The following is a 55,692-nucleotide window of genomic DNA, read 5'->3' on the forward strand; positions in this document are numbered from 1 at the left end:
CTGCTCAATTCTTCTGTGGATCTTGCAACAATCGAACAAAGTTGCAGCACATGGGAAGATGCAAGTAACTGCACCAAGGATTCAAAATGCTCTCCTGCCCCATAAATGACAGCTTTTTGCATAGGTAACTCCTTCACTTTGCAATTATTTTCATACTTTCATCATACTGGTTTATGAAAAGGTTTGCAATATCTGTTTTTTCGTGTACAACCCTGCCAATCTAAAGTACAATGAGGATGGAAAAGGAGAGGACGTTATGCAGCGTTATATCGCTCTGTTGGTTATGGTCATTCCAGGAGTAGCCGGAGTGATTGGTGTAAAATTGATGAGAGATGTCCTGTTTGGCATTTTGCATCATGGATTTTTCGCCCTATGGTTTCAGTTTCTCGCCGGAATGGTTCTTTTTGCAGCTTGCCTTTCGTTCGTCGGAGGCTTCATTTTTTATCGGGACCGGAAGCGAAACAAGGTTCAAAGCCGTTTTCAACGCAAATAGTCCGCTGAAGATTATTCTTCAGCGGACTATTTAATATGGTCTGTATAATTATATTAGATAGGGAAGGAATACTGGATTAGGCTTACCTTTTGGATTATACGGTCATCCCTGATTTATGCTCGATTCTCAGCTTATCCGCAACCATCGCAATAAATTCAGAGTTGGTTGGTTTGGCTTTGGACATGGAAACGGTATAACCAAACAACGATGAAATGCTGTCAATGTTGCCCCGGCTCCAAGCGACTTCAATCGCATGCCGTATGGCTCGTTCCACCCGGCTGCTGGTGGTGTTGAATTTTTTGGCGATGTCAGGATAAAGAACTTTTGTAATGGATCCGAGCAGTTCAATGTCGTTGTAAACCATGGAAATCGCCTCGCGGAGATACATATAACCTTTAATATGTGCAGGCACGCCAATTTCGTGAATGATACTTGTAATGCTCGCATCGAGATTCCGTGGCGGCTTGGAAGAGTTAACCGATGCCGATGAACGGGCAGACGCTGGACGCTGGACAAACGAGTGATCGGATCCACAAATTTGGCGAATCTGGCTTGAAAGATTATCCATATCAAACGGTTTCAGAATGAAGTAGGATGCTCCCAGCTCCACTGCCTTTTTTGTCACATCTTCCTGGCCAAAAGCCGTCAGCATAATAACATTAGGCTGTGGGAGATGTTCACTTGAACGGATCCTCTCAAGAACGGCCAGACCATCAAGATGTGGCATGATGATGTCCAAAACGAGAACATCTGGCTGTTTATTTTCGAGAACATTTAAGCATTCCTGCCCATTATAGGCCACCCCAATAACTTCCATATCATCCTGGTTTGCTAAATACTCTTTAAGCAAACTGATTAGTTCGCGATTATCATCAGCCAAACAAACTTTTATTTTTTGCACGGATATTCCTCCCTATCCAACATTTTCTTCTTTTACACTATAATATTTCCACAAAAAACCTGTTTTCCCTTTATTTTTTCTCAAATTATTAATTTTGGTTAAAATAGCACATTTTCTCTTCATTTATCTCCGGTTTTCGACACCCTTTTGATTTTATAACCACGCTTGTCGAATTTTCTTTATACTCACTATTGTACAAAATATTCATAAAAAAGTCTATGTGCCTTCCGATAAAACGAACATAAAAAAGCAGAGGCGGATTAACTCGCCTTCTGCTTTTGTGTTCCATATATATCAATCCCGGCTTCATCAAGCATCCATTCAATGTGGACACCATATCCTGAAGTGGGATCATTGACAAATACATGAGTAACGGCTCCAATTAATTTGCCGTTTTGAATGATCGGGCTTCCGCTCATCCCCTGTACAATTCCGCCGGTTGCTTTAAGCAGCCTTGGATCTGTTATTTTAATGACCATTCCTTTTGTAGCTGGAAATTTCTGAGGAATTGAACTGACCACTTCTACCTGAAAGGCTTGAACTTTGGTGCCATTCACCACCGTAAGAATCTTAGCTGGACCTTCCTTTACCTCATCTGAAAGCGCGACAGGTAATGGTTTGTCCCAATGTCCATTTGATAACCCTTCACTAAGCCTTCCGAAGATCCCAAATGGACTGTTTCTGGAGATGCTTCCAATGCTTTCGTTTTCATCAGTGAACCGTGCGAGCTTTTCACCTGGATGTCCGTTGCTTCCCTTTTCAATGCTTGTTACTGTTGACCGGAGTATTTCTCCTTTATTGACGACAATCGGCTGCTTCGTATCCATATCTGAGATCACATGGCCGAGAGCTCCGTATTTTTGTGAATCCGGATGGAAAAATGTCAGAGTGCCCACGCCTGCTGCTGAATCTCTGATGTACAAGCCAATGCGATAGGATAAATCATGCTTATCCTGAAGAGGCTGCAGCTGTCTGTGATACGTTTTTTTGTTCCGTATCAGCGTTACATCCAGCTTGCTCCCTGTCTTCCCCGCTTGTTTTACGAAAGGAGCCACATCGCCCATCCTGGAAATACTTTTTCCGTTAATCTTGGTAATAATATCACCAACTTCAATGTTTGCGATTTCACCTGGTGATTTTTGTCCTTTTTTCGTGTTCACAAGATGATGGCCTACGACCAATACACCCAGCGTATTTAATTTAACCCCGATGGATTGCCCCCCGGGCACAACCCGCAGCTCCGGCAATGCGTTTACCCCAATTTTCTTTAACGGAAAGCCTCCTGCTTCAACTGTGACCACAGAATCACCATCCTCTACTGCATGAACAGAAAATGAGTGCTGGCCTTTTGATTTTCCGACCGAGAAAATCGCTTCGTTTTTATCGGATGAAACAACTTCAGTTCCAGCAGGGAGGTGAGGAACTGAACGTTCCTGACCGTTGAATACCTTTATGGTTGAAGGAAGAACAACATAGTCCTGAACCGGCTTTAAAAAACCGATTCCCACCAGGCATCCAAGGAGAATCACACCAAAAATCCGCCTTATTTTATCTTTAACCATCTTTCACTCTCCTCGCTCCTTACCCACACCTCCAACATGGCTGTACTACTAATTTTGCCTTAGAACTGTAAGATTATAACCGCATAAAAAGAAAAAGCTATCCTGAAATGGATAGCTTTACATACGTATAACAAAAGAGGGCTATGAGGTTTTTTTTATTTCATTTGCCAGGTCAAGAAGCTCCCTTGCATGCTGTTTCGTCAATTCGGTAATTTCCACACCTGATATCATCCGGCCAATTTCGTTGACCTTTTGGCTCGTTTCCAGTGACACAACATGAGTTGTGGTGCGCTTGTTGGTGGTTTCTTTTGATATATGCAGATGGGTATCCGCCATGGCAGCCACCTGCGGCAAATGCGTAATGCACAGGACCTGAGAACCCTCGGATACCCTGAAGATTTTTTCAGCAATTGCCTGTGCGACTCTTCCGCTGACACCGGTATCCACTTCGTCAAAAATAATAGCTGTAATGCCCTGATGCTCTGAAAAAATGGACTTTAATGCAAGAATGACCCGGGAAAGCTCCCCGCCCGATGCCACTTTGGCAAGCGGCTTTAATGGTTCACCAGGATTCGTTGAAATGAAAAACTCTGCATGGTCGCTTCCATACTTTCCAAAATCCTGTTCACGCACTGCATCTTCCTCGGCTAAAGAGGAAATCCTTATGTCAAACACCGTTTTTTCCATATAGAGTGCTTTAAGCTCCTGGTGAATATCTGCGATCAGGCTTTCTGCAAGTTTTCTTCGTTTTTTACTTAACTTCATTGCGTTTTTATAGAGCTGCTTTTCTTTTTTCTGCAGCTCTTGGCGAAGGCTTTCGATATTACCATCTTTGTTCTGGAGCATGTCCAGTTCTTTTTCAATTTTAGCGGCATAATCCAGGATCTCATTTACACTATTGCCGTATTTTCTTTTCAGCTTGCTGATCTCATTTAACCTTGTTTCAATAAAATCCAGCCTGGCCGGATCAAATTCCATCGTTTCAAAGTAATTGCGAATGGTAAAAGCTGCTTCTTCGAGCGCATAAAAGTGATTGGCGACATTTTCCTGAAGCTTGTTCAGTTCATCATCCAGATCGGCCACATTTTGCAAATGGCTTAATGCGACAGATACGTTCTCGATCCCTTTGTTTTCTCCGTACAGGGATTCATATGAATCCTGAAGACTGTTGAATAGCTTCTCGTAATTCCCGAGCTTCAGCTTCTCTTCCTGAAGCTCATCATCTTCATTCGCAACAAGTTCAGCACTATTGATCTCCTCCAGCTGGTATTGGATTAAATCCAGCCGCTGATTTATCTGCTGTTCATTTTCAGTCAAATTCCTCAACTGCTTATGAAGAGCCTTATAGTCTGTATAGACCGTCTGATACTGGGCGATCATTTGCTCCATTGCTTCGCCGCCAAAGCTGTCCAAAAGCGATAAATGCATCTCTGGCTGCATGAGGTATTGGGTTTCATGCTGTCCATGGATATCCACCAGCGATTGTCCAATATCTTTGAGCAGCGTAAGCGTGACAAGCTTGCCATTGATTCGGCACACACTTTTTCCCGACTCCATAATGTCTCTTTTTAAAACAACCATGCCGTCGGGAATGTCTATTCCCAACTCTTCCGCCTTCGCATAGACAGGATGCGGAGCATCGACCAAAAATAAACCTTCGATTTCCGCTTTGGCCGTGCCATAGCGCACGAATTCAGAAGACCCTCTTCCTCCTATAAGCAAACCGATAGCGTCAATAATAATGGATTTACCTGCACCTGTTTCACCCGTTAAAACCGTTAATCCTTTATTAAATGAAATGGTTAATGCCTCTATAATCGCAAAATTGCGGATGCTTAATTCTGCCAGCAATACTATCACACCTTACCTTATATGCTTTTTGCGCTCAACTGGCGCCGGGTCTCTACAGCATGTCCAAAAACCGTTGCGAAACATCTGGAGAAACATCCTTTGAACGGCAAATTACGAGGATTGTGTCATCTCCACAAATCGTTCCCATAATGTCCTCCCAGTCCAATTTGTCAATGAGCGCACCGATGGCATTTGCATTCCCGGGAAGCGTCTTCATAACAATCAGATGGTCAGCCTGATCAATGCTCACAAAGCTGTCGATTAACGTTCTTCTCAGCTTTTGAAGCGGATTGAACCTTTGGTCAGCCGGGAGGCTGTATTTATACCTTCCATCGGACAAAGGTACCTTTACGAGATGCAGTTCTTTGATATCACGGGAGACCGTTGCCTGCGTCACATTAAAATGAGCATTGCGAAGCTCCTCGACCAGGTCATCTTGTGTTTCAATTTCTTTATGTGTAATGATTTCCCTTATTTTAATATGACGTTGGCCTTTATTCACATCTTTCACCTCATTTACGAACAAATCTGCTCATATTCTTAAGTATCTGCTCTTATCTTATAATATTGTCACTGACTTGTACATTCTTTACAGCTTTCCTACCCTTTAACCGATATTTTAGAAAAAAAACCCGTATCACATGTTTGTAATACGGGTTGTGTGCATTATTTGCCGTCGTCTGCTTTTTTAAACTGTTGGTGTGCTTCTTCCACGACGCGTGAAATCTCTTTGGTTAAAGATGGTGCACCGTCCACTTCTTTTGCTTTAAGATGGACCAGAAATTCGATGTTTCCTTCGCCGCCAGTGATAGGGGAGTAGGAAAGATCGCTGACGCTATACCCTTCATTTTGAGAAAACTGGATAATCTCCTCGATAACACGCCGATGAACAGCAGGATCCCGGACAATACCCTTTTTCCCAACGTCCTCTCTGCCCGCTTCGAACTGCGGTTTAATCAGAGCGATGACGCTGCCGCCAGGCTTGATGATGGTTTTCAGGACGGGGAGAATCAACCGTAACGAAATGAAAGAAACATCAATGGTTGCAAAATCCGGAAGCCCCTGTTCCAGATCCTCAGGCTTTACATATCTAAAGTTCGTTCGTTCCATGACAGCTACCCGGTCGTCCTGGCGAATCTTCCAGGCGAGCTGGTTATAGCCTACATCCAGGGCATATACAAATTCAGCACCGTTTTGCAGGGCACAATCTGTAAATCCACCGGTTGAAGCACCAATATCGAGCACTGTAAGACCCTTCAAATCAAGATCAAAAACTTTAATGGCCTTCTCGAGCTTCAGTCCTCCTCTGCTGACATAGGGAATAACATTTCCCTTTACCGACAGAGGGGCATCCACATCGATCTTTACACCAGGTTTGTCTAATCGTTCACTGCCGGAATAAACCAATCCGGCCATGATAGAACGTTTCGCTTTTTCTCTTGTCTCGCTTAATCCACGCTCTACGAGCAAAACGTCGATTCGTTCCTTCTTCATGTATACAAACCCTTTTTCCTTTTAGTGGAAACCATTTTTTTAGTACGTTCAACTACAGCCTCAGTCGTCATTCCGATTTCTTCGAGAAGCTTTGTCACACTGCCGTGTTCAATAAAGCAATCTGGAATTCCCATTCTGTCCACGATGGTTGAATGGAATTGATGGTCGTTGGCATACTCCAGTACAGAGCTTCCAAAGCCTCCCTGCAGTACCGCTTCCTCAATTGTAAGAATCGGAAGACCTTCCTGCAGAATTTCTAACATCATCTCATGATCAAATGGTTTAATAAACCTTGCATTTACGACTCTCACTGAAATTCCTTGTTTAGCAAGAATCTCCCATGCTTCCATAGCCATAGGAATAGTTGTTCCAAAGGTTAGAATGACAGCATCACTGCCTTCTTTTAGCACTTCCCAGCTGCCAATCGGAATTTCTTCCAAATCAGGATCCATTTCGATGCCTATACCGTTTCCTCTCGGATAACGAATAGCGATTGGCCCATCATCGTATCTTACAGCAGTATTGACGAGGTGCTGAAGTTCATTCTCGTCTTTCCCCATCGCAATGACCATATTCGGCACATGGCGCATAAAGGCAATATCAAAGACACCCTGATGGGTTTCTCCATCGGCACCCACAAGCCCGGCGCGGTCAATTGTGAGAATAACATTCAAATTTTGTCTGGCTACGTCATGCACAAGCTGATCATAAGCCCGCTGAAGGAACGTGGAATAAATCGAAAGCACTGGCTTCATGTTTTGCGTGGCAAGCCCCGCTGCCATGGTCATGGCATGCTGTTCCGCAATTCCGACATCAAAGAGGCGGTCAGGGAATTTTTCTGCATATCCCTGCAGCTGTGAACCTAAAATCATGGCTGGTGTTATAACTACAATGCGCTCGTCGGTTTCAGAAAGCGTGCAAAGTGTATCGCTTACGAGCCTGCTGTAAGAAGGACCTGCTTGTTTTGCCTTAATTTTCTCGCCAGATTCAATCTTGTATGGCCCTACACCGTGCCAGTGGTCAATGATATCCTGTTCGGCCGGCTTGTAGCCTTTGCCCTTTTTGGTCAGAACATGAACAATCACAGGTCCCTCTGTCTTTTTAGCATAACGGAGGTTCTCCTCCAGATCTTCCAGATCATGCCCGTCTACTGGTCCAAGATAGGTGTAGCCAAGTTCTTCAAAAAACATGCCGGAAACGAGCATGTATTTCAAGCTGTCCTTCACACGTTCGGCCGTAGCTGCGAGCTTCCCGCCAAAGGCCGGAATTTTGCGGATCAGTGATTCGAGTTCATCCTTGGCCTTATTGTATTTCTTGGCGGTTCTCATACGGCCGAGCACACTGTGAAGCGCACCGACATTTGGCGCTATGGACATTTCATTGTCATTCAAAACCACGATCAGGTCTTTCTTTTCATGACCGATGTGATTCAAGGCTTCAAGGGCCATGCCTCCTGTTAACGCACCGTCCCCGATGATGGCAACGACCTTTTCATCGGTTCCTTTCAGGTCCCGCGCAACCGCCATGCCCATCGCAGCAGAAAGCGATGTGGAGCTATGGCCGGTTTCCCAGACATCATGCTCACTTTCAATGCGTTTCGGAAAACCGCAAAGCCCTTTATATTGGCGCAGCGTATCAAACTGACCGGTTCTTCCGGTCAGAATTTTGTGGATATACGCTTGATGGCCAACGTCCCAGATAAACTTGTCCTTTGGGCTGTCAAAAATTTTATGAAGAGCAAGAGTCAGCTCAACGACCCCCAGGTTTGCCCCGAGATGCCCGCCGGTTACGGATAATTTGCTGATTAAAAACTGGCGAATCTCAAGCGCAAGTTTTTTAAGCTGTTCTTGATCATAATTCTTTAAGAACTGAGGGTTTTGAATCTCTTCCAGTTTCATGGAAAATCCTCACTTTCCAATTTAGTTCCTTCTCTTTCCTCTCTTAGAAGAAGTACCAAATAATCTAATCTTTAATTTTTCCTCAAAAAAATATAATAAACGGCCCACTTGAAAAATAATGGCTGTCGCATGATGGATGGCATATGACTTGCCGAACGCCTTGCCTCCAACAGTTAAGGCCGCAATAATTCCTGTAAATAAAATGGAGATGGTACGTTCAAATAATGTTCCCTCCCCATGCCCAAGCGTCATTGTCAATTCAATGATTACGGCAGCAGATGCGGTGCCACTGATAATCCCCGAAATATCACCGATGACATCATTGCAAAAGTTGGAAACCCTGTCCGCATTCCGGGTGATTAGGATCGCGTGCCGGGAACCCGGAACTTTTTCTGAAGCCATGGCATGAAAAGGCACTTCGTTGGCTGCTGTGGAAGCTACTCCAATAATATCAAATAACACACCTATAAGAACAATAATTAACACAATCACCATACCCATGCCCCATGATACACCACTTAGCATCAAGGTGGAAGTCACTGAAAAAATTGCCGCTAACACGAGGGTGATAACGGCAATGCCTGTACTCCATTTTATCGATTTATGAAATGTATGCTTCATAAAAGACTCCCGGATAAAATGAATGCCTTACGCTTAACCAGGCGTAAGGCCTCATTTGAATTATGTATGAGGAGTGGTCATTCAAAAAGTAAACGCTGCGGCTTAGGTCCAGTAGGTTTTCCCAAGAGGAAACGAAATTGTCGCCAAATTCGCAGTTTCCCTTTACTTCCTCCTTAACGCAGTCGCCTGGCGTTAGACTGGATTGCCACTTAGTCCGCACTATAATCCTTTTTGAATGTCGATGGAACAGTCTAGGAGTTTTCCTCAACAGCCCTTCCCCATTTCCCTAGCCTCTTTTGCAGAGATGATTTCATATGGCATAAACAAAGTTCCGGCGGCCAACCTTCACCCGTTTCCATGTCCATAATCCCCTCAAACTCCACTCAAGGCAGGCTACGCTGCATGTTTCCGCTCAAAGGTTAAGCAGAACAAAAACAGGTTCAAACCCCATTTCACAGCAAGGTATTAACACACAAGCCGCAAAGATGGGGGCCTCCGCGGAAGCAGGGTCATCGCCCACATGCCATTGTGGATCGCCCTGCGACCTTAACTCCCAGCGTCAACCCAAGGCTGGGCGCCTCAAGCCGGCACCAGGAACTTCATCGATGTGCCCTTTGGCGGATTTTTAGGCCCGCCTTCAGGAATGGGAGACTGACTAGAATACTGCACCACTCCAAAATATTTCTTATCATACCATAAAATCGGACAGCCAACAATAAGCCCAAAACCTTAATGGTTTCTACTTACAATATAATCTGCTATGCCTTCAAGTATGACTGGTTCTACATTCGCTTTTCTTAGATTTTCTTTAGAGAGTGCAAGTTGGCTGGTAAGTTGTTCTTTAGCACCGTCGAGTGTGAGCAGCTTGGGGTACGTACTTTTCATATTGTGCTCGTCACTTCCAGCAGGTTTTCCCATCAGCTCTGAGTCCCCCATCACATCGAGGATATCGTCCTGAATCTGAAACGCTATACCAAGATGCCGGCTGAACGCCCTGAGATGTGACAAATCCTGTTCGGAGGCATTGGCCAAAATCGCGCCAAAGAGGACGGACACCTCTAGAAGACGACCCGTTTTTCTTTCATGTATGGACTGGAGCTCGCCGAGTGTAAGTTTCTTGTTTTCCGATTCCATGTCCACGGTCTGACCGGCCACCATTCCTTCAGCTCCGGCTGCTTCAGCCAATAAGGAAAGAAGGGCTACTTTTTGGCCGGAGCTATACGTGCTGCTTTGGGCAATTACCTGAAAGCTCATGGTCAAAAGTGCATCTCCTGCAAGAATGGCTGTCGCTTCTCCGAACATTTTATGATTTGTGGGTTTTCCCCTTCGAAAATCATCATCATCCATAGAAGGGAGATCATCATGAATTAAGGAATACGTATGAACCATTTCCAACGCACACGCCGCCTCCAACCCCACTTCAGCTCGCTGTCCGAAGGCTTCTAGCACGGAGAGTGTTAAAATCGGTCGAAGCCGCTTTCCTCCAGCTTCAAGCGAGTAAAGCATCGCTTCCTTCAGGTTGGCAGGAATGGCTTTATGCTTTAGATAAGAAGGAAGGTATTCATCAATCAAATGTTTTTTGTCTTTCAGGTAATCTTGTATCTTCATCTATTTTTCATCGTCCTGAACAAGAAAAGGCTCGGACTCCCCATTATCTTTCATGATTGTATCCATTTTCTTTTCAATGTTCTGCAATTTGGAATGGCAGACCTTCGATAAAGCCATCCCCTGTTGAAACAAATCGATGCTTTCTTCCAATGGAACGTCCCCTTCTTCCAGACGCTCGACAATTTGCTCCAGCTGTTCCATTGCTGCTTCAAACGTAATACTTTTTTGTTCAGCCATTGTTTTTCTCCTCCAATCCCCATACCTGGCAATCCAGTTTTCCATCCTGAAGCCTTACGGTCACTTTATCTCCAGGCTGGACTTGTCCCACATTTTTCACAAGTTGTTCTTCTTCTGTATAGACAAGACTGTAGCCCCGCTCCATAACAGCTAGCGGGCTAAGTGCGTTCAAACGCGACAGCTTCCCCTGGAAACCTGTCTGGCTGCTTTTTATTTGCTGCAGCATCGAGCGTGAAAGTGACCTTCCCAGCCTTGACTGCCTTTCTTTCCATTTCTGAATCTGATCCGCTGGTGAAAAATAAGAAAGCTGTTTTTGACGCTGATTGACTTTGTTCTTTTGCAGATCAATATTCCGGTGGACTTCCCGGGTCATCGCTTCCATTACCCGGTCCAGTTCAATCTCTTTTTGCTTAATCAGCTGATCCGGATAGCGGAAAGCATACGATTTCTGCAGCCGCGACAGCTGCTTGCGGTATTGGGCAATCTGATCACCCATCGCGCGCTTGAGCCTCGTCGTCCGCTGCCTGAGCCTGTCCTGGAGTTCATCCATATGGGGCACCGCTAATTCCGCCGCCGCAGTGGGTGTTGGAGCCCGCAAATCCGCGACAAAGTCGGCGATCGTAAAGTCGGTCTCATGGCCGACCGCCGAAATAACGGGAATCACTGACCGGTGAATTGCCCGGGCTACTACTTCCTCATTAAAGGCCCACAGCTCTTCGATTGAACCTCCCCCGCGCCCCACAATAAGTACATGCGCTGAGCCGGCATTCGCTTTTTCAATCGCTGCGGCGATAGAAGCAGCCGCACCTGCTCCCTGGACCAAAACGGGGTATACCGTCACCTTAGTGACGGGAAATCTCCTTTTAATGGTGGTGATAATGTCCCTTACCGCAGCACCGGTCGGCGAAGTAATAACACCTATTTCCGAAGGAAAAGAAGGAATTTCTTTTTTGATGGCATCATCAAACAGACCCTCTTCTTCCAGCTTCCTTTTCAGTTCTTCATAGGCAAGAAAAAGGTTCCCCACACCATCCTTCTTCATCGACCGGGCATATAGCTGATACTGTCCCTGGGGTTCATAAACTGAAATTTCCCCCTGAATCAAAACCTTCATCCCGTTTTCGGGCTGGAAAGAAAGAAAACGGTTATTGCCGGCAAACATGACCGCATTCACTCTGCTGTGTTCATCTTTCAGCGTAAAATACAAATGACCGCGGCTATGTCGTTTCACATTGGACAGTTCCCCGCGGACCCAGACATTATTGAGATTTTGGTCTTCTTCAAATACCCGCTTAATGTAACGGGTAACCGAACTTATCGTTACATAACGGTCATTTTGCACAGAAATGTCTCCTTATTTTGAAAAATGCTGTACGACTTTGACGAGCACGCCATTAACAAAACGCCCTGACTCTTCTCCACCGAAGACCTTTGCAAGTTCAATCGCTTCATTCATGGAGACATTAACCGGAATATCATCAAGAAACTGCATTTCGTAAACAGCGAGACGCAATACTGCTTTTTCCACATTAGCCAAGCGTGAGAAACTCCAGTTCTCAAGATGGCTGGAAATCAGTTCGTCGATTTCCTTTTTGTGTTCTATTGTCCCATAGACAAGATTGTGAAGGAATTCATCCTCTCGTTCTCCTTCTTCCAGAACATGCTTAATTGCCGCTTCCGGTTCAATATCACTCACTTCGATTTGAAATAAAGACTGAAATGCCTTTTCTCTTGCCAGTCTACGTTTCATCTTTTACGTCCTTTCTGCTTCGTACATTAATATAAATGAAATCATATCACATGTAGTAAAAGGTTAACAACGCAGGTTCCAGATTTACTGCACAATACAACTCATTTTTCTCAAAAAAATAAAGGGGATATAAGAATCCCCTTCCTCAATATGCTTCAGGTGCTTCCAGCGTCTTTTCCTTGGCTGTGTCAAATTGAACGCCAACAACAAAAATGTTTATTTCACTGGCTTCAAGGGCTGTCATATTCTTCAATCCCTGCCGGATATGATCCTGAATATTCTGAGCCACTTCCGGAATGGAAACCCCATAGTTCATGATTACATAAACACTGATGGCGATTCCTTCTTCACCAAGCTCCACTTTCACGCCCTTGCTGTGGGACTTCTTGCCGAAACGTTCCGCTACACCGGTTGCAAAGTTCCCTCTCATGGATGCAACACCTTCAACATCCGAGGCTGCAATGCTTGCAATCACTTCAATCACTTCAGGTGAAATTTCCACCCTTCCAAGCTCTGAATGATGTTCTTCCATTTCAAATGTAAGCTCACTCATTGATTACACCTCCATGCCTAATTGACCGACTTTGACGTCAAATCATGAATCTCTAAAAACTTTGTATTAAAGTCGCCGTTTACAAACGTCGCGTGGTTTAGTAGACGCAAGTGGAACGGAATCGTTGTATGCACGCCTTCAATGACAAATTCATTCAACGCCCTTTTCATGCGATCGATCGCTTCTTGTCTTGTGTTTCCGTAAGTGATCACTTTCGCAATCATGGAATCGTAATAAGGAGGTATGGTATACCCCGGGTAGGCGGCAGAATCAACCCGGACACCCAGACCGCCGGGAGGAAGATACATTTCGATTTTACCTGCAGATGGCATAAAGTTTTTATCCGGATTTTCCGCATTAATACGGCACTCAATCGACCATCCCTGAAACTCGATATCTTCCTGTGTAACACTTAAGTGTTCACCGGAAGCGACACGAATTTGCTGTTTGATGAGATCAATTCCTGTTACCATTTCTGTAACAGGATGTTCCACCTGGATCCTTGTATTCATTTCCATGAAATAAAAATCACCAGTATTATGATCAAAAATAAATTCTACGGTACCCGCACCTGAATAGTTAACAGCCTCTGCAGCTTTAACAGCGGCCGACCCCATCTCTTGGCGTTTTTCAGGAGAAATGGCCGGTGATGGTGTTTCCTCAAGAAGCTTTTGCAGTCTTCTCTGGATGCTGCAATCCCGTTCTCCAAGGTGGATCACGTTCCCATAGTTATCTGCCAGCACCTGGATCTCAACATGGCGGAAATCCTCGATGTATTTTTCAATATAAACTCCCGGATTTCCAAATGCGGTAGCCGCTTCCTGCTGGGTGATATTGATTCCCTTCACGAGTTCGGCTTCTGTTCTCGCAATACGGATTCCTTTCCCGCCTCCGCCTGCGGTTGCTTTTATAATTACAGGATACCCAATTTCTTCCGCAAGTTCAATGGCTTCATCATTTCCGGAGATGATACCTTCAGAACCCGGTACAATCGGCACACCTGCTTCTTTCATCGTCGCACGGGCAACATCTTTTATACCCATCTTATTAATGGCATCAGCGCTCGGTCCCACAAACTTCACATTGCACTCAGCGCATATTTCCGCGAAATCGGCGTTCTCTGCCAAAAATCCGTAGCCCGGATGAATCGCATCGCTTCCTGTCAGCATTGCTGCGCTCATTATGTTGGTAAAGTTCAGATAGCTGTCCTTGGATGACTTTGGACCAATGCAATACGCTTCATCGGCCAGGCGGACGTGAAGGGCATCTTTGTCCGCTTCCGAATAGACAGCAACCGTTTCGATATTCAATTCCTTACATGCTCTGATGATCCGGACAGCAATTTCTCCCCGGTTGGCAATTAGCAGCTTTTTAATCATAGGAGACACCTCTATTCCGCTTTAACTAAAAAGAGGGGCTGTCCATATTCAACGAGCTGCCCGTTTTCAACAAGGATTTCAACGATTTCCCCGTTTACTTCTGCTTCAATTTCATTAAACAGCTTCATCGCTTCAATGATGCAAACGATGGAGTCTTTGCTGACCTTATCTCCTGTTTTCACATAGACAGGGCTTTCCGGTGAAGGTGATGCATAAAAGGTACCTACCATTGGAGATTCGACTTTATGTAAATTTGCATCTTCCTGTTTCTTTTCCGTAGCTGGAGCCCCAGGCGCTTCTTGCGCGGCTGGCTGTGCCGGTACGGATGGCGCCGTTTGTACTGGAGGCGCAAAAGGAACTGCGGCAGGAGCTTGCGGTTCTGCAGCCTGCTGTATTTTCACTTCATTTTTCTTCAGGACAATTTTTTCTCCGTCATTTTCAAATTGAAATTCATCAATGCTGGATTTGTCAATTAGTTTAATTAATTCTCGGATTTCTTGTATCTTCAACACGCTACTTCCACTCCTTTGTTCATCTATAAACGGTGTTGTTAGCTTTGATTTAGTACCTTCTTTTGTTACCTGGTACTAGCAAAGCATATCATAATCGAGGATCAAATAATAGTTTTAATCGCTCTACAAGTACATACTACACGAAATCAAGCTGTTTTGTAAGCGTTTGCTCCTTGTTTTCTCTATTAACAGCTTGACCAACGTTGCCCCTTAACATACCCTGTATTAGAATGAAAAAAGAAAAGCCGGGGATCATTTCCCCGGCTCATTTTGATTTATTTTGAAACTCTACCGCTACCTGTTTGTTGCCCAGCTGTTCTTCTGCCTTCTTCATAATGGCTACTGCTTCTTTGGAAGATTTCTTGCCCTTGACTATGATTCTTACTTCATTATCCATCGTATTGACCAATGCATCGTCATATCCCATCGTCTTGATCAGCGTCTCCAGGGTGGATTCCTTCATTGTAAGAGACTGAAGCTCGGAAATCTTGGCAAGCGCTTCTGCCTGAACTTCTGCGGAGGCATTCGGTGAGGCAATGGCTGCCGTATACTGGCTGCTCAACTCATCACGGCTTTCATCCCTTTTCATGCGCAGCGCTGTAAACAAGTCATCATTGGCAGCCGAGGTGACCGCCGCATCGGAGTTTTTCTTCGATTTTGCTCCCTGCTCCTGCTTGGCCGTATTTTTCCCTTTTTCAAGGTAAGCCAGATCATCTCCTGATCCTGGGGCCGTAATATAATAGACGGACAATACAATGATCAAACTGAGCATGGTCAGCAGCCAGACGGTTTGTTTTTTTAATAGCATTCCTTATTCCCCCTCAAATTTTTTCGGTATGACCGAGACTTTGTCGCTTCCAATATCAAATACTTTGGTTACGGCATCAATGATCATTTCCTTTACGCGCAAATTTTCAGCGCCTTCAGCCGCAACGATAACTCCGCGAACCTTTGGTTTCTCTGTTGTAATCACAATGGGTTTTTCTTCATCCCCACTTTTTATGGTCACTACTTCTTCGTCGGTTTTATAATCGTTGATTGTGCGTTCTCCCCCATTTTTATCGGTTTCCTTTGTTGTCTGGTTCTGCCTCCTCTCATTCTTTTGAATTTCTTTGATTTCTGTTGTGTCAAGGGTCACCATGACCCTCACTTTTTGCACACCGGATATCTGTTCAAGAATGTCTTTCAGCTGTGTGGCATAGGTGTCTTCATAGTCCCTGAACTTTTTGGCCGAAGAAGTTCCCGATGATTTAAAGACTGTCTTTGATTCATCCGGTTTTGTTACGGACATGGCAGGAAGGTTGGCCTGATCCCCGGAGGATGGAGTAAAAAGCTTGCTGGCAATCATAATGGCGAATCCCAGGAGCAGCAGAATCCATATATAAGGAGAAGGCCCTTTATTGCTTTTTACTCCCGGGAGCACGTCCATCAATTTCTGAAGCCATCCTTTACTGCTGCCTCTTTTCTCCATGCTCTTCTCCTCCTTCCGTAAAGATCTCTACATTTTTTTCTTTCATCTGCCATTTTTTCGCCAGGAACGCTTGCACAGGCTTGGACTGAAATGGAGCCCGTTTTTCCTGGACTGGCTGTTCCGAATTAATTTCCACATTCTTTACGGCAGGAACAGTGATCTGTTTCTCATTTTCTGCTGCTGCCAGGGTAACCTGAACCGACTGGATGTCATCAGGATTGGATGTGCTTTCGGCAGTCTGTTTCGGGACCAGAACAAGATCTGAAATGGTTACTTCATAACGGGTCTTCAACTCCTCTTTCACCAGGTTCTCCATGTGGACACGCGTTTGTTCTAAAATATATGCAGACTGAGAGTCTTGTATTTCTTTTTTCTTTGTATCTATCGAATTTTTTATCTCGCTCTCTTTCACTCTTGAATCAATGCCAATCTTCTCGAACACCTTGTCGACGTTGGAGCCTGCGGCTTTCAGGAGAGGGTTCAGGATGGCAAGAATAAGAAGAAGGCCGACTACCATTTTGATATATTTTTGAAAGCCGTTATTCGGCAAAAGCAGATCGACGATGACAGAAAGCAGAATAATCAGCACGATATTCGAGATCCAGTCGGTCAAAAATTCCATACCCGCCTCCTGCTATCGAATCATTAATGATAGATTGCCGGCAGCAACGATAACAGTGACAGCGATAAAGAACATGATGGATACCGTCGCAAGTGCCGCAAAGATATAAAATACGCTCTTGCCGATAATGCCAAGACATTCAATGATCGGCCCGCCCCCCAGCGGCTGAAGAACGGCGGCAGCAAAGCTATAAATCAAACCGATGGCCAGTACTTTGACCGCCGGAAATACAGCCAGTAGAAAAAGAATTGCCACTCCGGTGATGCCGACCGTATTCTTGAGTAAAACAGAGGCGCTCATTACCGTATCGGTCGCATCGGTAAACATCCGTCCCACCACCGGAATAAAGTTGCCCGTGATAAACTTTGCGGTTTTCACTGTGATTCCGTCTGCCACTGCTGTCGTTGCCCCTTGAACAGAGATGACACTGAGAAATACGGTGAAAAACACAGCCAGCGCCCCCATGCCGATGGACCGGAGCAGCTTGGCCAGCTGGGTGACTTTATGGTGTTCGGACAACGTGCTGACAATGCTCAAGAGTGCCGAAAGAAACAACAGTGGAAGTATAAAGCTATTGATCAGGACGGAGCTTGAATTCACGAGAAACACAATAATGGGATGAAAAAAGGCAACGGATGTAATACTTCCCACCGTTGCCATGAGCGCCAGCAGGAGAGGCACTAGCGCGATCATAAAGTTCATCATGGTTTCGATGGCTTCCTTGGAATACTGCATGGCGACATGAAAGCTGTTCAGGGCCAGGATGATCAGAACCATATAAATAATTGCGTAAGCAACCTTGCTGACACTGTGATGCTCAAAGGCATTTTGTATCGTCTGCAACAGCATGCTGAACACTGTGAGCAGAATAAGCGTGCCGAGCAGCTTTCCCTGAACAAGAATTTCATAGAATAAGTATTTTATAATGCCAATGGCCCACGCCTTAATGCTAAACTCTTTTTCGCCCTTCACAAATTCAAGCAGGGAGCCTTTTTGTGTCTCCGGCAGGAACCCGCCATATTCGTTCATAATGGTTGTCCAATACTCTTTAATATCATCTATACCAAGCTTGGACAGCTGTTCGTTCATAATGTTCTCTGTGATTGAGGCTGCCTGGACGGTTTCCCCGCCGCAGTTCCACAGGTACAACCCCAAAAACAGGCAAAGCAGTACAGCCACCTTTTTAGGTTTTGTCTTTAACCATGCCGTCTTCCTCACCTCCTATCCGGGGATCAGGTTAATAACCGTTTCAATGATGATGGATAAAATAGGTAACGCCATTACCAGAATCAAAATTTTCCCCGCCAGTTCTATTTTTGCTGCTATAGCCCCCTGGCCTGCATCCTTTGTAATCTGTGCGCCAAATTCTGCGATGTACGCAATTCCGATAATTTTCATGATGGTTTCTACATACATCAAATTGATATGAGCTTCCTCCGCAAGGTGCTGAAGCATTCGTAGTACGAGGGCGATCTGATCGATTAAAAAAAGAAAAATAGAAATTCCGATAACGAGTGTCAGCAAAAAGGCAAAGGACGTTTTTTGTTCTTTTAGAATGAGGGCAAGAAACGTACCAATCAGGCCTAATCCGACAATTTGAAGAATTTCAATGTTGGATACCCCCTTCAATTTTGAAAAAGAAAAACGCCTTTCACTTTTTGGAATAAATCGTTCAAGAGTGAAATGACAATAAAAAGTGCGACGATAAAACCCAGCAGCGTAACCCAATTCGCATAATCTTCTTTACCCACCATTTTTAAAACACTGTGAAGCATCGCGACCACTATGCCAAGACCGGCGATTTGAAAGACGACATTCACGTCAAAACCCATCTGTTTTCCTCCCATGCCTACACCAGTAGAATTATGAGCAGCAGCCCCAACAGGATACCCAGGCTTTTATACATCTTTTCGTGTTTTAGCTGAGCTTCATTCGCTTCAGCAAGTTCCCGCTCCAAGTGAGCCAGCGCGAGGCGGATCTGTTTTTGCTGGTTTTCCCGGTCATGCCGTCCCAGCGTTGCTCCAAACTGTCTGAGGATCTCAATCTCTTCTTTCTTAAAAGATGAAGATGCTGATAAGTGGGACAAACCGTTTTCCCACGCTTCCTGTACAGATGATACGGATGCTTCAAGCGATTGGCCCGCATAAAGGAAAAATTCAGCCACCGGCCCGCTAAGCTGCCTACTAAGATGCAGAAACGCTTCATCCAAAGGAATAAGCCCATACATAATCTCAGCCTCGAGCGATTGCAGGCCGACTTTCAGCTGCCTGAGCTGCTTTGGCCGGTCACGCACCTTTTTGGCCAGTTCGAAGCCAATCCATGTGGTTGAAATAAAAATACAGACAGCACCAAGCCAGCTCATAGGCAACTGCTCCTTTGTTCCATCAGAAGGGGCTTCCGGTCCCTGTCGTAAACGCCCTGAACGGTTCCGGGTCTGCCTGTCCGAGTCAATTCCACGTACCGATCAAATAATTTCATTTCCGCAAGAGGGAAAATCGCGGGTCTCCTGAGAGCTTCCTCAAGTGAGTGCCCGTGAACAGTCATCATCATTTGTACACCCGCGTTCATCGCTTCGAGGATGGCGTCAACATCTTCTTTTCTGCCGATTTCATCCACAATCAAGACTTCCGGGCTCATCGAGCGGATCATCATCATCATTCCTTCGGCTTTCGGACAGGCGTCGAGAACATCCACCCGTTCACCCAGCACGAATTGCGGGATCCCCTTTACGCTTCCTGCAATCTCGGACCGCTCATCCACAATACCGACTTTACTTGAGGGAATATTCTTCGTACGGCAGCCGGCACTGGCTGTTCTGGCCAAATCCCGGAGCAAGGTGGTCTTACCGGTTTGCGGAGCTCCGACGATTAACGTGTTATGCCAGCGTCCTTCTTCGTAAAGCCTGGATACCAGTCGATCGGCACTACCAATTTTTTGTCTGGCGATTCGGATGTTGTAGGAACCGATATCCCGAATCGCTTTGACTTCTCCTTTTTCTGTGATCACCTTTCCTGCAAGTCCGACCCGATGCCCGCCCTTGATGGTGATATAGCCTCGTTTCAGTTCCTCTTCAAGGGCATAGAGGGAATACCGGCTCAGTTTATTAAGAAGCTGCACCCCATCTTCTGGCTGTATAATATATGGGCCGTTCCCTGCAAGGAGAAATTCCGGCCTTCCATTGATAATGAGTTCAAGCGGTTTCATCAAGCGGAACCGGATTTCTTCAATCCGCTCCTTACGCTCCTGCGGAAGCTGCCGGATAAGCTCTCCAACCGCTTCCGGCAATACGGCCAATACCTGTTCCAAGTGCACCACCCCAAAAAGAAATTGCTATTATACCTTATGGCTTGTCATCCCCCAATATGACTCCCGGCGACAAACAAAAAAGCTTCACTCCCTTAGGGAATGAAGCTTTAGATTCTTCTTTATCTTATGCTCTTGAAACATAATCTCCAGAACGTGTATCAATGATTAATCGGTCTCCCTGATTGATGAAGAAAGGCACTTGAACGATTAAACCTGTTTCAAGTGTAGCCGGTTTTGAACCACCGGAAGCTGTGTCTCCTTTGATTCCTGGTTCGGTTTCTGTTACTTCAAGTTCAACCGTGTTTGGCAGCTCAACCCCTATGGTTTCTCCTTGATATTGCATGATTTGGACCACCATGTTTTCAAGCAAAAACTTCAATTCGTGCTCAAGTTGTGCAGAGGAAAGTTCGGTTTGCTCATACGTTTCGTTATCCATGAACGTATGTGTGTCACCGGAAGCATACAAATATTGCATTCTACGGTTTTCAATGTGGGCTTTGGCTACTTTTTCACCGCCGCGGAATGTTTTTTCCTGAATGGATCCTGTACGAAGGTTACGAAGCTTGGAACGTACAAATGCAGCTCCTTTTCCTGGCTTCACGTGCTGGAACTCCATTACCTGCCAGATTCCGCCGTCTACCTCAATGGTCAAACCTGTTCTAAAATCGTTTACTGAAATCATCGTTTTTCCTCCTGATTATCTATCCTAAAATAAGAAGCTCTTTTGGAGAATGTGTCAGTGATTCGTTGCCTTCTTTCGTGATCACCGCATCATCTTCAATTCTTACCCCGCCAAGACCAGAAATATAGATGCCTGGTTCTACCGTTACAATCATTCCCGGCTCCAATACTACTTCCGAATGGAGCGCCAGACTTGGTCCCTCATGGACCTCAAGGCCTATCCCGTGTCCGGTGGAATGACCGAAATGCTTGCCATAGCCTTTTTCCGTGATATAATCCCTTGTTAAGGCGTCTGCCTGTCTACCTGTCATTCCCGGTCTAATCCCCTGCATACCCCTTGCTTGTGCTTCGTAAACCGTTTCATAAATGGTTTTAAGCTCTCCATTGATCTCACCAACAGCAACCGTTCGGGTAATATCTGAGCAATAGCCTTTATAGTATGCACCAAAATCAAGGGTGACCAATTCCCCTTCGCTGATTTTCTTCTCAGACGCCCTGCCATGCGGGAGCGCAGATCGATAACCAGAAGCAACGATAATATCGAAGGAAGAAGAATCCGCTCCATTTTTTCTCATAAAGAATTCAAGTTCATTAGAAACATCCAGCTCAGTGACTCCGGGTTTTATGTATGACGTGATATGCGAGAATGCCGCATCCGCGATTTGCGCAGCTTCCTTTAATATCTTAATCTCTGATTTATCCTTAATCAAGCGTAATTTTTCAATGAGACCCGAAACGGGTACAAGCTCTGTCCCAACACCGCTTGCGTACTTTTTGTAAGTTTTAAATCCTGCAAAGGTAAGGTGGTCCTGCTCAAACCCTGCTTTTTGTATGCCCATTTCCTTGAGCGCAGCAGCCACTGTTTCCTGTATCGACGTGCTGTGTCTGACGATTTCAAAATCATTGGCTTGCTCTGCCGCCTGATCAACATATCTGAAGTCAGTGATTAGCCTTGCTTCTTGTTCTGAGATCACAAGGACACCTGAACTTCCAGTAAAACCGCTGAGATACCGTCTGTTAATCGCGGATGTGACAATCAACCCGTCTATCTCATGGTTTTCAAAACCATTTCTGAGTTTCTCCAATTTTGCCATACCTTTTCCTCCCTGCCTCTATTTAATTACTCGCCAAGAATCGCCAATATAGCAAGCTCGTAGCCCTTTACACCAAGACCTGCGATCTGGCCTGCTGCAACTGGTGCTATAACGGAATGGTGGCGGAACTCTTCTCTTGCATGGATATTTGAAATATGTACCTCAATAACCGGGATATTCACACTTGCAATAGCGTCACGTATCGCATAACTATAATGAGTAAAGGCGCCTGCATTCAGCACAATACCTTGAAACTCATCCTCTGCTTCGTGAATCCAGTCCAGGATGTCACCTTCATGATTGCTTTGCCGGCAAACAGCGGAAGCTCCGTTTTCTTCTGCAAACGCAATAAGACGCTCTTCAATGGAGGTCAAGTCATTTTTCCCATAAATGCCGGGCTCTCTTTTGCCAAGCCTGTTTAAATTCGGGCCATTTACAACTAGTATACGTTTCATCGTTTGTCCCCTCAAAAAAATAGAATGTTCCAAGAACATTCTATCACACCCCTATTTTTTTGAATAGTTAGGTACTTTGTCCGTTTTTGGCCTGCTGTCGTTCCTGATATTCAAAGGAAATGGAATAGCCTACAAATACACCATACAAGATATACAGGCACAACGTGGTGGATATCGTGTTCCTGCCTATTTTATTCATTGGCTCGAGGCCGGGGAAAATGGGATGCAGCAAATAGAAAACCAGTATCCAAAGCAGAACTCCGAAGAAAATGCCGGCAAACTTACTTTTTATCCGAGAAAAAAGATACCGATAAACAATTGCGACCAATATGGAAAGCAGCGCAATGAGCACTATACCGATCAATTGCCCCAACCACTGGGTTTTCCATTTTCCCAATGCCCAGGGAGCAAGAATCAGAGCCGGACCAATTTTGGACAAGTTTAAGTAATATGCAAAAAAGCCGATGACCCCCCAGAACAGGCCTCCAAAAAAGCCTACACTGACCACCCTGCTCATGAAAGAACTTGGTTCATCCCGCTTATTTTTATCTCTGTTCATCTCATACATTATATAAGTACACCTCCCTATTTTAGTATGTCCCTTTTTCTTCATCTCTTATCACCATAGGTTCTATTAATATTCCGTGTTAAAACTGTATAAAATGGGAAAAATAAAGTTAAAGCACGATTGCCTAGAGGTTTATAGCGTTTTCCTGTAGAATTAAAGTTATAAACAATAAGGTAGAGGTGTAGAAATGACAGATCAGAAGAAACCGGCATACGGCGGCCAGGCAGTCGTTGAAGGGGTTATGTTTGCCGGCAAGCACACATACGTCACCGCCATCCGCAGAATTGATGACAGCATTGATTATTACGAAGTGATGAAACCATACAACCCGTGGATGAACAAAATAAAAAAAATTCCTTTCCTTCGTGGAATTGCAGCGATTCTGGAAGCCAGCTCCAACGGCACCAAGCATCTGAACTTTTCTACGGAGCGCTACAATGTAACACCTGGAGAGGAACTTAAAAAGGAAGAACCAGCTTCTTCCAAGGCTATGTTTATTTTTAGCCTGGCGGTCGTCGGCATACTAACTTTCCTCTTTGGAAAGTTTGTTTTCACTCTTGTACCCGTGTTCCTGGCAGAAGCTTTCCGGCCCTGGGTTCAAAGCCATGTGGGCCAAAACCTGCTGGAAGGGTTGTTCAAGTTTCTTTTTCTTCTCTCCTATATTTACTTTGTGTCGATGACTCCCACTGTAAAACGCGTATTCCAGTACCATGGGGCCGAACATAAAGTCATTAACGCCTATGAAAACGGCTATGAACTTACCGTGGAAAATGTCAAAAAGCAGTCACGCCTACATTACCGGTGCGGCAGCAGCTTTATACTGTTTACGGTAGTCGTCGGAGTGTTTGTCTATTTGTTTGTACCGTCTGACCCTCTGTGGCAGCGTGTGATATACCGGGTCGTCTTGATCCCTGTGGTCCTTGGCATCTCCTTTGAAGTCCTGCAGATCACAAACAAACTACGAAACATTCCTGTGTTGCGATATCTCGGATATCCGGGATTATGGCTTCAGCTTCTCACAACAAAGGAACCTGACCGAAAGCAAGCGGAAGTAGCGATTCTTTCTTTTACCGAAATGCTGAAGCGGGATGAGGAGCATGAAAAAAGAAAAATTGAAAACACTACTAAAATCGTTTAATTTTCCAAGGAGGTGAACCTGTTGCACCGAAGATCATTTCATCCAGTGATTTGGGTTATTATCGTGTTGGCAGTAGTTGGACTTGTTTCACAATTGTTTACTTCACCTCGAAATTTATTTACGCAGCTGCTTATGGCCGGCTTGGTCATAGCTGTCATCTATTTCATTTTCCAGCGGTTCCGTCCGGGGGAAAATGGAAAATATAAAAAGGCCGTCAAGCAGTCAAAACGGAGATACAGCCAAAGTGCGGCTCCGGTCAGAAAAAACACTTCGTCCAATAAACCGGCAGCCTTTAAAAAGCGGAGAAGAGAGCATAACCTTACCGTTATTGAAGGAAAGAAAAATAAGAAAAAAAATCGAGCTTCGTTCTAAGCTCGATTTTTTTGTGGTGTCCATATTTTTTTGCCTGCAATCCACCGGTTTAAAAATGCGGCTCCCTGCGAATAACCAAAATCCATGAGCGCATTTTTGGTTTCTCCCGTCAAATCAAAGTCAACCACAGAAATCTCTTTTACCGGTATGAAAATAATATCCCTGGCATCGTAGTTGGATATATGCCGGTTGTCGTGCGCTTCCATCATTGTCTGAAACAAGGCCTTAAACAGGTTAAACGCGTTGTTCACCTGATGGGCCTGGACCTTTCCATAGGAACTGCTTAGCTGAAACCCCAGGACAGGCCGCTCTGATGTCCGGTCTTTACGCTGAAACAGCCACATCGGGAAATTGCTCAACACACCCCCATCGACAATATAGCTTTTTTGACCAATCCGGTTGTAAAGTTTGATTGGATAAAAAAAGTATGGGATGCTGCAGCTCATCCGGACCGCACGGGCAATCGGAAACTTTTCTTTTAGCAAACCGTATTCCTGGAGATCATCTGGCAGCACCACCAGCCGGCCACGAGTGATATCCGAAGCTACTAATTTCAGCGAACCTTCGGGAATATCAGCAAAGGTCTCAATGCCCTTTGCCTTCAACAGCTCTTTTACCCACTTTTCAAGCGCATCCCCTTTGTAGAGCCCCAACTTCCAGTACACCTTCAGCCAGTTCATGAATGGCACAGGCACCAGCGATTTTTTTTCGTCCATAAATCGCTTGAGGTCGACCGTATGAATCAATGTTTTCATTTCACTTGAACTGTACCCCGCATTCAAAAGACAAGCGACCAGCGCTCCTGCACTTGTTCCTGCAATCCGTTGGAAAGAGATTCCCCGTTCTTCCGCTGCCTGAATGGCTCCGATCAATGCGATACCTTTAATACCACCGCCCGAAAATACGCAGTCAACCTTCATCATGCACTCCCCCCATCATTATCCTAATCATGAGGGGAAGTACAATATTCAATAAAAGGCAAAATAAAAACAACCACAACAGAGTTATGATTGTTCCTGATTTCTTTGCTGAACTTCTTTTAGTGCTTCAATCCGCTTCGGATCTTCCTCAAAATACTGCAAAAGATCTCCGATCCTGTCAATAGCATTCCAGCTCAGATGATGCTCGATGCCTTCCACATCTTCAAAAATATTTTCTTCATCAACGCCGATGACCTTGAGAAACCCTTCCAGCAGTTCATGCCGATAAACCAGGCGTTTCCCCAGCTTTTTTCCATTTGGCGTTAATACAAATCCGCGATACTTCTCATAAACGAGGTATTTTCCTTTATCCAGCTTTTGGATCATTTTCGTAACGGAGGAGGGGTGGACTTCCAGGCTTTCAGCAAGATCTGAAACCCTTGCGTATCCCTTTTCTTCAATTAATGCGTATATTCGTTCGATATAATCTTCCATGCTCGGTGTTGGGGGCATGCTGTTCCCTCCGATTCATTCTTTCACTGTTCTGTCTAAAATTTTACTATACAAAAGATAGTGTGACAAGGGAGTTTGGATTTTATGAGTCGCTGCGTAAAAAAAAGAGGCAGACCCTCAGGTCATACCTCTTCAATAAACTTACCGTTTACAGTCCGCATTTCAATTGCGTGTTGCAGTTTGTGCAGGTATTGCAGCCGCCGATTTCTTTAACTTTTCCTTTGCGGCATACAGGGCACGTATTGCCGACTTCGTTTCCGACCGTAACATCGGTGGACCGAAGATCCGTAATGGTGTCCACCAGCACTACCTTGCTTTTTTCCTCTTCTCCGAGATTCATCTCAGTTTGCTCAAAGGATTCCTCCGCTTTAAGAGTAAGCACTTGTGCATCACGGCTTCCGTCTACATAGACTGTTCCGCCTTTTGCTCCTCCCTTGTAGAGACGCTCGTACACTTTTTTCACTTGGTCCACAGAGTAGCCTTTTGGCGCGTTTACCGTTTTACTGATGGAGCTGTCCACCCAGTGTTGGATGACACATTGCGTATCCGCGTGTGCTTCCGGTGAAAGTTCCATGGCTGATACAAAGAATTCAGGCAGATTGTTTTCATCCGCCTCCGGGTTGCTGGCCAGGTATTCTTTTACTATGTCAGCCTTCACTTCAATAAATTTGCCTAAACGTCCGCTTCTGAAATAAGAGAAGGAGAAGTAAGGTTCTAATCCTGTGGAGACTCCAACCATGGTTCCTGTGCTTCCAGTTGGCGCCACAGTAAGCAAATGGGAGTTCCTGATGCCGTATTTCAAGATTCCTTGATGGATTTCTTCCGGCAGTTTTTTCATATAACCGGTCTTGATAAAATTTTCACGAAGCTGCTTTGTTTCTGCTTCTGTTTTGCCCACCAAGAACGGGAAGCTGCCTTTTTCTTTGGCCAGCTCAATGGATGTGCGGTAAGCGGTCGTTGCGATGGTTTCAAAGATTTTATCAACCATGGCATTCCCTTCTTTTGACCCGTACATCGTTTCGCAATAGATGAGAAGATCGTGAAGACCCATCACTCCAAGACCGACACGGCGCTCTCCAAGAGCTTGAATACGGTTCGGTTCAAGAAAATACGGAGTTGCATCAATTACGTTATCCTGCATCCGTACGCCGACTTCAACGGTGCGTTCCAGCTTCTCAAAATCAATCGTTTTATTCACCTTGTCCGCCATGTTGCCAAGGTTGACCGCAGCAAGGTTGCAGACAGAGTATGGTGCGAGAGGTTGCTCGCCACATGGGTTTGTTGCAACTACCTTCTGACCGTAGGCAACAGCATTGGTCATGTCGTTGGCATTATCGATAAAGAAGATACCAGGCTCAGCAGAATAAGTAGCACAAATGTTAATGAGATTCCAAAGCTCTCTTGCCTTAATGCGCTTGTAAACACGGATGCTGTAGCCTTTTTCTTCCCAGACACGAACATCCCCTGTTTCATGCCATTCTTCGTTGTAGGCCCTCATTTCTTCAGGCGTATAATTTTCAACATTCGGGAAGCGCAAAGCATATTCCGCATCCTTCTCTACGGCTTCCATAAAGTCTTTAGTAATGGTTACAGAGATGTTTGCCCCTGTAAGAAAATCCGGATTATGGACGCTGTATGTTCCGCCGTCACGAAGCATACGTTCCGCTTCGTGATGGACATCCGCATCAAATCCCCCTGTCCCCGGGATTTCTTTGTAACGGAGAATTCCCTCGTACATAGCTTTTTCCGTTGGAGTAAGCGGCGTAAACTTCAGCTTGTCCTGAGCCACCTGCTTAATCTTCTCATCCTCGGTGTTTTCAATAAGGTAGCGAAGAATTCTTGGGTTTTGCATTTTTGAAATGATGAAATCGATGATATCAGGGTGCCAGTCTGCAAGCATGATCATCTGAGCCCCCCTGCGGGACCCGCCCTGCTCGACCAGATGGGTTAGCTTTGCAATATCATCAAGCCATGAAACCGATCCGGACGATTTTCCGTTAACTCCCCGGGCAAGCGCGTTCTTCGGACGAAGGGTGGAACCGTTCGTTCCAACACCGCCTCCGCGGCTCATTATCTCCATAACCTGCTTGCGGTGATCAGAAATTCCTTCACGGGAGTCCTTCACATAAGGCATCACATAGCAGTTGAAGTACGTAACATCCGTTTCGGCCCCGGCACCGTAAAGAACACGGCCGGCAGGAATAAAATTCATCTCGGAAAGTTCCTTGTAGAACTTCTCAAACGATTCCTGGCGCTTTTCCTCGGTCGTTTCCACGCTTGCAAGCCCTGTTGCATTCCGCTTGGCAATCTGCTCATAAAAGATTTCAAGCGGCTTGTCCATCACATCAAGCGAACGGTTGATAATGCCTGATTCCGCTTCTTCCGGCTTGTCGAGCACGGCTTTAAATTCATCCTCCACCCGGACACGAGCTGTTTTCGCTTCCCAATCGATGCTTACGATGTATCCAAGCCCTCTTGCCGGGAACTTCGGGTCTTCTTTTACAGTCAGAACGACAAAGTCTCCTTCTTTTAACGTTTTCCTTTCCGTATCTTTAAAGCTGTACCTGTCCAGCATGACCAGCCGTGATACACCTTTATGTGCTGTTTTCATGTCGCTGCTTACCGGATGTACTTGAGGAAATTGCTCAATATCCTTATTCAGCATTTCAATGTTGATTCCTGAAGGGTCATGTACTGCTACTCCCATCATTCTCCTCCTCATTATTAAACTAGAAGATTCTATCTATATGTTGTATGTAGTTAAGTTACCACTATACTATATATAGGTAAACCTGTTGTCAAAATATTTATGTTGTCAAACTAGGAAAACCAAGCTTTCGTAAGAAAATCAGTGAACGAATTGTTTTTCCTGCATCAAACCGCCTTAAATCCTATAGATTTAAAGATTGAAAAATGGCCGCTTTTTAGGAACGTTGAAACAACAAGCATTTTGAAGTTGGGTCAGAAAAGCAAAAAAAATTTTTTCTGCTCTTGACATCCAAAAATAAAAACCGAGACAACAAAATCTTGTCCCGATTTTCGCCTTATCTTCTAAACGTCCACTCTTTGCTTCTATATCTTGTTTCTGCAATCTGTTCAACTTCTCTTTTTTGCTCGTCGCTTAACTCATATGGCTGCAAATTAAGATTCAAACCGGATTCAAACCCGTCATAAAAAGCTTGTTTGGCCTCTTCGGGCGTAACCGGTTTTTCACGAAGCTCATTCATCGCCACCGCTTTGCTTTTAAATGCTCTTTGCATTCTCTCCCTCACCCGGTCGCTTGGATAAACAAACAGGTCAAACAGCTTGTCTTCGTCAAGATCCAGCAAGATGGAACCGTGCTGTAGGATCACACCTTTTTGACGGGTTTGGGCGCTTCCGGCGACTTTTCGTCCTTCCACCACGAGCTCATACCAGGAAGGAGCGTCAAAACAGACAGCAGAGCGGGGATTTTTCAAGCCTGCTTTTTCTTCTTCCGTACGGGGAATGGCAAAATAGGCTTCGAGGCCTAGATTGCGAAATCCCTGCAGAATACCTTCAGAAATAACACGGTACGCCTCGGTTACCGTTTTTGGCATGTTGGGATGCTCTTCACTCACGATCACACTGTATGTAAGCTCTTTGTCATGAAGAACGCCGCGTCCGCCGGTTGGCCGGCGCACAAAACCGAGTCCGTATTGTTTTACCGCCTCTAGGTTAATTTCCTTCTCAGCTTTTTGAAAATAACCAATGGACAAGGTAGCGGGATTCCATCCATAAAACCGGATAACAGGGGGAATCTTTCCTTCGCTGTGCCATGTCAGCAACGCTTCATCCAACGCCATATTGTAGGCAGGATCGCAATTTCCTGAATCAATGAATAACCACTTTTCTCTTTCCATATAACTATCTCCTTTTTGATACCTTACTAGTTTATCAAAACTATAACTTCTGTCAAAACACAAAGTACTGCCAATTTTTAATATTATTCTTTTGATTCTGGACCTCGGTGAAGATATAATTAAAGGAGATATAAAAAAGGAGTGCAAGCATATGGAATGGATTATCGTTCTTGTCATTTTGGCAGCCATACTTGTTTATCTTGTTGTAACTGCCCTGAACCAAAAAAGATACTTAAAGACATTGAGTGAAGAGGAATTTAGAGCGGGCTACCGAAAAGCCCAGCTAATTGATGTGCGTGAACCGGATGAGTTCAAAAAAGGGCATATCCTTGGCGCCAGAAACATTCCCCTTACCCAGATGAAGCAGCGAAAAATGGAAATACGCCCGGACAAGCCGGTTTATCTATATTGCGAAAGCGGCATGCGCAGCGCCAGAGCGGCACAATTCTTGCGCAAAAACAAATATACAGATCTTTCTCAATTACGAGGCGGATTTAAAAAATGGACAGGCAAGGTAAAATCTTCATAAACAAAAATAAAAGGTTCGGGATTATTTTCCCGAACCTTTTTTCTATTGCTCTTTACTTTACATAACGTAATACCGGTTTACGGGCAGCCATCGCTTCATCCAGCCGCTTAACGACAGTGGAGTGAGGCGCTTCCTGTACAACCTCCGGTGACTCTTCTGCTTCTTTGGCGATTTGGATCATAGCATCGATGAATTCATCGAGCGTTTCCTTGGATTCGGTTTCCGTCGGCTCAATCATGATCGCTTCCTCGACAGATAGCGGGAAGTAGATAGTAGGCGGATGATACCCGAAATCAAGCAGGCGTTTCGCCATATCCAAGGTTCGAACACCAAGCTTCTTCTGTCTTTTTCCGGACAGAACAAACTCATGCTTACAATGCTGGGTGAACGGCAGATCAAAATGCGGCTCAAGCCTTCTCATCAAATAGTTGGCATTCAGTACCGCATACTCGGACACCTGTTTCAGCCCGATCGGTCCCATTGTGCGAATATACGTATACGCACGGACATTGATGCCAAAGTTTCCGTAGTACGGTTTTACCCGGCCAATGGACTGTGGACGGTCGTATTCAAACGTAAACCCTTCCCCTTTTTTCATCAATACCGGCTTTGGAAGGAATGGAATCAGATCCTTTTTCACACCAACAGGTCCTGATCCCGGTCCCCCCCCGCCGTGCGGCCCTGTGAAGGTTTTATGCAGGTTAAGATGGACGACATCAAAGCCCATATCTCCTGGACGCGTATAACCCATAATCGCGTTCATATTCGCCCCGTCATAATACAGCTTACCGCCGGCTTCATGGACGATTGCTGCCATCTCAAGGATATGTTCTTCAAACAAACCAAGCGTATTCGGATTCGTCAGCATAAGTGCAGCCGTATCTTCTCCTACCACACGCCGTAAATCATCAAGGTCCACCAATCCGCGGTCATCCGATTTGACCGTAATGGAATCAAAGCCGGCTACTGTGGCAGAAGCAGGATTAGTTCCGTGTGCGGAATCGGGTACAATAACCTTTGTGCGCTTTTGATCGCCATTGGCTTCATGATAGGCACGGATCATCATAAGCCCGGTCCACTCCCCATGAGCACCAGCAGCAGGCTGAAGCGTTACCTCGTCCATGCCTGTGATTTCAGCCAGCGACGTTTGCAGGTTATACATCATCTCCATGGCACCCTGAACCGTTTCTTCTTCCTGAAGCGGATGAATTTGTGCAAAACCGGCATACCGGGCCACGTCTTCATTGATTTTCGGATTGTATTTCATCGTGCACGAGCCGAGTGGATAAAATCCCGAGTCAACGCCGTGGTTGCGTTTGGAAAGCGCGGTATAGTGGCGCATGATTTGCAGCTCGGAAACTTGCGGCAGCTCTGCAGGCTCGGTGCGGACGTAATCATCGGGCAGCAGCGAACCAAGGTCTGCTTCCGGAACATCGAGAGCCGGGAGACTGTAACCCACTCTGCCTTCTTTTGATAGTTCAAAGATAAGTGACTGATCTTGAGTGTTCATTATAGCCCCTCCAATACGTTTGCCATTTTATCAATCTCGCTCTTGGTGCGAAGTTCAGTTACGGCAATCAGCATATGATTTTCGAGTTCAGGAAAGTCCCTTCCAAGGTCATAGCCGCCGATCATTCCGTGTTCAAGCAGCTTTTTATTGATTTTTTTGACCGGACCATTCAGCTTCACAACAAATTCATTAAAAAATGGCGCTTTATATGGAATGCTGAATCCTTTTTCAGAGAGAATGTTTTTCGCATAATGTGCTTTTTGGATGTTTTGTACCGCAATCTCTTTTATCCCCTGCTTGCCAAGGGCTGTCATGGCAACAGATGCAGCCAGCGCATTCAGCGCCTGGTTGGAACAAATGTTGGACGTTGCCTTATCACGGCGGATATGCTGCTCACGCGCCTGAAGGGTTAAAACAAAACCGCGTTTACCGTTTTCATCCACTGTTTGGCCGACAAGCCGCCCCGGCACCTTTCTCATCAGCTTTTTGGTTACAGCAAAATAACCGCAATGCGGGCCGCCGAATCCCTGAGGAATCCCAAATACTTGTGCATCTCCTACGACAATGTCCGCTCCGAATTTCCCAGGAGGAGTCAATACACCAAGAGAGAGTGGATTGCTTGAAACGACAAACATGGCTTTTTGGCTGTGAACAATTTCTTCAATTTCCTTCAAAGGTTCCACATTGCCAAAGAAGTTCGGATATTGGACAAGGACACAGGCTGTTTCTTCGTCCACCGCGCTTTTTAATTCTTCCAGATTTGTTAATCCATCCTTCGTTCCAACTTCCACCACTTCAAGACGCTGCCCGTTGGCATACGTTTGAAGCACTGCAAGAGATTCGGGATGAACACTTTTGGATACGATAATTTTTTTGCGTTTTGTCTGTCCTGCCGAAAGGAGAGCAGCTTCTGCAAAGGCTGTTCCCCCATCATACATGGATGAATTCGCCACATCCATGCCTGTCAGCTCACAGATCATCGTTTGAAATTCAAAGATCGCCTGCAGCTCTCCCTGGGAGATTTCCGGCTGGTATGGGGTATAGGCGGTATAAAATTCTGAACGCAATGTCACATGGTTCACAATAGAAGGCGTGTAGTGATCGTACACCCCAGCTCCCAAAAAGCTTGTGTAATCCTTGGTGTTGATATTTTTCTGCGACAGCGCAGTCATATATTTTACAAGCTCAGGTTCAGGCAGTGCAGGTTCGATCTGCAAGTCGCCCTTAAAACGTACGTTTTCCGGAATGTCTTTAAACAGTTCTTCTGTGGATGAAATGCCGGCCGCTTCCATCATTTCCTTTTTGTCTTGCTCGGTCATTGGCAAATAACGAAATGTCATCACTGTGTCCTCCCTTTAGGGCTTTGATTAGCTGCGTTTATAAAATGGCGACTTTACAACAACCGCCTTCAAGCGTTTCTGCCTGATTTGCACATCGACTTCGGTTCCTAATTCGGCAAATTCTGTTTTGATGAGCGCGAGACCCAAGTTCTTCTTCAAGGTTGGTGATTGTGTTCCGGTTGTAACCTCACCAATCTGTTCGCCATCCTTGAACACTTCATATTGAGAACGCGGAATCCCTTTATCAATCATCTCAAGGCCGACCAGTTTTCTTGGTGCCCCTTCTTCCTTCTGTTTCTTTAACACTTCTTTGCCGATAAAGTCAGCTTCTTTATCTGTTTTTACCGCAAAGCCAATCCCTGCTTCAATTGGGGTAATGTCTTTAGTGAGCTCCTGTCCGTAAAGCGCAAGTTTCGCTTCAAACCGTAGCGTATCGCGTGCACCCAATCCGCAAGGAACCACGCCTTCTTCCTTGCCCGTTTCAAGAATTACATCCCAGAGCTTGACGGCCGCTTCAGGAGAGCAGTAAATTTCAAATCCGTCTTCGCCTGTATAGCCCGTGCGCGATACGAGCGCATGGACTCCCTGAAGGCTGACATCACGTTTGAATTTGAAAAAGCCAATGGAGGACAGATCGGTCTCTGTCAGCTTTTGCAGTACACTTTCTGCGAGCGGTCCCTGTAATGCTAGCTGGGCTGTTTCTGCAGAAATATTGGTCAGCTCAACCCCTTCAACCAGATGTGACTGTAGCCAGTCAAAGTCCTTTTCGATGTTGGACGCATTGACAACAAGCAAGTAGTGGTGGTCGCTGTACTTATACACCAGCAGGTCATCTACCGTGCCGCCGTTTTCGTAGCACATCACCGTATATTGAGCGCCGCCTTCCTTTAATTTGGAAAGGTCATTGGTCAGCATGCGCTGTAAAAAGTCACTTGCTCCTTCTCCTTTTACTTCAAATTCACCCATGTGCGAAACATCAAACAGCCCTGCTTTCGTACGAACCGCTTCGTGTTCCTCGCCAATACGGGAAAACTGGACAGGTAGCTCCCAGCCTCCAAAGTCAATCACTTTTCCGCCATGACCTTTGTAAATGTCAAAAAGTGGTGTGCGCTTTAAGTCCCCCATTACGTTTCCTCCCTTTCATCCATCATTGGTAATATTCAAACAATTCCAAGTAAATAAACCATCCGCCTGCAGAATATGGAAAACACAAAAAAGGACAGAGAAATACCCTTATTCAGGTATCCCTCTGTCCTTCAACCAGTAAGTTTGGAAAGGGGCATGCCCCTTCGTTTCTTCGTTGGTGGTCCATAGTGGACGCTCTCCAGAGACGCGTCAAACAAGAGTCTTTTTGCCTGAGAGTTTCGCTCCTGCTTGCTCCTTCGGCGCTACCGAAATAGTCTCTCCTCTTGCCTTCATTCGCAAGTATGTTATTGTTGTCCGTCGTCCATACTAGTAAATAGGTTTTGCCTTGGAAACACATTATTATCCTATCATTATTTTAGTTTAAAAAGCAACGCAATTTTGAGAATTGAAAACCGCTGTGTGCAGGCGGATTATGATACATAGAAAGGAAAGCGGCCATGAATCTTAATATCAACTTTAACCGGGAATGGCATGACGAATTTATTAAACGAATGGACGATGATGGCCCCTGGACAAAATGGGAGTTATATAACCTGGCGCTTGAAGCGGAAAAGAACTTATCAATCCCCGATTTTCTCGGTCTGCAGGCTCCGGGACATCTTCCGCAGCTTACCTTCCTTCCCCATCAGCTTGAGGTTGCAAAAACCGTGATTGAAAAAATGAACGGCAAAGCCATCCTCGCCGATGAGGTCGGGCTTGGAAAAACGATTGAAGCCGGGCTGATCCTGAAAGAATACATGATCAGGGGGCTTGCCAAAAAGGTTCTTATCCTCGTTCCCGCTTCCCTTGTATTGCAGTGGACCGGAGAATTAAACTCCAAGTTTTTTATACCTGCGGTGGCGCAAAAAAAATCATACGTTTGGGAGCAGTGCGAAGTGGTCGTATCCTCAATCGATACCGCAAAGCGACAGCCTCACCGTGACATTGTCCTGAACCAGGATTATGACATTATCGTGATCGATGAAGCTCACAAGCTTAAAAACAAAAACACGAAAAACTATGAATTTGTTCAGCATTTAAAAAAGAAGTTCTGCCTTCTCCTCACTGCTACACCGGTTCAAAACCGCGTAGAGGAAATCTTTAATCTTGTTTCCTTATTAAAACCCGGGCATCTTGGCAATCAGGAAAACTTTGATAAAGATTTCAGAAACGACAAGCATTCCTTAAAGAACGAAGAAAAGCTGAAGCAGCTTGTAAACAAAGTGATGGTCCGGAACCGAAGGGAAGAAACAGGGCTAAAATGGCCCAAACGGTTTGTTAAAACCATACCGATCACCCTTTCTGAGACCGAGCGCAATTTGTACAGCAGCATTTCGGATCTTAAGGAACTGCCTCAGTTCAGCCGAAGCAAATTTTCAGTTTTAACCTTGCAGCGCGAAGTCTGCAGTTCAAGAGAAGCCTGCTTCATGACACTTAAGAACATGCTTCAAAAAGACCCTAATTCCGAACATACGATTGTTCCTATCATGAAAAAAATAGAAGAGGTCACCCAAAACTCCAAGGCAATGAAAACGCTCGAGCTCGTACAGTCGATCAATGACAAAGTGATCATCTTTACCGAATATCGCGCCACCCAGCTCTATCTGCAATGGTATTTGCAGCAGCATGGCATCTCTTCGGTACCGTTTCGCGGCGGATTTAAGCGGAGCAAGAAAGACTACATGACCCATCTGTTTAAAAACCATGCACAGGTGCTCATTGCCACAGAAGCAGGGGGAGAAGGCATTAACCTCCAATTTTGCCAGCATATCATTAACTATGACCTGCCGTGGAATCCGATGCGAATTGAACAGCGGATCGGCCGGATTCATCGGATCGGACAAAAAGGTGACGTTCATATTTATAATTTTGCAACAGAGAATACCATAGAAGAACGTATATTGAACCTCCTCTATAACAAGATCAATCTGTTTGAAAGCGTGATTGGTGAGCTTGATGAGATTCTGGCTAAGTTTGAACTGAAAAACATTGAAACTTACATCTCTGATATTATGCTGAACTCGGAAAGTGAAGGAGAGATGAAAGTGAAAATGGACAATCTTGCCTCGCTAATCAATCTGGGCGGAGGCATAAAAAAGAAAGGCTGGGAAGAACATGCAACAGCACGAGATTCATCATTTTCTTGAACGTTATTTTGAAGCCAATGAATGCACGGTGGAGGCACGGCACCCCAGCTATATGAAGATTCAGCTGACCGTGGAACTTGATAAGCTATTGATGAACCGACCGTTTTACTGGCACTATCTGGAGAAAACCGGCGGTGTTCCCAATCCCCTGGCCCTCACACTTGTAACGGGTCAACAAACCCCTCCGGACGGTGGTGGAGAGTTTATCCATTTTGGTTCGCCCCGGCTTCACCAAATTTTTGCTTCCACCAAGAAACTGGGTTCTTTCATTCGGATGTATGAATCCATCACCCAGCATTCCGGGCAAAACATTGCTCTTCACCCTTGGCTGTGTGTAAATATGAAAACCTCATACCAGTGCGACCGCAAAAAAGACCGGATTTCTTCCTATGGGATTCACCTCATTACTGGACGCATGGTAGAATCTTTTCATGACAAGCTCTCAAATCTTCCGCTGACGCGCAAGATCCCTGACTTCTGTTACACCCTTTCCCCATTCATCCGGCCCATTAGTGGGTTAAAACGGATCGAAGCGCTTGTGGAACAGGAAATCCGGCAAGATGACCACAGCTGGGCGGAAGATGCCAAGACAAGATGGCGTGAAGACGAAGAGCTTTTGGACCGCTTTTATGAGGATGAAGAGGAAAAGCCGGAGTACTACCACGTGGAAAAAGAAGCACTCCGCACTCAGTATGAACCAAAAATCAACGTTGATATCATTAATGGCGGATTATTTTATTTGTCTGAGACGGTGATGTCATAATCCTCACAACAAAAAAGAGAGCTGCAATCAGCCCCCAATATAAGACATCTCAATTTTCTTTCTTGTAGCCGCACCCTCCCGGCGTTCGTCGGAATAACGGTCAGTACGATTTTCCCAAATTCTGGAAATAAGTGTATCCAGCTCTTGATCTGTAGCCCCTTCTCGAAGGGGTGTTTTAATGTCGGTTCCGTTCGAAGCAAACAGGCATGTGTACACCTTGCCGTCAGCAGACAACCTTGCTCTCGTGCAGGAGGAACAAAAGGAATCGCTGATGGATGAGATGATGCCAATCTCATTTTCTCCATCGGCAAACTGATAGCGGGAAGCAACCTCACCGTAATAGTTTTCCGGCACGTGTTGAAGAGGCAGTTCGCTTTGAACGGTCTTAAGAATTTCTTCCTTCGTAACAACTTCTTTCATGTTCCATCCGTTCGTAGTCCCTACATCCATAAATTCAATAAACCGAAGAATATAAGGTGTTTTCTTAAAATACTTGGCCATAGGGAGAATTTCCTGTTCGTTCACTCCTTTTCGGACCATCATGTTAACTTTCACTTGCAGACCCGCTTCATGAGCAGCCTTCATACCTTCGAGCACCGGCTTCACGCCGATTCCCCTGCCGTTGATTCGGCCAAAAAGGTCGGAATTAAGAGAATCGAGGCTGACGGTAACCCGGTCCATCCCGGCTTTCTTAAGCTCATGGGCGACACGCGGCAAGAGAACACCATTTGTCGTGAGAGCAAGATCTTCGAGACCCTTGAGCTGGTTCAGTTTCCCGATGAGATCCGGAAGGTCCTTTCTCATCAGCGGTTCACCGCCCGTAATTCTCAACTTGGTTACACCTGAAGCAACAAAACGCTCAGCAACCTTAATTATTTCATCAAAGCTTAAGAGCTCTGTCTTTTCCAAAAAAGGATAGTCCTTGTCAAAAATTTCTTTCGGCATACAGTAGGTACACCGGAAATTGCATTGGTCTGTTACTGAAATCCGTAAATCTTTCAGAGGCCGTTTCAACCGGTCCAGCAATGCTTTTTCATTTCCCATCATTACCACACTTCTTCATTATAGGTTAATTCAACCCTATCATATATTTTACAAAATGAACAATGTTAGGATTGTACTGTCACTACTACTTTTTGTTCTTTTTAAACGCCATTCCAAGTGAGAACGGAAGCATGCCAAAAAGCGAAACGAGAACTGGCTGTTTTCGCTCCGCTTTTTGCTGTTTCAGATAAACTTTTTCCTCTTGTGTCCGGCTCAGCCGTTTAACAAGAGACTCAATCAAAAATTTAAAATACGCATTCACGGGAAACAACACCTTTTTTATCGTTTGTCCCCAGTGTATCCCATTTCAGAGCGCTTTAACCTTGCTGCAATGCGTTCGGCCGCTTCCTCCGGATCGCATCCTCCCGTCTCGAGCGCCCAGTGGCAATCCCGGTAAAACGGAAGCCGCGCTTCAAATAGCTTTTGCATTTCCTTCTTTTTTTTCTGGTTAAACAGTGGACGGCTTGTGTCTTCTTTCAGCCGTTCAAAAATAGTTTCCAGGGAACAGCTCAAAAAAATGACAAATCCATTCTCCATCATAAATTTTCGGTTTTCCGCGGAAACCGCCAGACCTCCGCCTGTCGTAATGACGGCATCTTCCTTTGGGAGTTCAGCAAGAATGGCTGCTTCATAGCTTCGGAAAACCGCTTCTCCATCTTCGGCGAAGATTTCGGCTACGGTCTTTCCGTATGTTTCTTCAATCAAATGGTCCGTATCAATGACCGGCAAGTCCAGCTCTTCACCGAGCAGGGATCCCACTGTCGTCTTTCCGGAACCCATGAATCCTGTTAAAAATATCGGCTTCAACTTGTACCCTCCACCCACTTGGTAATCTTTTTTGTCTCGCTATTATAATATAAAATTACGCTTTTTGTCTGAACGTTTTTCAAACTGGCTGATAGTTTTATCTCAATTACATGTAGCCCTGTCTTATTTATCTGACAGTCCACTACTCCTTCACCGAACTCATACCGGCTTGCAGGAACATTATCATTGTCCTGTTTTAAAGTTCGGAGGATTTCACTGCTTGTTATTTCAATCATCTGATCGAGTTGAAAGCGGTGCTTTTGGTCCGCTAAGAATTGTTTTTCTCCCAAATACATAAAGAGCTGATGAGCAGTCAGCATGGAAATAATCAGACAGAACACCAGCACCACCGGAAAAATATATCCCTTTTCATTCATGGAGACAGCCCGTTCTTGCGGACAAAAACCCTCTTATACACATGGGAAGCTGTATCGGTAATCACCAATGTAACGGCAGAATCACTAATAGAAGGTCGGAATTGCTTAACGCAAAACAGCCACGTCTCATATCCTTGTCCATTGATTTGTTTTCGAATTCTGTTTTGATAATAAGAAAAGCTGATCTGCTGGCCGGATTCTGAAGTAAGAAGCAGCACTTCAGCATTCGCAGTAACCTGATTGGCTTCCCGAATCAACGGGCCAATGGACATATAGAAAGATTCCAGCTCTTCTGCAGGAACCTTGTTCTCCATTGGAGGGGAAAGAACCTTTATTAAAAGGGGAGAAAGCGAGGCAAGTATCAGAAAAATAGCAAGGGCAATTACCGTTTCGATGAGGGTAAAGCCATTTGGTTGACTTTTTTTATTACACCACATTCACTGTACATCCTTTTATTTTTACCGGTAAATGCAATACAAAGCGCTCCTTCCCGGAATTCCCATTTGAATTCCCCTGTTTCTCCTGCCACCGCCCCTTCTTTCAACTCACTTTCATCACTGAGCTTATTGGAAAGAAGCTCTAGCGCTTCCCGTTGCTGCTGAAGGGTAAAGCGTTCATGATAAATCCGGTAAAGCACGGGAGCGGCGGCACCGATCACGATTGAAAGCACACTCATGGCAAGCAGTGTTTCCATGAGATAAAAGCCATTACAATTTCTCCACATAAAACCGCCCTTTACCAAGCAAAAACACTAGCCGGTATTTCCCGGCACTCGTTTTAATCAGCAATGTACCCGATGAACTGATGTTTCCGTTTTTCGTGTACGTGATTTTCATGGTCATGGTGGAAGATTCCACATCAACCTGATCCGCATACCTAACCTCTTTGAATACACTGCTTGTCCCGCTGCCTACCACATAACGATGCTGATCGGGGTAAATGTGCAGGAAAACTACCTTTTGGTGTACCACAGCCTGCCGCTGTGTAAAATACAGATCTCTTTTTAACTGTTCCAGAAAAAAATGCACCTCCCTGCTTTTGTAGTAGCTTTGCAATGAAACCGCTGTTACTCCAAGCAAAATGCCGCTGATGGATAAGACGATCAACAGCTCAACCAAGGAGTATCCGTTTACCTCAGTTCCCCGCTTCAACCACTACACCGTTTTGAAGTTCCAGTGCTTTGCCGCTTGGACACTTTACGGTATCTACATAATCTTCTGTTACCAGTTGACCGAGGTCCGTTAGTTTCGTCCCTTTTTCCGCTTCATACGCTCCAACCTGTCCCTGAACGAGATCGATCGTCGCCTTGCAGCCTATATCCTTTGCGACACCCAAATTTTTCGCCATGCTCGGCAAGGCGATCAAAAGGAGCACAGAAATAATGAGAAGCACGATCATCATTTCGATCAGGGTGAAGCCGTCTTCGTTTAATTCTTTCATTAACCCACCTCTTTTATTGAATTGAATCCATCATATTAAACATCGGAAGCAGCATCGACACAAACATAACTAGAATAGTGCTGCCGATAAAAAGGAATAATACCGGCTGCACGATGACAATGTATCTGGACAATTTTTCTTCTGCGAAACTCATCAGCATTTCACTATAGTCAATCAACTCTTTGCCGAGCAGCCCCGACGTATGGCCATGTGCAATAATCACTGAGAGTTCCGGAACAAAATAACGTCGTTGTGCAACAATGTCCTCAAACTTCAATCCATTCAGCAGATCCTGCTTCATCTTGATGGCTTCATACCGAAAAAAACGCATGTATTGGTTCCCTTCAAGGATGACGAGCGCATCATTGATCCCCAGACCTCCTTTTAGAAGACTTCCAATCTGTATAGAAAACTGATGGGTGATCCAGACAGCAAGAAGTTTGTTTAAAAGCGGAATACGGAGAAGAAAGCTAATTTGTCTCGATGGGTGCATGTTTTTTAATATAAAAAAATAGACAGCGCCAATTGCTGCAACTCCTGCTAACATCCATCCCAGGAAAAACGGAAGTTTTTTTAATAAATCGATCATGAAGGTCGTAAACCAGGGGAAATCAATGTTCAATGAGGAATACAGAGAGAGAAAATGAGGAATAAGAAGGCGGAACATAATAAAACAAACAGAAAGAACAATAAAAAACAGAAATACAGGATAGCGCACAGCTTTTAAAAACCGTTCTTTCATCTCTTCTTTTTTTCTTAACATCTTGCCCCCTTCCATTACACTGAAACACAAATCACCATGCTTTTCGGATAGCTCTAAAAACCCTAAAACTTCACTTGAAAATTTTTCTGAAGCCAATGCTTCATGAAGAGAATAACCTTTAACAAGTGAATCATACACCCGGTACATTCCATTTTTCATCCACTGATGTTGATGAAGCTTGAGAATGTGAATCGCTTTGGGAAGTGTGTAGCCCTGTTCTAGCAGACGGCCCAGACGGAGCAAGAAATCTCCCTGCTGCTTTTTGCTCCAGCCCCTTTCCCTGTTTCTCATCGACCCACTCCCCACCTGTGAAGAGTGTTCATCGGCAGAAATCCCAGCGCCATACCCTGCTTCATAAAATAATTCAGTGTTTGTAAACCACCTGGCCGATCCGAGTTGCCCCGGATCCATTTGATCCCTTTTTCCAGCCCGGATTCTGACAATAATTCATATAACCCCATTCGTTTGTCATTTCTTCGCATAAAGCAGTATGGTTCACAATAGAGACCGCAATACGGACAGCTTAGCGAAAGCAGCCGTTGCGAAACAATTCCAAGCAATGTTTGCTCAATTTCCTGAACCGAAAGCCCGAATTCGACCAACCGGTACAGGCAGCCGAGGGCATCCTCTGCATGCACAGTAGACAAGACCAGATGCCCGGTCATTCCCGCCCGGATAACCAGCTTCGCGGTGGTCTCATCCCGGATTTCTCCGATCATGATCACATCGGGATCGTGACGAAGCAGTGATTTAAATCCTTCACCGTAAGTAATTCCTGCTTTTTCATTGACTTCCATCTGCAAAAACAGATCCATTTTCTTTTCTACCGGATCTTCAAGCGTCAATATATTTCTGATGTCCTTGGTTTGGAGGTATTGAAGAAGAGAATACATAATTGTAGTTTTGCCCGAGCCGGTCGGCCCGGAAAAGAGGATAAGTCCGCTTGAGCGGTTGAGTAATGAATGAAGGCCTTTCAGGGAGTGAGGAAAAAGAGCAAGCGATTCAAAATGAGCAGGACCACTTTGGGGGAGCAGCCGGATGACAAGACTTTCATGGAAAGCTGTTGGCAGCGTGGAGAGCCGGAGATGAAGCAATGTTCCGTTCAGATCAAGGTCCATCGAGCCGTCCTGTGGCCTGCGTTTTTCACCAATATCCATGCCGGCCTTAAATTTAAAATGGGAAATGAGCCGCTCAAAAAACACGTACGGAACTTTTTCAACAGGGTGCAACTGACCGTCAACCCGAAGCTGGATCAGCCCTTGATTGCGCAGGGGTACAAAATGGATATCAGAGGCATTGGTTCTGGAGGCTAGCTGAAGCAATTCTTCGCTTTTTGATTCAATCGGCAATGAACTATCACCTTCTTTCTGTGGTTTCTGAATCAATTCGACAATATGCGCGCATTCCCTTTTAAAAAATCATCTTTTTTTGTATATTTCGTTCGACACGAGCCATACTAGAAGTAGTGCCGATGGGCTATAGCCAAGTGGTAAGGCAACGGACTTTGACTCCGTCATTCGTTGGTTCGAATCCAGCTAGCCCAGCCAACTTTTGTGAAAGAACACCTACCTTGTGTTCTTTTTTTGTTTTTCCAAATCCAGTTAGATTGGCATTTACAATTGTGTAAAAATTCATATATAATACAGGTGAGTTCTTCGGTGAAAAGGGAGGGATACATATGGCAAGAATGTACAAGGTTTTGGGCTTTTGGACTGGAATTATTGCAGTGATGGCCTATCTTGGAGATCTGACTGACATGTCTCTATTATTTTTGGGCCAAACGATTTTATTTGTTTCATTAAGTTACCTGAATTTATCTGAGCGTATGTATATTTATATTTTTGGCGCTTATTTAACAGTCTTTTTTGTCGGCTTTACATACTGGACAACATTCATGATGACTCCCGGTGGCGGTCACTAAAGAAAAGCGTAAGCGGCCTGTTAAAGTCCGACAAGCGCTGGAGGTCTTACACAACAACACGCTTTTTGTGTTGTGGAGTAAGAGTGAAGCGACCGATGACGAAATGGAATTCAATTTCGTCTTTCGAGGACTTATGCTGAAAACGAGTTTTCAGCCCTGGACGCTGAAGCTGGACATTACTTCTACAAAAAAAAGAAAACGGTTGCTTAAGAGCAGCCGTCTTTTTTTTGGATTAATATTTGAAAATACCGGCTGATGCTGTTGTCCATGATCAACGAGCGGATCGCACGGTTTTTTTTATGTTCAGGAGAAAAAGGATCCCTGCCAGCGTTTTTAACCAGGTGGTCCAGTATCCCGTTTTCAAGCAAAAACTCCTGCTGCGATTGGAAGCAGGATGTTGAGCATCCATAATCTCCTCCCACTTTCCGTACGCAGTCCCAGTGCACATGGGAGGTTAAATCCATTTCTCCCGGATGGGAAAGCGGATTTGGAATGAGCTGGTGGCGGTAATAGCCCCGCAAGCTTCCTTCCCGAATCTCCGGCCGCCTCCATTCCTCTTCTGTATAACCATAATCCGCACAAACAACAAATCCCCGCCTTATCCACTCATACAGCATACCTAGCCAACTGGTCATAGCAAGCGGAATCTCCATCGTTTGTCCGGGTTCCAGTTCTCTTTGGTAGTCCTCGATCCACTTCCTAAGTTGACCATCCGCATGGACTGCAACATTAATAAGGTCCCCATTTTCGTTCAGAGCCACCCGTACTTCTTTTAAACCGCTTGATGTTTGCTTGACAACATGGACCGGCAAGGCATCGAGCAGCTCATTTCCAAACACAATCCCGTGAAATGAGGGACACACAGACTGAAATTCTTCAAGAGATGAGTAACACGACCAAGAATGACCTACGAGCTTTCTTCCGACTCGTTCCGCATGATACGGACTTGATTCGATCACCACATAGTCCAGTGCCGGATATCCTTTCGCCTGCCACTCGTCAAGGACACTTTTGGCAAAGGAACCGTCTCCCGCCCCGATCTCACAAATGACAAATGGAATTTCGAGCTCCCTGAACATGGAATAAAAGACATCGGCCCAAACAGCGCCATACACGGCTGAAGTTGTGCCGCTTGTATAAAAATCCCCATTTCGGCCAATTTTTTCCTTATTCTTTTGGTAATACCCATGTTTCGGGTGATACAGCGCCATTTCCATGAACGTCGCATAAGAAACAGAGCCGCCAGGAGCATTTTTTATGCGTTCCCGGATGACGGAGAGCATATCAAAAACCGCTTAAAAAAGGATTGGAGTCCATTTCGGCACCAATGGACGTTTCCGGTCCGTGGCCGGAAAGAACGAGCGTTTCTTCCGGAAGGTTTAAGAGCTTGTCGTGAATACTTTTTAGTAAAAGCTCGTGATTGCCTCCATACAGGTCGGTCCTTCCAATGCTGCCAGAAAAGAGCGCATCTCCAGAGAAAACAACTTCCTCTTCTGCTGCATAATAGGACACACTTCCAGGGGAATGCCCCGGTGTTTCAAATACCTTAAAGGTAAAGCTGCCGATCTTCAGCTCACCCTCCTGTGTAATCAGATGGTCAGCATCCTTGGCGACAATTCGCTGCATAAAATGAGCCGAACCGTTTTTGCTCGTGTCTCCGAGCCAGTCCTCTTCCTTCTTATGTATGTAAACCGGAATGCCCCATTTTTCACGGACTTCATCCACTGCACCAATATGGTCAAAATGCGCATGCGTAAGAAGGATGGCAAGCGGCTTCACTCCTCTTTTTTCAATCAAGGTAATAATTTTCTTGCCTTCACTTCCCGGATCAAAAATGATTCCTTCCTTATTTTTATTCCACAATACATATGTATTTTCCTGAACAGGGCCCACGGTCAATCGTTCCCAACTCATAGCTATCCCTCCATTGCAATCTGTTTTCCCCTATTTTACACTAAAAACAAAAACGATGTGGAGGAAAGACATGTGACAATTTGCTATGGGATTGAAATGAAACCAGACACGACCAAAAAGCCAGGTGCCCTTGCCCAGGTGGTCAGAAAGACAGCAAGCCTCGTTTCTGTCTCAGACCGGGACGGTGAAATTGCCATTGTTGAGACCAAGGAAGAAGCGTTGCGGTTAAAGGAGTATTATGTATCACAAGGCATGTTTGAAGACATCCATCCACTAATCCGAATGGAAACATTCCAGCCCACCGGACACTTTCCTGATTATGGGCTCCTTTCCGCTGCACATCGTTATTACCTGTTTGCGGATCTCGTGTTCGGTTTTCACCTTTCAAACCCGCAATCCGGTGAGACGGACCAGTTTATATTTCAATTGGAAGAGCACCTAATTGGAACTGACACAACAAAACAAGAAAAAGTCTATTATGCCGACCGGGCTGAGCGGGAACTCATTGAAAAATATGCAAGTGCTTACAATGTCTCCATTACAGTTGATTTGTGAAAAAAGGACACTGTACAAACGGTTACAAAACAAGTAAAATAGTACAAGGTAGTATCCGTCTGATTTGCTATACATAGGAAATTTAGGAAGAACTTAGATTACTACAGAGTAAGGGGGCATAGGATATGGGATTAGCCATCATTTTTGCTATTGTTACGATTTTAGCTGCTCTAGGTTTACTGCGTTCTTTAAAAATTAAAAATATGTTAGGTTCCGGTTTTGCATTCCTTACATTGGCCGTATTCGGCTGGTTTACCGTTATGACCTTTATTGATGTGTTCACAGGCGGAGGCTCTACAGGTCACTAAACCAACCAGCAAAAACCCATCGGGCACTTCCTGTGCCGATGGGTTTTTGTTTTTTAATTCATTTGGGCTCGGACACTCTCGAGCTTCGATTTCATCGTTGATGGCTTGTCCCTGCGGTCATCAATGCGGATATTGGTTGCCACGCGCTGGATCCCCTGAGCGAAAGGAGCCTCATGCATATCTTTAATCACTTGCAAAAGCACGTCCAGTTCCCCTTCAACTATGGTGTTCATCGGAGTCAATTCATAGTTGATTTGCTCTCCATAGCTTTCCAGTACACGCTGAATTCCGGCCACATACATGCTGACACTGGGAGTCTCTGTCCCAATCGGTATCACTGTGATATCAATAATCGCCATTTTCTTACCTCCAATAAAATGATTTCCCTATTAGTTTATCATGCATGACAACAGATCTAAAAAGCAAAAACCCGGAATGGAGTTCCGGATTTTTGCTTTTTACATATACAGACCCGCAAGAAAAATCCCGAGTATATCTTGGTAGATTTCGTCAAACTGTGAGAGCGGCAAAGGGTTGACTCCGTACCCGAGTTCAATCGTAAAGCCCGGACGCCGAAATTCCTGAATAAACCAGTCTTTATAGCCGGCATAACTGTCAACATACTGTACAGCTTTGTAGCCGCTCACTCTCTCAAACTCCCGTGCTATCTCTTCCGCTTCAGGCGGTTCTTCCTTTTCAAACCCCCAGTAAAACTCCTTCCCCTGTGTATGGAGAGCAATGACCCGGTCAAAATCTTCCGCAAAGGCAAGATCTGCCATCGCCCGGGCTTCCGGCTCTGAAAGCGGATAGTCTCCGGGATAATCACGTGGAGCGGCTTTCTGCGGCTTTCTGACTTTTTCCTTTTCCCAGCGGGCCGGAAGCTGGTTGTTCAGGTCGACTCCCCGGATGTTGGCTTTCCAGTCTTTAAAGTCAATTGACTCCTTGTTTAGGGACTTAACAAGACTATGAAAAGGCTCCTGCACCGGCGGTCCATGCAGCACAAGATCGACACCGTCCGCATCCACCATAGGTACAGCAGACAGCGTTGCTTGTTCATAGAGGGTAAGCATATTGATTCCGCGGATCGGGATATTGTTGGTCAGTGCGAGCAAGTAATCATTCAAGAATGTCATTAATATCCCCGTAGTTATCCATTCATTCGCATGAAAAGAAGCATTAACATGCACCTTTTTTGCTCCTCTTCCGCATTTCAGCTGAACAAGTTCTTTTTTTAAAACCGAGTGCCCAATGATTTCACTCTGTATAAAGGGATACAGTTCACATAACTTCTGAAGATCCTTTTGAAGGGTAGGATAGTCATAAGGTACCCCGGAGGACACCACTCTTGCTGATGCACGCTTTGGTACGAAGAGCTTAGCACCAATATGAAGGAACTGGGTATCAACGAGTGGATTTAATAAACCTATGGCATCCGGGTGAACACGGCAGGTTTGAGAGATGGAATGCACCGTATCTCCTTGTTTGATCAATATGTCCTCTGCAAAATACCCGGGCAGCCGAACGAAAGATCCTGGCTGCAACTCTTCCGGATTCAGCTTAGGATTGGAATCAAGCAGCAGCTGTAAGGGGAGATCAAATAATTGGCTGTAGTAGGAGAACGTATCTCCTTTTCTTACCGTTATCTTCATAAGCTCCTCCTCCTGAATTCGCCTCTACCTTTCATTTTATTCGTCTCACACTGTGGATATGAAAATAAAGAAAACCATGCTTGATTCATAAGCATGGATTCTTCCTATCTTTATTTGATTACATTACCATTTCTTCATGAAGGGTTTTGGCCATATAGGCGCCACCGTAGACACCGGCATCGTTTCCTAAGGAAGCGATCGCAAACTCTGTTCCTTCTTTTACAAGGGGGAGGGCAAACTTTTCAAAGTTTCGTTTTACCGGCTCGAGGATTTTATCCCCTGCTTTTGACACACCGCCGCCTAGAACAATTTTTCCAGGATTGATGGTACATCCCAGGTTGGCAAGCATAAAGCCGAGGTGATACCCGACAAGCTCAAGCACATAAAGAGCAAGCTCATCTTTTTTGTCAGCCGCATCAAAAACATCCTTGGACGTGATGCCGCCTTCTTTTTCCTCTTCCTTGTGCAAGAGCGAACCAGGATAATTCTGCAGTCCTTCTCTTGCCAAACGGCATATGCCTGTTGCTGAGGCAACAGTTTCGATACATCCTGTCTTTCCGCAGTTACATGGGGCACCGCCTTCAGGAATCGCTGTGATGTGGCCGATTTCCCCGCCCATGCCGTTTTTGCCGTGAACAATTTTTCCGTTGGAAACAATTCCGCCACCGACTCCCGTTCCGAGCGTGACACAAAGAAGATCTTTCGCACCATCTCCAGCGCCTCTCCACATCTCGCCTACAGCAGCCAGGTTTGCGTCATTGTCCACTACTACCGGAAGACCGGTTTCCATTTCCAAGCGTTCTTTTAACGGAAAGTTAACCCAGCCGATATTGACCGCGTGGTAAATGAATCCTCTGGACAAGTCAATAAATCCGGGGGCACCCATTCCTATGCCATGAAGTCTCGACTTGCTGGTACCAAGCTCGTCCAGCACAGAATCAATGCTCTTGGCGATATCCTTCGTGATGTTCTTTCCTTTATCCGAAATATCCGTGGGAATTTCCCACTTTTTGATCAGGTCGCCATAATCGCTGATAAATGCCATCTTGATGGTTGTTCCACCCAAATCAACGCCTACATACCATTTCTCATCCATTGCTGTCACCCTTTATATGAATTTTAATTAGCTGTATTTTTGCATGTTTGACTTGATCACAAGGAGTGCCATCTTATAGTCCTGCGGATCGATCATCCCGGACTCATACAGAGACCGCACTTCTTCCTCCATCATTTCCAGGTCCGCGAGCCGATGGCCTGTATAAATGAAGATGCCAAACCTTTTTAATAGCTGCTGTACATCATATAGCGTTTTCATTTTATCACCCTGCTTATTATAGCAGAGACTGACGAAAAAAACCGCTGAAAAGACAGCGGTTTCTTTTGCTTTTTATGCAAGTTTTGATTGTACATAATGAAGAAGCAAATTTGCAGTATGCCGAAGTGAGCTCACATGAGTGCGCTCGTAGGCATGGGAGTCAGCAATTCCCGCCCCGACTAGTCCGTGCTTAATATCAAAGCCCGCCTTGATCGCTGCCGAAGCATCGGATCCGTAATAAGGATAAATGTCCACGCGGTAATCCACACTGTGTTCCTGGGCAAGCTTCACTAAATGTTTGCGCAGTTCGTAATGGTACGGGCCGCTTGAATCTTTCGCACAAATGGAAACACTGAATTCGTCTGTGGATTGTCCGTCTCCGATGGCGCCCATGTCAACCGCGATGTATTCTACTGTCTCTTCTGTGATATTGGAATTGCCTCCATAACCGATCTCTTCATTGTTGGAGATCAGAAAATTAACCGTATAAGGAAGTTCGATTTTATGGTCTTTGACTACCTTGATGAGGTGCAAGAGAATCCCGACACTGGCTTTGTCATCAAGATGCCTGGATTTAATAAACCCGCTTTCCGAGATTTCCACACGCGGTTCGAAGGAAACAAAATCACCAACTGAAATGCCGAGTTTCTCTGTTTCTTCTTTTGTTTTTACTACTTCATCGATCCGCACTTCGATATTTTGCTCATCGCGCTTCGCATCGCCGGCATCTTTATACACATGAACCGATGTCTGATGCATAAGAATGGTTCCCGTATACGTTTTTCCGTCTGCGGTATGAATCTTGCAGTACTCACCTTCTACAGCATTCCAGCGGAATCCCCCGATCATTGTGAGCTTTAGTCTCCCGCTGCTTTTGATTTCCTTTACCATCGCTCCAAGCGTATCTACATGAGCCGTCAACAGACGATGCTTGCTGTCGTCATTTCCTTTCAGGGTAGCAATCAATCCCCCTTTATGGTTCAGGTAAAACGGCACATTTTCTTTCTTGAGAAAATCACTGACATAGGAAATGGCATCCCTTGTAAAGCCTGAAGGGCTTGGAATGCTGACCAGATCCTTAATGTTCTGTACAATTTCTTTTTCATTAATCATAAAATTCCTCTCTCCTATCTGAACCTTCTTTTAACGATTTCTTTTCTTTCCGCTCATTTCCTTCTTCTTTCTTTAACGTTTGCTGCATACACATGGAACAACAGTCTGTCCAACGGGGTGGTATTAAGATGAAAATGAGAAATTGGCTCGGCATAGTTCTTCCTGCATTTTTCGCAATCCTCTTTTTTATGTATCATTTTGGCAAGGAACCTGTAAAAGAAAGTATCATTTTCTTTCCGATTGATAATCAAGTTTATTTTACAAAAGCGAATACAAGTGTCCGTTTGAGCGGTTCCACCCCTGAAAACTATACGCTTCAGTGGAACGTGGCTTCCGAAACCAATCAATCAGTCTATCTTCGCCAGGATATCTCCCTGTTGTATGGCAACGGCGTCCTGGCCAGCACAATGAATAAATGGAAACAGGATACCAAAATCATCGAGGAATCCAAAAAGGTTTCCGGGCGAAATGAACGGCTGTCCCAGAGCGTCAGCTTTCATTATGCTGAAATCCACAAAAACGAAAACACGTATCGAAGTGCACAGGCCATGAGCGGACAACGTATGTACGTCTATCAAAAGGGGGCTTCCTTCGCGTCGTTCCAAAAGCCACAATCACAGGCAGAGCGGACTGCGAAAACGAAGCTGGATGTAAAAACCTACTCTTTTCTGCAAAAAACATGGACCGGCGCAAAACAATTTTACAATGTAACCGGTGCAAATTACTATTCAGTTGCTCTCACAGACCTGCCACAATACCAAAAGAACCCCCTCCCTGGCTTTACGCAAGAGCAAACCAATAAGATTATCGGAAACCTGTGGGAAGGGCTTTACAAAAATTATTTTCTCGGGGTGAAGAAAAGCAACGGCCAAAAGGTCAGCCCGATCGGCAGCAGTATGCCGCTGATTATGTTCAGTAAAGACAAAACCCATCTCATGGTATTGTTCAACCTGAAGGATGGGGAATTCATCCAGCTTATTCAATATACGAGATAAGCAGTTTGTGCAGCTGACAAATGGAGAAGACTGCATGTCCGACAATCCCTGTGTTTTCACTTTGCGTTGTCATCCAGATGGCGTCCCATCCCGCATTTTGGGCGGGCATTATATCAAGCAGCCAAGTGTCACCCACGTATAAAGGATGTTTGCAGCCGGTTTGCTTTTGAACAAGGTAGAAAACCTGGGGATCTGGTTTTTCAAATGGCATTGTACCCGAAATAAAAACCGTTTCAGTAGATATCCAGTCATCAAGTGATAGAGCCTTTATTTTTTTCTTCTGTAGCTCCTCTTCCCCGTTGGTAATGATGCCTGTAAGGATCTGATGGTCCTTTAATGCTTGAAGCAGCCCTTCCATGCCTGCGAAAAGTACACAATAGGAAGGAATATAATGGCGAAGAAGTTGTTCAAACGAGCTTGCATCTCCCGAAACTGATAACATCCCGCACTCCTTCAAAGAGAGTAAAAATCTTTTTTTCTGATAAGCGGACCGGGAAAGTTTCCCGTTTTCGTATTCTCCCCAGAACCGGTCACAGCAAGCTTTAAAGCGCCGAAACCATTGTTCGGCGCTTGCCCCTCCAGTAATGTCCCCTTTTTTCCAAAGTTCTGCAAAGCTTTGCAGAGCAGCGAGCCGGAATACCCGTTCATAATCATACACTGTATTATCCAAATCAAAAAAAACAGCATCAACTTTCATGGGGATAAAAGAAGAGGCGCAAAGAAGCGCCTCAAAACATTTCCTTCATAAATTTATCACGGACACCTGGAAACGACATCATTTTGCCAACCGCCACACGCCGGATCAGCGGTACTCCAAGTATGACGTTTAGCAGCCGGTAGCGATATTGATAACCAATCAGAACCAAAGCAACAAAAAGGACAAGCTTGATGAAAAATCTGGTCACAGAACATTCCTCCTTGTCCTTACTGTTTGCATAGACACCCGAAATTATTCGAATCGCCCCTTTTCGATATATTGCTTGTACTCTTCATCCGTGTTAATGTTGATAAACATCTCCCGAGGAAGATCATAATCCTCTGCCTCAACAAAAATGGTATTCACCGACTGCAGCAAGCTGTTCATGCTTCGCCTTTCCCCCAAAAGAAGCCGGACAATGTGATCTTTACAGCTTTTATGATAAATGGCAGCGAGCGGTTGATTTCTGCCCGAGGCCACAGGAACAACAGCTTGGGTACCCTGTTTCTGATCAGCTACGGAGAACAGCTTCTCAAACAGGAGGGGCAAAACAAACGGCATATCACAGGTAACAACCGCATACCAATCCGGCTCATCTCTGCTTACCATCCCCGAAAGAATTCCTGCGAGGGGACCTTGACCCTGATATTGGGGAAGGTCGAATATTAATATTGCCTCTGCATGCTTCATACGATCTGAAATGTCACACCGTGAAACAAGAACAACATCATCCGTTATTTGTTTCAAACAACCAACCGCATGTTCATAAAAATACCTATCTTTATATCTTGCGAACGCTTTATGAAACGGGAAACGCGTTGATCCGCCCCCTGCCAGCACAATGCCTGCCTTTATTGAAGCCAAAACATCATCACCCCTGCCGCGAGACCTGCCAGCATGCTCGAAATAAAATTGACTGTGTTGTTGTTAACCGAAGACCAGCCCTTGATTTGTTCGGTTGGAACCCCGCAATGGGTGTGTTCTTCAACTTCCGATCCGCATATAGAACAGCGAAAGCCAAGCTGTACCGAGCCTCCAATAATAGTATCGAGAACATTACCGAGAAATCCTGCTAAAAATGTCAAAAACAAAACATAAATCGTCCATCTGCTTTCAAAAAACAGCAAAGCACCTGTAACACTGATCAAGAGCGAGCCCAACGCAGCCGCTGTCAGACCAAGTGGAGAAACTGCTCCAGATATTCCTCGTTCCACCCGGCTTCTGCGCAAAATATGATATGGCTCACCTTTTGAAAGAACACCGACTTCTGATGCCCATGTATCAGCGGCCGCTTCTGCAAGACTGGCAATAAACAGGGCAAGCCAAAAAGGATGTGGAAAAAGAAGATAACCTCCTCCCGCAAGGAACGCAGCACCTCCGTTGGCAAAGACCTGTCCTGCATTTCTTCCCTTTGATTCAACCGACAATGTGCGCAGTTCCTTCTTTTTTTCTTTTCCCCATTTGCTCAGTAATGATGAGCTGATAAAGAATAACAGCAATAAACCGAAGCCTTGATATCCAAAAGCCGCGCATACCACTACGCCAAGCCCCCAACTCGAGAAAGCACCATCGAGTGTCAGCATCCGAAGCTTATAAGCAATGGCGACAAACAGGCCGAGAACCACCATAAAAAAGGCAAAAACCATCACTTTCCGTCCTTCTTTACGCCTTTATCCGTAATAATCCACTCCACAGGTACATCAAACGATTCAACCGGAATACTGTTCATATACTGAAAGTCAAAGGCAAGTGAAACGGTTGTGCCATGGTAACCGGCGAGATACCGGTCATAAAAACCGCCCCCAAATCCAATGCGGTAACCATCGGGATTGAAAATCAATCCCGGAACAACCATAAGATCCATATCCTCCGCCGGTGTAAGTTCAGTCATGCCGATAATTGGTTCGTAAAGATCCATGTACACGTTTTCAAGCTCCTGGAACGATGTAATCCGATGAAAATCCATTAGCCGTTCACTGACCGTGCTGCACTTTGGCACACTCACCTTTTTTTCATCATCCCATGCTTTTTGTATGATCTGTTTCGTATCCACTTCAAACCCTCTAGAAACCGTAATTCCAATATGCTTTGCGTTCTTCCATACAGGCAAACTGAACAGTTGCTGTGCGATGTCTCCGCTTTTTCTTTTATGTATGGCAGGATCGAGTGAAAGGAGTTGTTCCTTCATCATTTTGCGCAATTGCTTTTTTGTTTCCATGCTGCAGCTCCTCTTATGTGTAATACTATTCTTATTTTATCAGGGTCAGCGCCATGAAAAAAGCCGCCAGTCTTCCTTATGGAATGTGGCGGCCTTTCGTACATTACTTCGTTTCACGGTGCAATGTGTATCTTTTTAGTCGTGGGCTGTATTTTTTAAGCTCCAAACGCTCTGGGTTATTACGCTTGTTTTTCTTAGTGATATAGTTACGATCACCAGTCTCAGTGCAAGCAAGAGTGATGTTTACACGCATGTATTTTCCCTCCAAACCTTAACCATTACAAAAATGGTGTACTGCTTTGATTGATTTGTTTCCAAATTAATTCATACTTTAATATAATAGCAGACACATTCATTTTCAGCAAGTGGTATTTATCGAAGACGTTCATAAGCTTGCATGTAATCCACGACCACATCAGCAAACGTGGCGTGAGACCAGGTCAGCGGTGCTACTGAGAGCGGATCACCGGTAAAAGGATGCAGTTGTTCGGGAAGAACCCCACTCGTAAACGCATGATCAGCCACCCAATCAAGATAGCGACGGCATTCCTGCAATTCCGATAAACGCTGTGCCGTATAGATTTTCCACTTTGCCAGCCAAAGGGTGCAGATAATCCATGGATTACCAGGAACTTTCTCCACCTCATGGGTCTGCTGAAAATAATAGTCGTTAAAATAACGGGCAACACCGCCGACATCCGTTTTGATATAGAGCTCACGCTCAATCGCTTCCATGGTGGAACAGATGCGCGGATCGTCAGGAGAAAACACCCCAAAGGCAAACAGGCCGTAAATGCTGCTTTCGATCGTATAATCTTTTTTGATTTCGCGGGTTTCTTCATCAAGGTAGATTCCGCGCAGGAACCGGCCCGCCTCTTCATCATACAGATGCGTTTCAATCCCTTTTTTCACGCGCTCTGCACCCGTTTTATAACGGGCCGCCCGGTCATCCTCTCCAAATAAAAGAGCAAAATTATGTGCAGCCATCAAACCACCGTAAACACCCGCACATGTAAAGGAAAAAATGCCTCGTCTTTCTTCCCAAAGATCGTACGAAGGGTTTGGCAAATCCAATGCTGCATCCATGAATCCCAGTAAAAAGCGAGCTCCGGGTCTGACCAGCGACCGGTAAAGAGATTGTGCAAATTCAATGTCACCAGTCTCTTTATAATGCTCCCAGAATGCCCATAATACAAGAGCTGTTTCATCCTCCTGAATAGGCAGCTGCTCCTTACCGTTCTTCCCAATAGTTGGATGCCAACTCGAACCAATGGAGCCGTCC

68 protein-coding genes, 1 tRNA gene and 1 riboswitch (2 of these 70 running past the window's edge) are annotated in these 55,692 nt (G+C 45.1%); of the genes, 11 read left to right on the forward strand and 58 right to left on the reverse strand.

The window, feature by feature from the left end:
* Positions 1-122, reverse strand: the beginning of a protein-coding gene (locus tag BLT53_RS09015) for a sigma-54 interaction domain-containing protein (protein WP_090234259.1). It extends 1,933 nt beyond the left edge of the window; the window shows 122 of its 2,055 coding nt (coding positions 1-122); the start codon lies at positions 120-122; the stop codon falls past the left edge of the window.
* 134 nt (positions 123-256) lie between these two features.
* On the opposite strand from BLT53_RS09015, the gene BLT53_RS09020 reads away from it, so the two are divergent.
* Entirely contained in the window at positions 257-493 is a 237-nt protein-coding gene (locus BLT53_RS09020; RefSeq protein ID WP_090234261.1) for a DUF2627 domain-containing protein, read from the forward strand.
* A gap of 94 nt (positions 494-587) precedes the next feature.
* Here BLT53_RS09020 and spo0A read toward each other — a convergent pair whose 3' ends face one another.
* From spo0A to BLT53_RS09150, 26 genes are all read right to left on the reverse strand, one after another.
* Positions 588-1,394 (reverse strand): sporulation transcription factor Spo0A, encoded by an 807-nt coding sequence (gene spo0A / locus BLT53_RS09025; RefSeq protein ID WP_090234262.1) that lies wholly within the window; start codon positions 1,392-1,394, stop codon positions 588-590.
* Between the two features lie 260 nt (positions 1,395-1,654).
* Positions 1,655-2,956 (reverse strand): SpoIVB peptidase, encoded by a 1,302-nt coding sequence (spoIVB, locus tag BLT53_RS09030; protein ID WP_090234264.1) that lies wholly within the window; start codon positions 2,954-2,956, stop codon positions 1,655-1,657.
* A gap of 141 nt (positions 2,957-3,097) precedes the next feature.
* On the reverse strand, positions 3,098-4,807 hold the full coding sequence (gene recN, locus BLT53_RS09035) for a DNA repair protein RecN (RefSeq protein ID WP_090234265.1): 1,710 nt from the start codon (positions 4,805-4,807) through the stop codon (positions 3,098-3,100).
* A gap of 52 nt (positions 4,808-4,859) precedes the next feature.
* Entirely contained in the window at positions 4,860-5,309 is a 450-nt protein-coding gene (gene ahrC / locus BLT53_RS09040; RefSeq protein ID WP_090234267.1) for a transcriptional regulator AhrC/ArgR, read from the reverse strand.
* A gap of 164 nt (positions 5,310-5,473) precedes the next feature.
* Positions 5,474-6,301, reverse strand: a complete 828-nt coding sequence (locus tag BLT53_RS09045; protein ID WP_090234269.1) for a TlyA family RNA methyltransferase — start codon at positions 6,299-6,301, stop codon at positions 5,474-5,476.
* Entirely contained in the window at positions 6,298-8,199 is a 1,902-nt protein-coding gene (gene dxs / locus BLT53_RS09050) for a 1-deoxy-D-xylulose-5-phosphate synthase (RefSeq protein ID WP_090234270.1), read from the reverse strand. Before dxs ends, BLT53_RS09045 begins: the two co-directional genes overlap by 4 nt.
* A gap of 21 nt (positions 8,200-8,220) precedes the next feature.
* Complete coding sequence (locus BLT53_RS09055) at positions 8,221-8,820, reverse strand: hypothetical protein (RefSeq protein WP_090234271.1); 600 nt, start codon at positions 8,818-8,820, stop codon at positions 8,221-8,223.
* Between the two features lie 729 nt (positions 8,821-9,549).
* Entirely contained in the window at positions 9,550-10,428 is an 879-nt protein-coding gene (locus tag BLT53_RS09060) for a polyprenyl synthetase family protein (RefSeq protein WP_090234273.1), read from the reverse strand.
* Positions 10,429-10,665: an exodeoxyribonuclease VII small subunit gene (locus BLT53_RS09065; protein WP_090234274.1), complete on the reverse strand. Its 237-nt coding sequence runs from the start codon at positions 10,663-10,665 to the stop codon at positions 10,429-10,431.
* Positions 10,658-12,007 carry an exodeoxyribonuclease VII large subunit gene (gene xseA / locus BLT53_RS09070; protein WP_090234276.1) on the reverse strand — a complete coding sequence of 450 codons (1,350 nt, stop codon included), beginning with the start codon at positions 12,005-12,007 and terminating at the stop codon, positions 10,658-10,660. The genes BLT53_RS09065 and xseA overlap by 8 nt, the downstream gene beginning before the upstream one ends.
* A 12-nt stretch (positions 12,008-12,019) precedes the next feature.
* Positions 12,020-12,415 carry a transcription antitermination factor NusB gene (nusB, locus tag BLT53_RS09075; RefSeq protein WP_090234278.1) on the reverse strand — a complete coding sequence of 132 codons (396 nt, stop codon included), beginning with the start codon at positions 12,413-12,415 and terminating at the stop codon, positions 12,020-12,022.
* Positions 12,416-12,560: 145 nt separating this feature from the next.
* Positions 12,561-12,968 (reverse strand): Asp23/Gls24 family envelope stress response protein, encoded by a 408-nt coding sequence (locus BLT53_RS09080; protein ID WP_061970948.1) that lies wholly within the window; start codon positions 12,966-12,968, stop codon positions 12,561-12,563.
* A gap of 17 nt (positions 12,969-12,985) precedes the next feature.
* On the reverse strand, positions 12,986-14,347 hold the full coding sequence (accC, locus tag BLT53_RS09085; RefSeq protein WP_090234279.1) for an acetyl-CoA carboxylase biotin carboxylase subunit: 1,362 nt from the start codon (positions 14,345-14,347) through the stop codon (positions 12,986-12,988).
* Between the two features lie 11 nt (positions 14,348-14,358).
* Positions 14,359-14,859, reverse strand: coding sequence for an acetyl-CoA carboxylase biotin carboxyl carrier protein (gene accB, locus BLT53_RS09090; RefSeq protein WP_090234281.1), 501 nt, complete (start codon positions 14,857-14,859; stop codon positions 14,359-14,361).
* Between the two features lie 265 nt (positions 14,860-15,124).
* Positions 15,125-15,667, reverse strand: coding sequence for a SpoIIIAH-like family protein (locus tag BLT53_RS09095; RefSeq protein WP_090234282.1), 543 nt, complete (start codon positions 15,665-15,667; stop codon positions 15,125-15,127).
* A 3-nt stretch (positions 15,668-15,670) separates the two neighbouring features.
* Positions 15,671-16,330, reverse strand: a complete 660-nt coding sequence (gene spoIIIAG / locus BLT53_RS09100) for a stage III sporulation protein AG (RefSeq protein WP_090234284.1) — start codon at positions 16,328-16,330, stop codon at positions 15,671-15,673.
* Positions 16,308-16,952, reverse strand: a complete 645-nt coding sequence (gene spoIIIAF, locus BLT53_RS09105; RefSeq protein ID WP_090234286.1) for a stage III sporulation protein AF — start codon at positions 16,950-16,952, stop codon at positions 16,308-16,310. The genes spoIIIAG and spoIIIAF overlap by 23 nt, the downstream gene beginning before the upstream one ends.
* A gap of 12 nt (positions 16,953-16,964) precedes the next feature.
* Positions 16,965-18,170 carry a stage III sporulation protein AE gene (spoIIIAE, locus tag BLT53_RS09110; RefSeq protein ID WP_425284663.1) on the reverse strand — a complete coding sequence of 402 codons (1,206 nt, stop codon included), beginning with the start codon at positions 18,168-18,170 and terminating at the stop codon, positions 16,965-16,967.
* Between the two features lie 3 nt (positions 18,171-18,173).
* Entirely contained in the window at positions 18,174-18,563 is a 390-nt protein-coding gene (gene spoIIIAD, locus BLT53_RS09115; protein ID WP_090236803.1) for a stage III sporulation protein AD, read from the reverse strand.
* Positions 18,564-18,577: 14 nt separating this feature from the next.
* Entirely contained in the window at positions 18,578-18,784 is a 207-nt protein-coding gene (spoIIIAC, locus tag BLT53_RS09120) for a stage III sporulation protein AC (RefSeq protein ID WP_090234289.1), read from the reverse strand.
* 17 nt (positions 18,785-18,801) lie between these two features.
* Positions 18,802-19,314: a stage III sporulation protein SpoIIIAB gene (gene spoIIIAB, locus BLT53_RS09125; RefSeq protein WP_090234291.1), complete on the reverse strand. Its 513-nt coding sequence runs from the start codon at positions 19,312-19,314 to the stop codon at positions 18,802-18,804.
* The gene (spoIIIAA, locus tag BLT53_RS09130; RefSeq protein WP_090234292.1) at positions 19,311-20,258 is read right to left on the reverse strand and encodes a stage III sporulation protein AA; all 948 of its coding nucleotides are present in this window, start codon (positions 20,256-20,258) and stop codon (positions 19,311-19,313) included. Before spoIIIAA ends, spoIIIAB begins: the two co-directional genes overlap by 4 nt.
* A 124-nt stretch (positions 20,259-20,382) precedes the next feature.
* A complete protein-coding gene (gene efp / locus BLT53_RS09135) occupies positions 20,383-20,940 on the reverse strand; it encodes an elongation factor P (protein ID WP_090234293.1) in 558 nt (185 codons plus the stop codon).
* 19 nt (positions 20,941-20,959) lie between these two features.
* Entirely contained in the window at positions 20,960-22,033 is a 1,074-nt protein-coding gene (locus BLT53_RS09140; protein ID WP_090234295.1) for a M24 family metallopeptidase, read from the reverse strand.
* Between the two features lie 26 nt (positions 22,034-22,059).
* Positions 22,060-22,488, reverse strand: coding sequence for a type II 3-dehydroquinate dehydratase (gene aroQ / locus BLT53_RS09145; RefSeq protein WP_090236804.1), 429 nt, complete (start codon positions 22,486-22,488; stop codon positions 22,060-22,062).
* Between the two features lie 67 nt (positions 22,489-22,555).
* Positions 22,556-23,056: a YqhR family membrane protein gene (locus BLT53_RS09150; RefSeq protein WP_090234296.1), complete on the reverse strand. Its 501-nt coding sequence runs from the start codon at positions 23,054-23,056 to the stop codon at positions 22,556-22,558.
* A 187-nt stretch (positions 23,057-23,243) separates the two neighbouring features.
* On the opposite strand from BLT53_RS09150, the gene BLT53_RS09155 reads away from it, so the two are divergent.
* Both BLT53_RS09155 and BLT53_RS09160 read left to right on the forward strand, forming a co-directional pair.
* The gene (locus BLT53_RS09155) at positions 23,244-24,194 is read left to right on the forward strand and encodes a DUF1385 domain-containing protein (RefSeq protein WP_090234297.1); all 951 of its coding nucleotides are present in this window, start codon (positions 23,244-23,246) and stop codon (positions 24,192-24,194) included.
* A 12-nt stretch (positions 24,195-24,206) separates the two neighbouring features.
* Entirely contained in the window at positions 24,207-24,566 is a 360-nt protein-coding gene (locus BLT53_RS09160) for an SA1362 family protein (RefSeq protein ID WP_244520385.1), read from the forward strand.
* Here BLT53_RS09160 and BLT53_RS09165 read toward each other — a convergent pair.
* From BLT53_RS09165 to BLT53_RS09180, 4 genes are all read right to left on the reverse strand, one after another.
* Positions 24,563-25,486: a patatin-like phospholipase family protein gene (locus BLT53_RS09165; RefSeq protein ID WP_090234298.1), complete on the reverse strand. Its 924-nt coding sequence runs from the start codon at positions 25,484-25,486 to the stop codon at positions 24,563-24,565. The genes BLT53_RS09160 and BLT53_RS09165 overlap by 4 nt on opposite strands.
* 84 nt (positions 25,487-25,570) lie before the next feature.
* Positions 25,571-25,999, reverse strand: coding sequence for a transcriptional regulator MntR (gene mntR, locus BLT53_RS09170; RefSeq protein ID WP_090234300.1), 429 nt, complete (start codon positions 25,997-25,999; stop codon positions 25,571-25,573).
* A 148-nt stretch (positions 26,000-26,147) separates the two neighbouring features.
* Entirely contained in the window at positions 26,148-28,706 is a 2,559-nt protein-coding gene (locus BLT53_RS09175) for a vitamin B12-dependent ribonucleotide reductase (protein ID WP_090234301.1), read from the reverse strand.
* A gap of 337 nt (positions 28,707-29,043) precedes the next feature.
* A complete protein-coding gene (locus BLT53_RS09180) occupies positions 29,044-29,880 on the reverse strand; it encodes a lipoate--protein ligase family protein (protein WP_090234302.1) in 837 nt (278 codons plus the stop codon).
* A gap of 151 nt (positions 29,881-30,031) precedes the next feature.
* Between BLT53_RS09180 and BLT53_RS09185 the strand changes: the two genes are divergently transcribed.
* Positions 30,032-30,409 (forward strand): rhodanese-like domain-containing protein, encoded by a 378-nt coding sequence (locus BLT53_RS09185; RefSeq protein WP_090234304.1) that lies wholly within the window; start codon positions 30,032-30,034, stop codon positions 30,407-30,409.
* Positions 30,410-30,461: 52 nt separating this feature from the next.
* On the opposite strand, the gene gcvPB is transcribed toward BLT53_RS09185, so the two are convergent.
* The 3 genes from gcvPB to gcvT are packed head-to-tail and all read right to left on the reverse strand — an operon-like array spanning position 30,462 to position 34,384.
* Entirely contained in the window at positions 30,462-31,919 is a 1,458-nt protein-coding gene (gene gcvPB, locus BLT53_RS09190) for an aminomethyl-transferring glycine dehydrogenase subunit GcvPB (RefSeq protein ID WP_090234305.1), read from the reverse strand.
* A complete protein-coding gene (gcvPA, locus tag BLT53_RS09195; RefSeq protein WP_090234306.1) occupies positions 31,919-33,259 on the reverse strand; it encodes an aminomethyl-transferring glycine dehydrogenase subunit GcvPA in 1,341 nt (446 codons plus the stop codon). The genes gcvPB and gcvPA overlap by 1 nt, the downstream gene beginning before the upstream one ends.
* Positions 33,260-33,286: 27 nt before the next feature.
* Positions 33,287-34,384 (reverse strand): glycine cleavage system aminomethyltransferase GcvT, encoded by a 1,098-nt coding sequence (gcvT, locus tag BLT53_RS09200; protein WP_090234308.1) that lies wholly within the window; start codon positions 34,382-34,384, stop codon positions 33,287-33,289.
* A 208-nt stretch (positions 34,385-34,592) separates the two neighbouring features.
* Positions 34,593-34,678: riboswitch (glycine riboswitch) on the reverse strand.
* Between the two features lie 164 nt (positions 34,679-34,842).
* On the opposite strand from gcvT, the gene BLT53_RS09205 reads away from it, so the two are divergent.
* Positions 34,843-36,531, forward strand: coding sequence for a DEAD/DEAH box helicase (locus BLT53_RS09205; protein WP_090234309.1), 1,689 nt, complete (start codon positions 34,843-34,845; stop codon positions 36,529-36,531).
* Positions 36,500-37,294, forward strand: a complete 795-nt coding sequence (locus BLT53_RS09210; RefSeq protein WP_090234311.1) for a YqhG family protein — start codon at positions 36,500-36,502, stop codon at positions 37,292-37,294. Before BLT53_RS09205 ends, BLT53_RS09210 begins: the two co-directional genes overlap by 32 nt.
* Before the next feature lie 27 nt (positions 37,295-37,321).
* On the opposite strand, the gene moaA is transcribed toward BLT53_RS09210, so the two are convergent.
* The 10 genes from moaA to comGA form a co-directional block, all read right to left on the reverse strand.
* Positions 37,322-38,341, reverse strand: coding sequence for a GTP 3',8-cyclase MoaA (gene moaA / locus BLT53_RS09215; protein ID WP_090234312.1), 1,020 nt, complete (start codon positions 38,339-38,341; stop codon positions 37,322-37,324).
* A gap of 82 nt (positions 38,342-38,423) precedes the next feature.
* The gene (locus BLT53_RS24670; RefSeq protein ID WP_170834289.1) at positions 38,424-38,600 is read right to left on the reverse strand and encodes a YqzE family protein; all 177 of its coding nucleotides are present in this window, start codon (positions 38,598-38,600) and stop codon (positions 38,424-38,426) included.
* 17 nt (positions 38,601-38,617) lie between these two features.
* Complete coding sequence (locus BLT53_RS09220; protein ID WP_090234314.1) at positions 38,618-39,145, reverse strand: shikimate kinase; 528 nt, start codon at positions 39,143-39,145, stop codon at positions 38,618-38,620.
* Positions 39,142-39,522 carry a competence type IV pilus minor pilin ComGG gene (gene comGG, locus BLT53_RS09225; protein ID WP_090234315.1) on the reverse strand — a complete coding sequence of 127 codons (381 nt, stop codon included), beginning with the start codon at positions 39,520-39,522 and terminating at the stop codon, positions 39,142-39,144. Before comGG ends, BLT53_RS09220 begins: the two co-directional genes overlap by 4 nt.
* Entirely contained in the window at positions 39,519-39,959 is a 441-nt protein-coding gene (locus tag BLT53_RS09230) for a competence type IV pilus minor pilin ComGF (protein WP_090234317.1), read from the reverse strand. The genes comGG and BLT53_RS09230 overlap by 4 nt, the downstream gene beginning before the upstream one ends.
* A complete protein-coding gene (locus BLT53_RS09235; protein WP_090234318.1) occupies positions 39,905-40,246 on the reverse strand; it encodes a type II secretion system protein in 342 nt (113 codons plus the stop codon). Before BLT53_RS09235 ends, BLT53_RS09230 begins: the two co-directional genes overlap by 55 nt.
* The gene (gene comGD / locus BLT53_RS09240) at positions 40,230-40,673 is read right to left on the reverse strand and encodes a competence type IV pilus minor pilin ComGD (protein WP_090234320.1); all 444 of its coding nucleotides are present in this window, start codon (positions 40,671-40,673) and stop codon (positions 40,230-40,232) included. Before comGD ends, BLT53_RS09235 begins: the two co-directional genes overlap by 17 nt.
* Positions 40,657-40,962, reverse strand: coding sequence for a competence type IV pilus major pilin ComGC (comGC, locus tag BLT53_RS09245; RefSeq protein ID WP_090234322.1), 306 nt, complete (start codon positions 40,960-40,962; stop codon positions 40,657-40,659). Before comGC ends, comGD begins: the two co-directional genes overlap by 17 nt.
* Before the next feature lie 13 nt (positions 40,963-40,975).
* Positions 40,976-42,016, reverse strand: coding sequence for a competence type IV pilus assembly protein ComGB (gene comGB / locus BLT53_RS09250; RefSeq protein ID WP_090234323.1), 1,041 nt, complete (start codon positions 42,014-42,016; stop codon positions 40,976-40,978).
* Positions 42,013-43,074 (reverse strand): competence type IV pilus ATPase ComGA, encoded by a 1,062-nt coding sequence (gene comGA, locus BLT53_RS09255; RefSeq protein ID WP_244520386.1) that lies wholly within the window; start codon positions 43,072-43,074, stop codon positions 42,013-42,015. Before comGA ends, comGB begins: the two co-directional genes overlap by 4 nt.
* Positions 43,075-43,197: 123 nt before the next feature.
* Between comGA and BLT53_RS09260 the strand changes: the two genes are divergently transcribed.
* Positions 43,198-43,272 (forward strand) — tRNA-Gln (locus BLT53_RS09260).
* Between the two features lie 131 nt (positions 43,273-43,403).
* The gene (locus BLT53_RS09265; RefSeq protein ID WP_061971029.1) at positions 43,404-43,646 is read left to right on the forward strand and encodes a DUF2626 domain-containing protein; all 243 of its coding nucleotides are present in this window, start codon (positions 43,404-43,406) and stop codon (positions 43,644-43,646) included.
* Positions 43,647-43,852: 206 nt separating this feature from the next.
* On the opposite strand, the gene BLT53_RS09270 is transcribed toward BLT53_RS09265, so the two are convergent.
* On the reverse strand, positions 43,853-44,929 hold the full coding sequence (locus BLT53_RS09270; protein ID WP_090234325.1) for a class I SAM-dependent methyltransferase: 1,077 nt from the start codon (positions 44,927-44,929) through the stop codon (positions 43,853-43,855).
* 1 nt (position 44,930) lies between these two features.
* Positions 44,931-45,560, reverse strand: coding sequence for an MBL fold metallo-hydrolase (locus tag BLT53_RS09275; protein WP_090234326.1), 630 nt, complete (start codon positions 45,558-45,560; stop codon positions 44,931-44,933).
* 72 nt (positions 45,561-45,632) lie between these two features.
* Between BLT53_RS09275 and BLT53_RS09280 the strand changes: the two genes are divergently transcribed.
* Both BLT53_RS09280 and BLT53_RS09285 read left to right on the forward strand, forming a co-directional pair.
* Complete coding sequence (locus BLT53_RS09280) at positions 45,633-46,115, forward strand: hypothetical protein (RefSeq protein WP_090234328.1); 483 nt, start codon at positions 45,633-45,635, stop codon at positions 46,113-46,115.
* Between the two features lie 125 nt (positions 46,116-46,240).
* Positions 46,241-46,423 (forward strand): DUF2759 domain-containing protein, encoded by a 183-nt coding sequence (locus BLT53_RS09285; RefSeq protein WP_090234329.1) that lies wholly within the window; start codon positions 46,241-46,243, stop codon positions 46,421-46,423.
* 53 nt (positions 46,424-46,476) lie between these two features.
* Here the strand turns inward: BLT53_RS09285 and BLT53_RS09290 are convergent, their stop codons facing one another.
* The 5 genes from BLT53_RS09290 to BLT53_RS09310 all read right to left on the reverse strand — a co-directional run bounded on the left by BLT53_RS09290 (position 46,477) and on the right by BLT53_RS09310 (position 50,500).
* Positions 46,477-46,782: an MTH1187 family thiamine-binding protein gene (locus BLT53_RS09290; protein ID WP_090234330.1), complete on the reverse strand. Its 306-nt coding sequence runs from the start codon at positions 46,780-46,782 to the stop codon at positions 46,477-46,479.
* Positions 46,783-46,881: 99 nt separating this feature from the next.
* Positions 46,882-48,072, reverse strand: coding sequence for a M14 family metallopeptidase (locus BLT53_RS09295; RefSeq protein WP_090234332.1), 1,191 nt, complete (start codon positions 48,070-48,072; stop codon positions 46,882-46,884).
* Between the two features lie 118 nt (positions 48,073-48,190).
* On the reverse strand, positions 48,191-49,168 hold the full coding sequence (locus BLT53_RS09300) for an ROK family glucokinase (protein WP_090234334.1): 978 nt from the start codon (positions 49,166-49,168) through the stop codon (positions 48,191-48,193).
* A gap of 27 nt (positions 49,169-49,195) precedes the next feature.
* On the reverse strand, positions 49,196-49,387 hold the full coding sequence (locus tag BLT53_RS09305) for a YqgQ family protein (protein ID WP_090234336.1): 192 nt from the start codon (positions 49,385-49,387) through the stop codon (positions 49,196-49,198).
* A 72-nt stretch (positions 49,388-49,459) separates the two neighbouring features.
* Positions 49,460-50,500: a M42 family metallopeptidase gene (locus tag BLT53_RS09310; protein WP_090234337.1), complete on the reverse strand. Its 1,041-nt coding sequence runs from the start codon at positions 50,498-50,500 to the stop codon at positions 49,460-49,462.
* Positions 50,501-50,628: 128 nt separating this feature from the next.
* On the opposite strand from BLT53_RS09310, the gene BLT53_RS09315 reads away from it, so the two are divergent.
* A complete protein-coding gene (locus BLT53_RS09315) occupies positions 50,629-51,495 on the forward strand; it encodes a hypothetical protein (protein WP_090234339.1) in 867 nt (288 codons plus the stop codon).
* On the opposite strand, the gene BLT53_RS09320 is transcribed toward BLT53_RS09315, so the two are convergent.
* The 7 genes from BLT53_RS09320 to BLT53_RS09345 form a co-directional block, all read right to left on the reverse strand.
* Positions 51,476-52,192, reverse strand: coding sequence for an HAD family hydrolase (locus tag BLT53_RS09320; RefSeq protein ID WP_090234341.1), 717 nt, complete (start codon positions 52,190-52,192; stop codon positions 51,476-51,478). The two genes, BLT53_RS09315 and BLT53_RS09320, sit on opposite strands and share 20 nt — an antisense overlap.
* A gap of 31 nt (positions 52,193-52,223) precedes the next feature.
* Complete coding sequence (locus tag BLT53_RS24990) at positions 52,224-52,400, reverse strand: hypothetical protein (protein ID WP_164988836.1); 177 nt, start codon at positions 52,398-52,400, stop codon at positions 52,224-52,226.
* Between the two features lie 44 nt (positions 52,401-52,444).
* Positions 52,445-53,056 (reverse strand): molybdenum cofactor guanylyltransferase, encoded by a 612-nt coding sequence (locus BLT53_RS09325; RefSeq protein WP_090234342.1) that lies wholly within the window; start codon positions 53,054-53,056, stop codon positions 52,445-52,447.
* Positions 53,044-53,838, reverse strand: a complete 795-nt coding sequence (locus BLT53_RS09330; protein ID WP_090234344.1) for a DUF92 domain-containing protein — start codon at positions 53,836-53,838, stop codon at positions 53,044-53,046. Before BLT53_RS09330 ends, BLT53_RS09325 begins: the two co-directional genes overlap by 13 nt.
* Positions 53,838-54,410, reverse strand: coding sequence for a 5-formyltetrahydrofolate cyclo-ligase (locus BLT53_RS09335; protein WP_090234346.1), 573 nt, complete (start codon positions 54,408-54,410; stop codon positions 53,838-53,840). The genes BLT53_RS09330 and BLT53_RS09335 overlap by 1 nt, the downstream gene beginning before the upstream one ends.
* A 103-nt stretch (positions 54,411-54,513) precedes the next feature.
* Positions 54,514-54,663: a 50S ribosomal protein L33 gene (rpmG, locus tag BLT53_RS09340; protein ID WP_061971060.1), complete on the reverse strand. Its 150-nt coding sequence runs from the start codon at positions 54,661-54,663 to the stop codon at positions 54,514-54,516.
* A gap of 119 nt (positions 54,664-54,782) precedes the next feature.
* Positions 54,783-55,692 carry the 3' portion of a glycoside hydrolase family 15 protein gene (locus tag BLT53_RS09345; protein WP_090234347.1) on the reverse strand. It continues 1,058 nt past the right edge of the window, so the window shows 910 of its 1,968 coding nt (coding positions 1,059-1,968); its start codon lies off the right edge, out of view; its stop codon occupies positions 54,783-54,785.

This window comes from Fictibacillus solisalsi (assembly GCF_900103485.1).
Classification (GTDB): domain Bacteria; phylum Bacillota; class Bacilli; order Bacillales; family Fictibacillaceae; genus Fictibacillus_C; species Fictibacillus_C solisalsi.

What these genes read in the sequence shown, in the direction of transcription:
- BLT53_RS09060 (WP_090234273.1), bottom strand. Translation starts at nt 10,428, where the DNA reads ATGAAGATACAAGATTACCTGAAAGACAAAAAACATTTGATTGATGAA.
- gcvPB (WP_090234305.1), bottom strand. Translation starts at nt 31,919, where the DNA reads ATGAACACTCAAGATCAGTCACTTATCTTTGAACTATCAAAAGAAGGC.
- BLT53_RS09235 (WP_090234318.1), bottom strand. Translation starts at nt 40,246, where the DNA reads ATGTGGAGAAATTGTAATGGCTTTTATCTCATGGAAACACTGCTTGCC.
- nusB (WP_090234278.1), bottom strand. Translation starts at nt 12,415, where the DNA reads ATGAAACGTAGACTGGCAAGAGAAAAGGCATTTCAGTCTTTATTTCAA.
- BLT53_RS09180 (WP_090234302.1), bottom strand. Translation starts at nt 29,880, where the DNA reads ATGGAAAGAGAAAAGTGGTTATTCATTGATTCAGGAAATTGCGATCCT.
- BLT53_RS09175 (WP_090234301.1), bottom strand. Translation starts at nt 28,706, where the DNA reads ATGGGAGTAGCAGTACATGACCCTTCAGGAATCAACATTGAAATGCTG.
- BLT53_RS09305 (WP_090234336.1), bottom strand. Translation starts at nt 49,387, where the DNA reads ATGAAAACGCTATATGATGTACAGCAGCTATTAAAAAGGTTTGGCATC.
- BLT53_RS09310 (WP_090234337.1), bottom strand. Translation starts at nt 50,500, where the DNA reads ATGATTAATGAAAAAGAAATTGTACAGAACATTAAGGATCTGGTCAGC.
- BLT53_RS09155 (WP_090234297.1), top strand. Translation starts at nt 23,244, where the DNA reads ATGACAGATCAGAAGAAACCGGCATACGGCGGCCAGGCAGTCGTTGAA.
- accC (WP_090234279.1), bottom strand. Translation starts at nt 14,347, where the DNA reads ATGATTAAAAAGCTGCTAATTGCCAACCGGGGAGAAATTGCTGTCCGG.
- gcvT (WP_090234308.1), bottom strand. Translation starts at nt 34,384, where the DNA reads ATGGGGGACTTAAAGCGCACACCACTTTTTGACATTTACAAAGGTCAT.
- BLT53_RS09275 (WP_090234326.1), bottom strand. Translation starts at nt 45,560, where the DNA reads ATGAGTTGGGAACGATTGACCGTGGGCCCTGTTCAGGAAAATACATAT.
- BLT53_RS09300 (WP_090234334.1), bottom strand. Translation starts at nt 49,168, where the DNA reads ATGGATGAGAAATGGTATGTAGGCGTTGATTTGGGTGGAACAACCATC.
- BLT53_RS09065 (WP_090234274.1), bottom strand. Translation starts at nt 10,665, where the DNA reads ATGGCTGAACAAAAAAGTATTACGTTTGAAGCAGCAATGGAACAGCTG.
- BLT53_RS09230 (WP_090234317.1), bottom strand. Translation starts at nt 39,959, where the DNA reads ATGTGGTGTAATAAAAAAAGTCAACCAAATGGCTTTACCCTCATCGAA.
- BLT53_RS09330 (WP_090234344.1), bottom strand. Translation starts at nt 53,838, where the DNA reads ATGGTTTTTGCCTTTTTTATGGTGGTTCTCGGCCTGTTTGTCGCCATT.
- BLT53_RS09320 (WP_090234341.1), bottom strand. Translation starts at nt 52,192, where the DNA reads ATGAAAGTTGATGCTGTTTTTTTTGATTTGGATAATACAGTGTATGAT.
- BLT53_RS09150 (WP_090234296.1), bottom strand. Translation starts at nt 23,056, where the DNA reads ATGTATGAGATGAACAGAGATAAAAATAAGCGGGATGAACCAAGTTCT.
- BLT53_RS09055 (WP_090234271.1), bottom strand. Translation starts at nt 8,820, where the DNA reads ATGAAGCATACATTTCATAAATCGATAAAATGGAGTACAGGCATTGCC.
- spoIVB (WP_090234264.1), bottom strand. Translation starts at nt 2,956, where the DNA reads ATGGTTAAAGATAAAATAAGGCGGATTTTTGGTGTGATTCTCCTTGGA.
- moaA (WP_090234312.1), bottom strand. Translation starts at nt 38,341, where the DNA reads ATGATGGGAAATGAAAAAGCATTGCTGGACCGGTTGAAACGGCCTCTG.
- BLT53_RS09270 (WP_090234325.1), bottom strand. Translation starts at nt 44,929, where the DNA reads ATGCTCTCCGTCATCCGGGAACGCATAAAAAATGCTCCTGGCGGCTCT.
- comGG (WP_090234315.1), bottom strand. Translation starts at nt 39,522, where the DNA reads ATGAATGAAAAGGGATATATTTTTCCGGTGGTGCTGGTGTTCTGTCTG.
- BLT53_RS09315 (WP_090234339.1), top strand. Translation starts at nt 50,629, where the DNA reads ATGAAAATGAGAAATTGGCTCGGCATAGTTCTTCCTGCATTTTTCGCA.
- BLT53_RS09265 (WP_061971029.1), top strand. Translation starts at nt 43,404, where the DNA reads ATGGCAAGAATGTACAAGGTTTTGGGCTTTTGGACTGGAATTATTGCA.
- aroQ (WP_090236804.1), bottom strand. Translation starts at nt 22,488, where the DNA reads ATGAAACGTATACTAGTTGTAAATGGCCCGAATTTAAACAGGCTTGGC.
- dxs (WP_090234270.1), bottom strand. Translation starts at nt 8,199, where the DNA reads ATGAAACTGGAAGAGATTCAAAACCCTCAGTTCTTAAAGAATTATGAT.
- rpmG (WP_061971060.1), bottom strand. Translation starts at nt 54,663, where the DNA reads ATGCGTGTAAACATCACTCTTGCTTGCACTGAGACTGGTGATCGTAAC.
- comGC (WP_090234322.1), bottom strand. Translation starts at nt 40,962, where the DNA reads ATGAAAGAATTAAACGAAGACGGCTTCACCCTGATCGAAATGATGATC.
- spoIIIAF (WP_090234286.1), bottom strand. Translation starts at nt 16,952, where the DNA reads ATGGAATTTTTGACCGACTGGATCTCGAATATCGTGCTGATTATTCTG.
- BLT53_RS09020 (WP_090234261.1), top strand. Translation starts at nt 257, where the DNA reads ATGCAGCGTTATATCGCTCTGTTGGTTATGGTCATTCCAGGAGTAGCC.
- BLT53_RS09335 (WP_090234346.1), bottom strand. Translation starts at nt 54,410, where the DNA reads ATGGAAACAAAAAAGCAATTGCGCAAAATGATGAAGGAACAACTCCTT.
- BLT53_RS09080 (WP_061970948.1), bottom strand. Translation starts at nt 12,968, where the DNA reads ATGAGTGAGCTTACATTTGAAATGGAAGAACATCATTCAGAGCTTGGA.
- BLT53_RS09165 (WP_090234298.1), bottom strand. Translation starts at nt 25,486, where the DNA reads ATGAAGGTTGACTGCGTATTTTCGGGCGGTGGTATTAAAGGTATCGCA.
- spoIIIAG (WP_090234284.1), bottom strand. Translation starts at nt 16,330, where the DNA reads ATGGAGAAAAGAGGCAGCAGTAAAGGATGGCTTCAGAAATTGATGGAC.
- BLT53_RS09095 (WP_090234282.1), bottom strand. Translation starts at nt 15,667, where the DNA reads ATGCTATTAAAAAAACAAACCGTCTGGCTGCTGACCATGCTCAGTTTG.
- BLT53_RS09210 (WP_090234311.1), top strand. Translation starts at nt 36,500, where the DNA reads ATGCAACAGCACGAGATTCATCATTTTCTTGAACGTTATTTTGAAGCC.
- spoIIIAC (WP_090234289.1), bottom strand. Translation starts at nt 18,784, where the DNA reads ATGGGTTTTGACGTGAATGTCGTCTTTCAAATCGCCGGTCTTGGCATA.
- mntR (WP_090234300.1), bottom strand. Translation starts at nt 25,999, where the DNA reads ATGCCCCCAACACCGAGCATGGAAGATTATATCGAACGAATATACGCA.
- BLT53_RS09140 (WP_090234295.1), bottom strand. Translation starts at nt 22,033, where the DNA reads ATGGCAAAATTGGAGAAACTCAGAAATGGTTTTGAAAACCATGAGATA.
- BLT53_RS09295 (WP_090234332.1), bottom strand. Translation starts at nt 48,072, where the DNA reads ATGAAGATAACGGTAAGAAAAGGAGATACGTTCTCCTACTACAGCCAA.
- BLT53_RS09185 (WP_090234304.1), top strand. Translation starts at nt 30,032, where the DNA reads ATGGAATGGATTATCGTTCTTGTCATTTTGGCAGCCATACTTGTTTAT.
- BLT53_RS09205 (WP_090234309.1), top strand. Translation starts at nt 34,843, where the DNA reads ATGAATCTTAATATCAACTTTAACCGGGAATGGCATGACGAATTTATT.
- comGB (WP_090234323.1), bottom strand. Translation starts at nt 42,016, where the DNA reads ATGAGAAACAGGGAAAGGGGCTGGAGCAAAAAGCAGCAGGGAGATTTC.
- BLT53_RS09285 (WP_090234329.1), top strand. Translation starts at nt 46,241, where the DNA reads ATGGGATTAGCCATCATTTTTGCTATTGTTACGATTTTAGCTGCTCTA.
- BLT53_RS09045 (WP_090234269.1), bottom strand. Translation starts at nt 6,301, where the DNA reads ATGAAGAAGGAACGAATCGACGTTTTGCTCGTAGAGCGTGGATTAAGC.
- BLT53_RS09290 (WP_090234330.1), bottom strand. Translation starts at nt 46,782, where the DNA reads ATGGCGATTATTGATATCACAGTGATACCGATTGGGACAGAGACTCCC.
- gcvPA (WP_090234306.1), bottom strand. Translation starts at nt 33,259, where the DNA reads ATGACATTTCGTTATTTGCCAATGACCGAGCAAGACAAAAAGGAAATG.
- efp (WP_090234293.1), bottom strand. Translation starts at nt 20,940, where the DNA reads ATGATTTCAGTAAACGATTTTAGAACAGGTTTGACCATTGAGGTAGAC.
- spoIIIAB (WP_090234291.1), bottom strand. Translation starts at nt 19,314, where the DNA reads ATGAGCTGGCTTGGTGCTGTCTGTATTTTTATTTCAACCACATGGATT.